Raw genomic sequence first — 57,671 nt, 5'->3', positions numbered from 1 at the left:
CTTCTTCATCCTTTATTTTGGGTTAAAAAATAACTTTTCAAATTAATGTTGGTTTTACACCAGTGGGAGCATCTTTTTAGGAATGGGTTACACTTATGAGGTTTTTCTAAAAATTCATAGGTGTAATTTAAAAAACAAGTAATCACAAGTAATCTGCAATATCGATATCTCCTTTTACCACTACTGTTCCGTTCTCCTGTTTTTCTTGCAGCACAATCATATTGACACCATAGGTTTGAATGATTTGTACTTTTATGGGACTTGTACCGCTATAAGGTTCTGTAGTACCTGGTTTATAAAGCTCTAAAAATACGGGTGCTGTATTGCTGAAAAAATTGTAAATCTTAAATTCAGAAAAATCATCTTTCCCAATGTTTTCAAATGTGGCAAGTACCACTCCGTTTTCTCTTTTCAGCACTCCTTTTACACTTTCCAGTTCTGTGCCTGAAAATTCTCCTAAATTGGCAAAAAGAAACTTAAAGCCCACTTTACCTACATTTATAGAAGGTTTTACGGCATAGACTTCGAGAAAAACATCAGGTAAATTGAAAAAATAGAAATTCTCATAGTCTGCACTATTATCATAAGTAATTTCATAGGCGGCGATTTGAGCGCCCGTTTCGTGGTTGTAAATAGCTAAGGGATTTTTTTCGCCTTTGTCCAGCACAAAGTTGAGGGTTGTTTCGATATTTTGGGTATAGAAACTATTGTCATTAATGATTACTGGCTTACCATCTAACCTAATTTCTATTGCATCGGGAGTAGAAAAACCTTTTATATTGACCTTTGCAGGTTTTTGTGCCACGTCAAATTCTTTGGTAAGTTCACTTTCGCAGGATGTTGCAACTATTAACAATGCAAATAGTAAAGCTCTTACTTTTTTCATATGTAGATATTTATTGTTTTTTATAGGTCATATGTAATTCGCATATCTTCATTGGTGTTTGTCTCATCGGTTAATATTATATTTTGGCATTCGATGATTTTCAATTGCGACCAATTTTAGGTCATGCTCATTTCATAAGTATTTTGTTTTTATTTTTATTCTCTTTGGGATGTTTTTGCTTTCCAAAACTAAACCAATAGCAGCTGTTTTTTTTGAAACCCCTCCACTTCACTATTGTCAAATGAATATTTATTTTTTGATCAATTTCAATTTTTCTACCACTGTGCCATTTGATATATGGATAATATAAATTCCCGCTGCCAAAGCCGATACTTCTATCTGGTCTTTATAGACTGTAGCCAATACTTCCTGCCCTGCCATATTGTATGCTTTAATAAAAGTAGAGGTTGGGTCAAAAGCAGGGTTTAATTGTAGCTGCAAAGTAGAAACTACTGGATTTTGAATTAGTTGGGTAACAATTTTAGGAGCGTTTACATCCTCAATACCTAATAGCGCTGAAGCAAAAATCTGCATCTCATCTATTTGGAAGGTAGCGGATGCATTGGTGTCTTTAAATGGACTAGTAGAGATTGCTGCGGGGTTATTTACAACAGTATTGTTCTGCCAGAATCCGATATAGATTTTCTGCCCTGCATACTGGGAAAGGTCTGCCGTTGCCTGAGCGAATAATGCGTTGCCTGCCGCAATATAATCAGCATTGGTAATAACAAGTCTTTTAGGAAGTATGTTAGGATTATTAGTGTAAGCCGCTGTAATATCAGCACGCAATGCTTTAAAATCTGTTACATCCGGAACAGGTTTTAGGGGTGTACTTACATAAACAAAAACAGTTTTATCAGTATTATTAGCTGTAGAAGTTGTATTATAAATACTTACTCTGCCTATCATAGCTGCCAAAATAATGTCTCCAGACGCTGCTGTTAAATCAATTTCAGGAGAAATGACCCAGTCTTCTATATCGTTGTTATAATCAGCCTTTAAATTTGCAGGACCGCCAACAACATTTGGTATATAGCGACTGTATCGTAAAACGTTATCGGGCGATACTTCTTCATACATATTTGGAGTTGCGGCTTTACGTACAACTTGCTTTCCTATCTCCCAGGTGTTATTGTTATTATTCCCGTCATAGAATTTCCAGCCGTCTCTCTCCTCTGGGGTATCAAAGGTGTTTTCCCATACAATAAATTGAGCGCTGCTAACACCAAATACTAAAAAAGCAGTAAAGAGTAATAATTTTTTCATAATTGTAAAATATAAAGAAAACAGGCGGCATTTTGCAACCGCCCGCTTTCAGGTTAAAATTTAAACTGTAAGTTAAAACGAATAATTAGTCCACGTTCCTTGGAAATCTCCACAGTTTCTTGGAGAAACAGTCCATGATCCTTCATTAAAGAATGGCTGAGTCATTCCCCAAACAGCTGCAGGGTTAGACGTAGAAGTAGCTGTTACGCCAGAAATAGTAAGGGCTGCTGTAGTGCTTCCTATTCTTGAAGCTGTAGCATACGTAAAGCCGTGAGCACTCACACTTGTGAAGTTAAGGTGTGCTGAATTCACAGCAGCACCACTCACTGTTTCGTTCAGGATACCAACTGGATAACCCGTAACTGTCGCATCGTTTAGAGTTAATCTACCGTTTCTTCGTACGTGAATGGCATTTTCATACAATGCACCATTTGTACTGCTTTTAGCCCCTATAATAGTTAGATTACTAATTACCGGATGTGTAAAAGGTGTGGCTCCTGATCCTGATGCATTGTTGTCTAACTCAATCCCATTTGAATCTGGGCTTGTACCACTCAAACTGTGAGTTGAGCTGTAATTTGCTAATGCCAAGGCACAGCTAATAGTACCAACATAACCATTGTCAAAATCGAAATTGTCATCATCTGCTGCATACGACACTAAATTGGTTGCATTTACTGTCCCACCAAACCATTCGAATGAATCATCTTTACCGAAAGATACCTGAACGTGGTCTATGGTAGTACCTGAACCAACTCCTCCCATTGTTAATCCGTTGATTTCGTTACCATTTCCGTTAGGATCTGTAGGCAATACTCTTCCTGCAAACTCGATACGCACATAAGTTAATGACCCTGAGTTATCAGTATTATTGGTAGTAGTAGTAGAACCATAGTAATATTGAGAAGGATTAGATTGATCTGTAAGCCCTTCGATTACATTGGAATCTGTCCCTGTATTCACCTGTGCTTTCCCTAAAAGGATAACCCCTCCGAAATCTCCAGGACTAGCTGTAGTATCATCATCACAATCCAAAAGATTGTAGCTGGTAAATACTACAGGAGCCGTAGCAGTTCCGTTGGCATTTAGCTTACCACCTTTTTGTATCACCAATATACCAGTAGGTGCAGTGCCGTTAGGTACGCTTCCTTTGATGTAGGTTCCTGCCTCAATAGTAAGAGTTACACCGTTTAATACATTTACAATTCCATCAATTTCCCAGATTTTGTCTGCAGTCCATGTTGTAGAAGCAGTAATGTTTCCGGAAACTGTTTGTACGGGTTTAGAACATGCAGCTGAATACTCAGCAGAAGCTGATTTCATACCAAACGAATCAGCAGCTGATCCAGCTTCATTCTCACTACAGGCTGTAAGCGATAGTGCTACAAGAGCTACAAAAAATAAATTTCTCATAATATTAATTGTTTAGAATTATTAATCCGGTTGTTTTATTTTTAATCCGGATTTTTACTGTTTAAAGGATACCCGCCTCTGTATCCCCGTTACCTGGTTATGCTTTATCACTTTGCATTGCCAGAGGCAGGACTCTGCAAAGCGTCTCTTCCTTCTTCCCTTGCCAGGCTGAGCGATTCTGGAAAGGTTCCGTTTTTTGTACTGTACTCTTGAGACTACTGATGGTGCACTCACCAATAAACTTTAAGATTACAGCCCGTCAGGATGCGGAAAAACCTGTACAATGGCGCATTATGTTAATTATGATTTTTCATTGTAATTCTTTTCTTACTAGTATATACCCAAAATAAATGCTGCATTTGTATTTCATCTGAAGCAGGTTCAGTTGTAACTAGGTCAAATTCGATCCTTCTAAAAACTATAATTCATACTTAAACTAAAAGTTGTTCCTTTATACCCCCTGAACATTAGCTCGTCTGTATCTTTATCGTATTTTTTTGATGATCCCGGTGATAGTATGTATCGATCTCTTATCGCAGTATTGTCTTCCTGACCCCAATTAGGATTGTCAGTTTTATAGCTCAGGTAATTGTTATAGGTCTCTATTGGTGTATTAAACAGGTTTTTTATATTAAATTTTACCTGAAAGTTTTTGTCTTTCAGGAAACGATAACTCAATTGTACATCGGTAGTACTGTATGGCCGCTGAATTTCTTCATCTTGATAATCATAACCCACCGTAATATATTGGTCACCTTTGGCATTCTGAACAATATTGAATCCAAGGCGTTCCCCATCATAAGCAAATCCCAGATTGTATGCCCAAGGCGTTTGCCCAAACATGGGCCTATTAGCCTTATAGGTTGAGGAATCTGCCTGCCCGTCTTTGCCAAATCGGTTTATGTATCCTGTAACTTTAGTATCGTTAAAGGTAAAGTTGGCACTCACAAAAAACTTGTCCAAAAAAGGGTTTTGTCCTATAAAACCAAAGCTTTTTCGTATTTCGGCTTCAAAACCAGTTAAAATGGCCTGTTTGGAATTCGCCACATATAACTCCAAGCTTCCTTCAGGAGCTCTATAACCGACACGTTCAATAGGGTTTATAAATTTCTTATGGTAAACTCCAAAAGAGAGTATCTCGCCGAGTCCCGGAAACCATTCCCACTTAAAATCATAATTATTCACGATAGTAGATAGTACCCCGCCGGCATTAATTATATTTGCTGAAGCAATAGGATCATAAAAGGGAATAGCGGTGCGTTCCTGAAACGATGGTCTAATCACGGCTCGGCTATACGCCAATCTCATATTCATTTTGGTAGTGGGACTATAAGTAAAATTTACCGAAGGCAAAAACTCCCACAGTTTGTCATCTAACTGCTTCTCATCAAAGCCATCCTCTACAGCATCCTTCCTTTGCGTTTGCAGCAGTTCGTATTTGTAGTATTCTGCTCTTGTACCCCATACCAGCCTCCATTGGGTGTTTATACGCTGATCAAACATCAGGAAAGGCGCGTGCTGGCTAACTTTGCCGTGGTATTTTTCGCCATAAAAATCCGTGACGGCCCAACCTACTTGCCCTGGCTCATAATGGGTACCATCGAGTAGTTCAGTAAACGAATAAATATTTAATCTATTTCTTTCGCTAGCAGGAATGTTGGGACGGTTTTCATCTACTTTCAGGCTTGCAGCAGTCTGCTGGTTCGTATTCTCTCTCAGCGCACCAAAATATCCTGCCTTGATGGAATTTTTAAAATGTCCTTTATTGAGTTGCAAGGCGATATTTGCCCCGAAATTATAATCCTCTGAATCATTGTCGATATTTTGTCTGACAATGGGTGGACTTGAATTATAGACATAGTAATATTTATACATTTCGTTTCCAGACATTGCGTAATACTTCAAATTGGATGTGAAGTCTTTCATATCATATTCAACTGCTGTACGTGCTGCAAACCAGTTTAAATCTATCGTGTTTCCCAGTTTATGATTTCCTTCCAGTTTATTCTGCAACAATTGCTGATACACAGGGTAGTTGTATTCGCTGGTTCTGGGTAAAGCAATCGATTCAAGACCCTTACCTTCCGGTAATACTCCAGTATAAAAATAATAGTATGAATCATCTGAAGCGGTATCTCCCTGTTCATTCCAACCCGTTATCTTTGTAAGGCTAATATCTGCTGTATGGGTATAGGAATTACGGAAAGAAAACCTGTTTGTTCCCAACTGCAGCCCAAAATTCAGCATTCCTGCAACTGTTGAACTAGTTGTATAACTAGCTCCCCTGTTTTTGTAATCAAAAAAACGTGTTGGATTAGTATCATCTGGCCGAAAGGCATTATACATCCAGTTCGAACGTGCAGTATGGTCTATATCTAAAATGGTTTGTTCGTATTTAGAACTTACTGCTCCGGCAAAGCCCCATTTGTTATTATTTTTTAACTCGATTTTTTTACCAAAAGCCAGTTGAAAACTCGATCCAGGGTCAGCTGTAGTTTTGTATGTGGTAAAATTATCATTAGTAAAGCGTTTGGATTGCTCAAAGAAATTCTTGGTATTAAAATCTGAATATTCAAGTCCTTGCGGAAAATCCCTTGTACCATCATCATATCCAAAATAATCGTTTTTGCCTTGTTGTCGGGAAAGGAATGGCTGAAAAGTAGCTATGGTATTATAAGAAGACCCCCAATTGAAAGAGAAAAAATCTTTATTCGGAATGTCTTTTGTTTTTACTTCTATATAACCGCCAGCAAAACTGGCATTCATATCGGGTGTAGCTGTTTTGTTTACCACCACGCTTTCTACCATTGCCGTTGGAATTATATCGAAAGAGAACTGGTTGTTGTAATCCGTACTCGGCAATATTATTCCGTCCATCACCGCCGTATTCCATCGCTCTCCCAAGGAGCGTACCACTACAAATTTGTCGGCTATTGTTGTTACTCCAGTAATACGTTTTAGTGAAGCTGCCACATCACTATCAGGTGTTTTTGCTATTTGCTCAGCAGAAATACCATCGCTCATTTGAGCCGCTTTTTGTTGCTGTCTAAATAATCCATCTGTAGAAGCAGCTGTCTTTTTGTAAGTGCTGGTTACTACTACTTCACTTAAAGATTGGTCAGAGTTGTCTTTTAAAGCAATATTTAAAGAGGTTGTATTATTTTCGGTTACGACAAGATTGGTAATTCGTTGTGTTTGAAACGAAATATACCTTGCTTCCAGAGTATATGTGCCAGATTGTAATGAAAATGAATAAGTACCATCATTACCAGATATAGTTGTTAGGTTTGTTACTCCTGTTATTTGTATACTTGCGCCGGGAAGCGGTACGCCCTGGCTGTCTGTAACTGTTCCTTTAATGCTTCCCGGCTGCAGCTTTTTTACAGGCAGTCCCTTTTTGACAATAATATAGGAGCTTCCACTTTTTTTGAAGGTGAAGTTTGTTGAGGTTAAAGTGGACTGTAAAATTTGTTCCCATGTTTGATTTTTTGCTTTGTAAGCAGGGACATTTACTCCTTTTACCACATTCAAATCAAAAAGGATATTTATTTTGCTTTCTTGCGTCATTTTTGTAAGTCGTTTGTCTAATGTTTCAGCAGGAAATTCTTTATTTAGGGTTTGTGCCTGTAAAGTGCTAATTGTAAAAATTTGTAGTAGTATAACCACTATAAGGTAACGTTTGTACATCTTGAGTTTGTTGATTTTTGCTAATTTTATGTTTTCGAAATTTTAATAGATAATTAGTTTCCCTAATTGGCTGAGGTCATACTTAATGTTATACAACAAGCTAATACCTTCCATAACTTCTTTCAGACTAACATCGCCAGGAAAAGAGCAACTAAGTAATTTTCCGTCGAGTTTATTGTTTTTAATTTCAACCGTTACATTGAAATGTTGTTTTAATCGCAGTTTGAACTCTTTAGCATTGGCACCGTTCATTACCATTCGGTTTTCCATCCAGGATGCGGCATCTTCCCAGTTGGATTCTCCTTGTTCTATTTTTCCAGTAAGCTTATTGTAAGTGATTTGCTTATTTTTGGTCAGTTCTCCAATTAAATTATTTTTATTGCTAACGACTACTTTACCACTTCTTACTGATACTGAACATTCATCCAGTTCTTTATAAGCTTTTACATTAAATGAGGTTCCTTTTACCGTAGTTTCTAAATTACTGGTATGCACAATAAAAGGCTTTTCAGGATTTTTGGTTACTTCAAAAAAAGCTTCTCCTTCTTCCAGCCATATTTCTCTTTTTTCTTTATTAAAATAAGCCGTTGCAATTCCAATACGGGTATCAGTATTCAGGTACACTACTGAACCGTCCGGTAATGTCATCTGTTTTTTTTCGCCGACACCAGATTGAAAATAGTCCATTGCAATTTGAACAGGCAGTGAAGTACTATGGCTTGTTTGGTCATTATAAAAATATAATCCTATTCCTAAAGTGATTACGACTACTGCGGCAGCATACCTGGCATAATTATGCAATTGTATTACTTTTGATTTTCTGGCAACCTTTGGCTCTTCCTGGGCTAACTCAAAACCAAATTCAACTGACAACCTTTGCCATACTGTTTCACACCCTTTTTGAATCTCTTCGACTGGCGCTTTATAAATTGTATTTCCTGCTTCGGAGTTCCAGTTTTCTATTGCCTTTTTTTCTTTTTCGGTTGCCTTGCCGTTGAAATAGCGGGCAAATAATTCTACAACCCATAGCTTTGCAGATTGATTGTCTTCGAAATATTTCTTATCGTTTTTCATAAATTTTATTAATTGCCAGTAAACTGGTAATTGCTTCTATGTATGACCGTATTGAAAAGGTCTTTTTTCTTGAAAAACAGCATTAAGTATTTATTATTAGTTTGTTACCGAAACATTACTGCTTTCATTAACAAGATATTAGAAAGTATTAATGTTTTTAATTCATTATTTTTATTAAAATTTTGAGTATTAAAAAAAAATAATAATTCGATAACCCTAGCTTATAATTTAAAAAATACATTTGTATCAAACTTCATTTATTATGGAAAAGTCTGACAAAGAGCTTTTGGAAGCCATTGCTTGTAGGGATGAAAAAGCTTTTAATGAATTTTATAAAAGGTATTCTTTCTTGTTACACAAATTTGCTTTAAATCGGATTGGAAGTACCGATGCCTCTAATGATGTAGGACAAGATTTTTGGTCTAATGTCTGGCTGAAACCTCAAAACATAAGAACAAATGATGCGGGTTCTGCCAAGAATTTCCTTCTTTCCTTTTATACTTATCGTATTTTAGATTATCTGCGAAACCCTAGCCAAAAAGAAAAGGCAGTGGATTCAGAGAAACAAATTAACAATATTGAATATACACTAGCCTACACACACATCCTTGAGGAAATAGAAGAAAAAGAAATCCACACATTGATTGATGAAATTTTGGAAAGCCTGCCTAAGTTGACCCGCGAAATATTTGTGTATCGTTGGGAGGAACAGCATTCAATTAAGGAAACGGCTTCCTACTTTGATGTTGATGAAAAAACGGTTTATAACCGAACTTATGTTGCACTTACAGCTGTCCGGTCTAAAGTAAAAGATATGCTGTCTGATGAAGTTATCATTGCGGATTCTAAAACACTATTGAATCTGCTTGTTTTGCTGAGTTTATTTAATGAATGATCTGTTGATTAACTCAATTTTTAAAATATAATTGTTAAATTCACTCCAACCACTGGGTTAATATGTTCTTCAAAATACAAAAAATTAACAAGACCTTTATCTTATTTATTCAAAATTTATAAAACGTTTTTTTGTTTTTACTAAGCGCTGTTTTGTTAGAATTACTTTTGCAGACATTATAACCATATTCAGATTATTGTCGATTTTGACAGACACAGCATTTATATCTTTGATTTGCGTTATTGAAACCGATTCTTTATGCATCTGCCATTGTAAAAACAACATTTTATTTTCAGGTCCTAATTTGATACACTAAGGTAAAACAAAAGCATTTTAAGACTTTTTAAAATATTAAAAACAGAAAAGACGGCCTACTGCTCGTCTTTTTTACTATTCAAAAATTACAAATTTATATTCTCTTCCAAGTAGTTAATACTGCTAATATGTAAAAACAACTAATCTGATACGTTCTCAAAATACTTTGACAGAAAATACATAAAAATAATTCACTTTTAAAATGACACAGCCATTGCAAGTCCATACTCTCTTCCATTATATACTGGCAGAATCACTCCGTTTAGGTTTTCCTTTTTTTTGAATATTTTTTTACTAATAACCGGATGAAGCCAATAGGCTATTTTAGTACTCAAAATTCCAATACCTGCTCCGGCTGCAACATCACTAAACCAATGTCTGTCGTTATACATCCTGAAAAATCCAGTTCCTGCAGCGACTAAATATCCTGTAATGCCGTACCAGACAGATACATCTCTATATTCCTGATTCAGAAATTCAGCCCCCATAAAAGCAGTAGCTGTATGTCCGGAAGGAAATGAGTTATTTGAAGTCCCATCAGGTCGCATCTCGTTTCCGGTCATTTTAATTACATTTACCGTTGTCCCCATAATTAAATAAGCTGAAGCGAGGATAATTGTGCGGTCTTTAAAATTATTTTTGCCTTTAATGCCTGCTGCATTGAGAGCATAAACAGACAAAAAAGCAGAATACTGTGAAAAATCATCAATCGTAAACTTCTTGTCAATATGTTCATTTATTTCATTTTTAGTATCCGTATTGATGTCTTTAAGTGTATGACTTTCGAGTCCAATAACTCCATATCCAATTAAAACACTTGGAATAATTAATGCCTTATATTTAAATTTTAGCTCTTTATTTAAGCTAAGGCTATCTGGATTATTTGACTGTCCGAAGGTACTTAAAGTCAAAAGGCTGCTTACAATAAACAACTTTATTTTCATCATTTTATAATTTTATAACCTTGGGTTTAGGCTGAAGGTCAAAAGAAATGCTTTTCCTAAAGAAACAGGCTTGGTCAATAATTTCTTCAAATTTAAAAAATCAACAAATTAGTCTTACAAAAAATTAAGTTTATACGCAGATTTCAATTATTTTCTCTTAAGACTTTTATTCAATATTCAATCAAAAACAGATGGCTTTATAGCATAAAATTTGCTGAAATAGCGTCCTCATTCGAGATTATTAGAATTAACCCGTTGGATGAAATTAGTTTTTGATGATTAATTTTCGTCTGTCTGAGTGATTTTCGATAGAAAATTATATCGAGAACAGAAAATTATCATTAAAAAGGTTCTCGATACATTTTTTTGTTCCGTTGCTCTGCACAAAAAAACACTCGAACTTACGATTTAAATAATTTCACCCAACGGGTTAGAATCAGAAATATAATATAATTATTTCAAATCTAAATTAACATAATTCTTTACCGAAAACAATCAGTTTAAAATTTAGAACCATTCTACATTTTTCCCATACAATTACATTCTTTTTTAATGTAATTTTATAGTGAATTAAAACAAAAGACACTGAAATTAAAACTGTTACAAATAAAAATACTTTAGATTCCGTTCTCAAAAAGATGGATACAACATAAATAATACAACAAAAGTCTTTATTGAATTTCTGGGACTACATGAAAAAAAGATGTTGCTAAAAATTCCGGACTAAGAAACATCTGAATTGTAGTTTACAAAGACACATTTCTAATGAAATTTAAAAATATAAATCTTTTTATATCAGAAATTACATTCCTAACCAATTCAAATGCAAAGAAGATTCATTTGTTTAATTTAAAACAATATAAAGATATTGCCCAAAACCAAAATCAGTTTCAAATAAGACAGCTTCTTAGAACAAACTTTGGTGGAGAAAACGATAATAGTAATTCGACCTGAGAAACTTAATAACCCAAAAGAAATGACAACAGAAAACCATTACATCATCAGAAGTGGATGGCTAAGGGCTGCTGTACTAGGAGCAAATGAAGGAATTTTATCCACTGCGAGTTTAGTAATTGGTATTGCAGCAGCTAGTACAACAAGAGAACCTATTATACTTGCCGCTGCTGCGGGTATAACAGCCGGTGCTCTTTCGATGGCTGCAGGTGAATATGTATCGGTAAGTTCACAAGCAGATGTTGAAACCTCAGACCTGAAACGTGAAAAGTTAGAGCTTGAAACTGATCCACAGGCTGAACTCGAAGAACTTACCAATATTTATATCCAAAGAGGATTAAACAAAGAACTCGCCCGTAAAACTGCAGAAGACTTAACTGCTCATAATGCGCTTGAAGCACATACACGAGATGAACTTGGTATTAATGAAATTACGCAGGCCAATCCTTTTATGGCTGCTTTTGCTTCAGCTTTCTCCTTTGTTATTGGCGGACTCCTGCCAATGCTGACAGCAGTTTTTGCTCCAGTACAAAAAATGGTTCTATATCAGTACTGCTTTTCAATACTTTTCTTAGCATTCTCGGGAATCCTGGCGGCGAAAGCAGGCGGATCTCATACTTTAAAAGCTATGTTACGTATCTGCATTTGGGGCACATTTGCAATGGCTGCTTCAGCTCTTGTAGGGCATATTTTTGGCGTTCAGAATGTTTAGGTTTACAGATTCCAAATTTAATCAAATCTTAAGTCTGATAAAAAACCAAAAAGACACTTTTTTCGTTAATTAGTATAATATAAAACATTTTATCAAAATGAAACTAATTACACTGTTCCTTTTATTAGGTATACTTCCCGGAACTATAAAATGGGAAGCTGATTTTGACACTGCGAAAAAGACAGCGAGAGAGCAGCACCGCCTTATCCTGCTTAATTTTTCGGGATCCGACTGGTGTGGCCCGTGTATCCTAACGCGCAGGGACTATCTCGAAAATGCAGGCTTTACCGAAATGGCCGATCAAAAGCTCGTGCTGGTCAATGCAGACTTTCCGCGCAAAAAGAAAAATATCCCGTCTGCCGATCAGGTAAAAAGAAATGAGACATTGGCTGAAATTTACAACAAGGAGGGCAGTTTTCCCCTAACCCTTCTTCTAGACGCAGAGGGTAAGGTCATCAAAACCTGGCATGGAAAACCGGAAAGCTCACCCGAGCAGTGGACAGCTGAAATCAAATCATTATGTGAAAGCCAAAAATAAGATGGCAGCTGCAAAGAAATATTCACAATCCCTCAAACTTATGGGCAACAGTTTTACTATTACCGTAACAGCTGCTGACCACAAGACTGCCAACGAACATATAGAAATAGCCATTGAGGAGATCAGGCGTATTGAAAAACTTCTTACCACTTATAAAGATGACAGTCAGACCAATCTGATCAATGCTGCTGCAGGGATTCATCCTGTGAAGGTTGATCCGGAAGTTTTTAATTTAATTCAAAGGGCAATTGGAATTTCTGGTATTACGCAGGGTGCATTTGATATTTCGTACGGAAGTATTGATAAAACACTTTGGAATTTTGACCGTTCCATGACCTCACTTCCAGATAGTCAGACAGCCTTAAAGATGGTGCACCTAATTGACTACAGAAATATAATTCTGGATAAAGATAATATGACTGTTTTTTTAAAACAAAAGGGTATGCGCATCGGCTTTGGAGGAATTGGTAAAGGGTATGCGGCCGAAATGGCAAAACAGGCTCTGCTGAAACGGAATGTAAACAGCGGAATTATTAATGCCAGCGGTGATTTATGCGCATGGGGCTTACAGCCAGACGGCAGCAAATGGACTATTGGAGTTGCTGATCCGGACACTCCGAATGCTGCATTTTCTTATATGGAAATATCCAATAAAGCAGTAGCCACATCTGGGAATTATGAAAAATTTGTAACCATTAACGGCAGGAAATATTCGCATACCATAGATCCAAAAACAGGCCTTCCGATAACAGGAATAAAGAGTGTTACCATTATCGCATCAAATGCTGAATTTGCAGATGCAATGGCTACTCCAATAGCCGTTATGGGAATCAAAGCCGGTTTGTTTTTAATAGATCAGATTCCTGATTTGCATTGTATAATAATAGATGACAACAATAAAATTTACACTTCAAAAAACATTCGCCTAAAATGAAAAATCAAAAGCAGCAAAATCTCATACTATTGTGCAGTATTGCTTTAGCAGGCATTCTCACATCATCATGTACTTCTGTAAAAGAATATCAGAAGGGAAAAATCAACGATTCTGAAATGGTGCTTGCCAACAGGAAAATTGAAAAAACAGAACTTAGTTTTCAATCCTACCGCGAGGGAGCTTCGGGAGCAAATGCAGGTAAAAGCGGCGGTGGCTGCGGCTGTAACTAATTTGATATCATAAACAAATGAAAAGAATATTCATTACAGGGTTCGCATTATTGGCTTTATTCCAATTAAAAGCGCAAAATATACCTTCTGATTCGACGGCTTATAAAAGCAAAAAGCTAAAACTTGAAGAGGTTAATTTAGTATCCAGTTATTATAAACAGGATGGTAATAATTCAGCTGTCGGCGGAGGAATCGGATCACAGCATTTAACCGATATAGCGAACACCATTGATGTTAAGCTGATTAAATACGGCGAAACAGGAATTAAACATACGTTTGATATTGAAGCTGGAATCGATCATTATACTTCGGCTTCTTCCGATATGGTTGACCTGAGCGCTAACTCTTCTGCTTCTTCTTCGGATAACCGCTTCTACCCTTCTTTAAGCTATCTTAGAGAGAATGAAGAAAAAGGCAGGACTTTGGGCATAGGTGTTTCATCCTCAACTGAATTTGATTATCAGTCTTTTGGAGCAAACATTAGCTTCTCGCAAAAAACAAAAAATAAGAATGGTGAATTTACTGCTAAATTTCAAACCTTTATTGATCAGTTAAAGCTTATTAAACCGATAGAACTGCGTACTCCGGACGAGGGTTACGGAAGTGCAAACCGAAACACTTTTGCTGGGACATTAAGCTATTCTCAAATCATCAACCAAAGGCTTCAGGTGATGGTTGTAGCAGACCTTATCAGTCAGAGCGGCTACCTAACTCTTCCTTTCCACAGGGTTTATTTTGCGGATAATTCAGTTCATCAGGAAAAAATGCCAGATACCAGACTTAAAATCCCGTTGGGAATAAGAGCCAGTTATTTTTTAGGCGATAATATTATCATCAGAGCTTACTACAGGTATTATACTGATGACTGGAACTTAAAAGCCCATACGGCTGACCTTGAAATACCGGTTAAGTTAACGCAGGCATTTTCGCTAAGTCCTTTTTACAGATATTATACCCAGAGTGCTGCAAAATATTTCAAACCTTATGGAGCTCATACTGATTCTGATGTATTTTACACCAGCAATTATGACTTATCGAAATTTGACAGCAGCTTTTTTGGAATGGGCATGAAGTTTACTCCTCCGGATGGCATTTTTGGGCTGAAAAACTGGAATACAATTGAAATTCGATACGGACATTATGATAGATCCAACAATCTGACTTCAGATATCATTAGCCTTAATATTAAATATAAATAATAGGGCTTAAGACTGAAAATCAAAAGACGTTTTAACAATTTTATATATTCAATAATCCTGATGTTCTGAAAAGAAAACAGCGGGATTATTGAAATATGTAAAACAAAAAAGATTAAAATTTAAATTGTTTTATTTAATTAGGAAAGACATAATTCTCAAATTTTTATTCCATCGGTGATTCTCCGTTTAAAAATTTGCCGTATACCTTTTGAGTTCCTCTTCTGTTTTCTCCAGCAAGCGTTCCAAAAGCATTATTTTATCTTTATAAAGCTGCACTACAAAATGATTGTGGCAATGCTTGGTCTTGCTCTCAGATTCGTTTTCTTTTTTCCCAATCGGAGATAAATCATTTTTAAACTGCAGTATCTCCACTATCGTAATTTCAAATACAGTTGCAATTTCTTGTAGTTTTAAAAGTGTTATTTCTGTTTTTCCTTTTTCAATTTTACTATAGGCTGCCTGACTTATATCCAGTTTTTGAGCCATATACTCCTGCGTGTAATTCTTTAATTCCCTAATATTTTTAATATTTTCTTTTACACGGTCTGTCATTATGTTTTTCATTATAAAATTAAAATCGGCAAATAATATAGTATTTTACTTCTGCTAAACAAATAAAGAAAATAATCAGCTATGAAAACAATAACAAATGTTATTGCTTTCATGTTGTATCATTCATATATTTTAAACGGCTCAAATGAACCGGAGTAATATTAAGATAAGATGCGATATAGTGCTGAGGCACACGCTGATGTATATTTGGAAATCGTTTATTCATATCTCTGTAACGTACCATAGGAGTATTTACATACAATGCTTTGATTTTTTCATTCACCAAAAAAAAATACTCTTCAGTAATTCGTCTTCCCAATTTTTCTCCATACTTTAATACACGATAAATATTTTCAAGCATTTCAAACGATATTACAAGTACGTCTGTATCTTCCATAGCCTGAATTGAAAAGCCAGAAGGAATCCTTTTCAAGAAACTCTCATAATCGGTACTAAAAGTATTCTCTAAACAAAAATGAAACGTTTTCTCCTCATCCTTATCATCTATAAAATAGATACGAAGCAATCCTTTTGTAACAAAATAAATTTTGGTACATATTTCTCCTTCCTTTAAGAGTATATCTTTTTTTTTATAAACTTCGCAGCTTAGCATACTAACACAATGTTTAAATTCTGAATCTGAAATATCAATATACTGCCTAATAAGCTGATAAAGCGCGAATATCCCATTATTTTCTAATTCCGAATCTTCCTCCATGTATTAGTGTGGTACTTTACTGTTTTTAAAACAAAAATACGGATCAGTATATTGTGAATTTAAGAATGAAAAGCCAAATAATATTTAAAAAATTATGTCTCTAACACAGAAAAATCATCAAAAAAAAAACTCCAAAAACAGAGCTTTTGGAGTTTTTTATTCATTGCAATTGCTGTAAGTTTCAATAATTCAGGTTCAAGCCAAGGCCTATTCCCATATCACTGTCGTAATGTATGGTGAGTCCAAAATTCTTTCCTGTTATATATTTCAAACCTGCCATATATTCTTGATCAGTATTCCACATCAGGTTCATTCGAAGCCTTTTCGAAAGAGGAATATCCATGCGTTCCAGCTGAAAGCGGAAATTACCATCAGTAAAAACTTCTGCCTGTGCTATAATGAGCATAGGCAGAGTGTAATTGACACCGACGCTAAATACAGCCCTTTCATTTTTAGTATTACTTTGTCCAAAGAGATTCTTTTCGCGATCTCCCATCTCCATCTTACGGTATCTCCAGTCAAAGCCAATAAAAGGCATCAGCCATTGCATTTTACCAATATACCTTCCAATATGGGTTTCTGTTTCGTAACCGTGCATATCGGTATAACCTAACCTCCATTCTGTTCCTATACTCCATCGCGTATTTTGATACATCGCTTCACCGTCGTTACCGTTGGTAGCAAAATCATTTTCTGTCATAAAATGGAACATCCTGTCATCAGCAAAGAGTTTTCTTTGAGCTGCTTTGGGATTCGGAATTTCCAGGTTAGACTTTTGATTTTCATAGCTAAAAATCCTACCCATACCACTCATCATATGATAAAGAATATGGCAATGAAAAAACCAGTCTCCTTCAGCATTAGCAGTAAATTCTATCGTATCAGTTTCCATTGGCATGATATCAACCACATTTTTTAGCGGTGAATAATCCCCCTGATCATTAATCAGACGAAAATCATGGCCATGCAAATGCATTGGATGACGCATCATAGAACCATTGTACAATACAATACGCACATTCTCTCCTTTTTTGATCAGGATTTTATCTGTTTCAGATACTACTTTATTGTCCAGGCTCCAGACATAACGATTCATATTGCCGGTAAGCTCAAACCGAAGTTCTTTGACAGGTGCATCCTTGGGAAGGGTCGTTTTAATGGTCGATTTAAGCATACTGTAATTTAAGGTTACAATATCAGATAATGCATTACTGTCGTATTGCAGCGCACCTTCCTTGGTATGATTTTCATGAGAAGAATTTGCTTTTTTAACTGCTTCACCTGTAATTTCCGGATACATGACTACATTCATATCCATTTGATTCAGGGACATACTCATGCCCATATCATCCAGATCTCCATCCATTTTCATCATGCCGTTCATCATCTTCATTCCTTCAAAATATTTTAATTTGGGAAGTGGCTCGACAAGCTGTTTGATTCCCGAACCAATATATAAAGAGGCCGATTTAGTTCTGTCTTCCGGTGTTGCTAAAAACTCGTATGCTGTTTGATCTGCCGGAATAGTAACCACGAGATCATAAGTTTCGGATACTGCAATAAGCAGACGATCTACTTCTACAGGCTCTACATCGTTTCCGTCATTGGCCACGACCGTAATTTTACCACCAGCGTAGGTAAGCCAAAAATTACTCGAAGCCCCTCCATTGGAAACTCTTAAACGGACTTTATCTCCTGCTTTGAAGTGAGAAAGCTGACTTTCATTTTTGCCATTAATAAAAAAACGGTCGTAGTAAACATCACTTACGTCCATGGCGTTCATTCGTTTCCATTCATTGACCACTTTCGTAAAAAAATGTCCCTGCCTGATGGCTTCTGCATAGCTTTGAGTAGTTCCTTTTTTTATTGCAAACCAATCACTCGCATTGTGCAAAAGCCTGTGGATGTTATGAGGTTTCATATCAGTCCATTCACTTAAAACAACCGGAACGGTTGGCAGATCATCAATGCCTTTTCTAAAAGCAGGATCATCTTCTTTTTTATTGATGATAAAGGATCCGTACATTCCTATTTGTTCCTGAAGTCCAGTGTGACTGTGATACCAGTGTGTTCCATGCTGAATTATGGGAAAGGTATATTTATACACTGTATGAGGTTTTATAGGCAGTTGAGTCAGATAAGGAACCCCGTCTTCTTTATTAGGCAAGAATAGTCCATGCCAATGAAGCGAAGTTTCTTCATCCATTTCATTGTGTACATAAATTTCGGCAACATCCCCTTCTGTAAAAGTAAGTGTCGGCATCGGAATTTGTCCATTAACGGCAATAGCTCTTTTTTGTTTGCCTGTGAAATTGACAAGTGTATCCCTGACATAAAGGTCGTACCGTACCACATTTTGCGCACTTGCTGTTACAGCAATCAGCAATAGTATATAGATTGATTTCATTCTTTAAATTGCATTATTGAATGGTTTCTGTCGTTTTACCACAGCTTAGCATCTTAGAACCATAATAGGGATTTTTTATGGTATTCTCCTTACTTAACCAGTTAGCATCTGCCATTGGACAATATTGGTAATAAACGGGCGCTGCTCCTTTCGAAATTTTAAGCAACTCATAGAGGTTTTTAGATAATTCTTTAAAACTTTCTCTTTGTTTGTCAATTCCTTTGGCTGTTGCTATCGCACTCGATTGAGCTTTTAATACTGAATTTACTTTCATCCAGATTTTATGTTCTTGTTCAGATAATGATTCCATTTTTACAGTCGAAATAGCATCCAGCAATACCTTTGCTTTGGCAGCCACCGCTTCGGTATCAGACTGTATAAAAGCATCATTAAGAGCAAAATAAGAATCATAAACTCTTTGAAAAGGACCTATTTGAACTGTATCATCATATACGTTATGAGAAATAGAAGTCATTTCAGATTTTGGTTCAGCTTTTTTTAATTCCCTTACATATTTACAACATTCAGGCAGTTTGTTGTAAGCTGGTTGTGGCGCTAAAAAACTGCTATTGTCATAACCGGCTAAAGCAATACGCTTTAAAATCTGATCAGTATTTGTTTTTTTGGAATCATAAGTAATAGCTGCTGTTTGGGTATTTTTATCCCAGCTAAGGGCAGCGACATTTTTTTGATTCCCTGCCTGTTCTATATTGTTCTTGCACATAGAACAATTTCCATATATTTTGATGTTCTCAGTAATAGCATTTTTAATCTGAGAATGGCTAAAAGCGGATAACAACAGGAACATTCCCATCATTATATTTTTGAATGAATACATAATAGTTTTTTTTAAAAGAATAATATAAATCAAATTACAGCAACTTTTTCAAAGCGCTGTTGAATTGAAAAACAACTGATATAATTAAATCCTGAGCATTAACTGCTCGTAAATGGACAGAACTTTGGCTGTCACTCTATTCTTTTAACCTATCTTAGGGATTAGCCAAAGTGATCCGTAACCTGTGGATATAGGAGTTTGCAAATCTGGGAATCTTTGCGCTGCATAAGCTATTTTAATTACAGCATTAGAAGTAACAGTTGAGATAAAGAATAAAAATACTGAGCATGAAAAAGTACAGGTACATTTTGTATGTGTACATTTTTCGCCATTACAATTATGATTTTTATTTTGGAAATCAGATGATTTACAACAGGAATGCTCTTTTATATTCTTTATAGAAATCTGATCTTGGGAAGGAGATTTGAACGATTCAATGTTACAAGACATAGCGCTGCCAGGCATAAGCAAGAAGCCAAAAGTAAATAATAGTAAAAGAAAAATCCCTCTCATTATTTCCTGTAATATTTTACAAAGATATAAAATCTGTATTCATCTTATGCATGATTAACGTTGCGTTAGTATAGGTAAAACTAAAAAGGAAAGGTTTATTTGAATATTTTATACTTATCGAAATAAAACATCATGTATTAAAAAAGGTAAATACGGCTCCTTTCAGAATACCGTATTTATCCAACTAATTCAATTTTTATAAACTTGCTTTTACTTCACCGCAAGTCAGCATATTTTTTGGGTAATAGGGATTTTTGATTTCCTTACTGTCACTTGTCCACGCTGCCCCTGTCATTGGGCAAACCTGAAGATACAATGTGGCGTCCTCAGCCTTAAATTTTGGAGCTAAATCCCAGAATTTAACCGAAAGCTCCTGAACAATTTCACGCTGTTTATTAATATTTTTTGTAGCTGCTACCTGACTTACAAGATCAATGATTACTTTTCTTTTTGCAGTAGCCTCATTCATTTGTTCAAGCGTCAGTTTTTTAAATTTGAAGTTTTTTAATGAGGTCTTTAATGCAGCAGCACTTTTAGAAGCAGTAAGACTATCTGATAAGACAAGGCTGTTTTTTAAAGCGAGGTAATTATTTGTGATTTCTTTTTTTTGTGCTTCACGTTTTGCTACTAAATCAGGTGTAACTTCTTGTTTTGATGTTAACTGTGCCTGCATGAATGTGCTTAAGCAAATAAATGCTGTTGCTAGTATTTTTTTCATATATCTGTTTTATTCAATTTTGAAATAATTTTGTCAATCTCGATCAGAATACTTTCGAAGTGATCTTTATTAATTCCTGTTGCTGAATTCATTAATCTGGTAACATCAGCTCTTAATTTTACTAAGTGCTGTTTCCCATATATAACTACATCACTGCGTTGTGCTGTATTTAATGCTTTTCCGGGTTCTAGTTCCTTTGGTAACAACAACATAACCAATTTTTCAATATAAGACCGCTGAAGGCTTCTTCTGTAAAAATCCTGCTTTTCATCACCGCTTAATTTTACCCAAACTGTCTGCTGCAAATCGTTTAAAAATTCAGGAACGGTATATGATCCTTCAAATTGCATTGATTTAAGACTGATGTTATAAAGCATGCCCGAACTTAATAGCATATTTAATACCTGGTTTTGCTGGTCTAGTATTTCGTCAGCTGATTTTAAACGAATAAGCTGGCCAATTTCCTGAGGATACATCCACAGAGGAGCAACAAACAATTGTCTTCCTATATAATCGATAGCAGCTTTTACTTTTGCTTTTGGGACTGGCTGATATACAATTCCTTTTTCATCAACTGTTCTTTTTGTAACGTAGTTATTGCCAATGTTTTTCAGTACATGATACAAATACCTTGAATATTGTAAGATAACTGCTTTATGCATATCTTCTAAATTTTCATAAGCATCATTTGGCTCATAAGTCCATTCTATCAGTTTAGGTACAACACGTTTTAAATTTTTAATTCCGTAATCACTGGCAAGCACTGAGTCATCCCCCAAATCTTCTGACTGGCTTCGTGGATCTTCGTCTTTTCCTTCGCCCCCAAACCATAATTTAGGATTGGCTGTCAAACTGTCTGTAGCCATTTTACTTAGTATTTTTTCTTCTTCAAACTCATCTTTTGCGTTTGGAAGATAGCTGTATCCCCATTTAATTGCCCATTTGTCGTACATTCCAATTCTAGGGTAAATTCCTGCCGGGCCAATATTATCTTCCGGTTGTGCGACATAATTAAAACGGGCATAATCCATTATAGAAACTGTATGTCCATTTGCTTCCACCCATTTTTTATCACGAAGTTTTTCTACCGGAGTAGCACTGCTTGCTCCCATATTGTGACGTAAACCAATAGTATGTCCAATTTCATGAGAAGAGACAAAACGAATTAACTGCCCCATTAGTTCATCATCTAAGTGCATTTTTCTGGCTTTTGGGTCTAAAGGTCCAGCCTGAATCATATACCATCTCTGTACCAGTCTCATAACATTATGATACCAGCCCACATGGCTTTCAATAATTTCGCCGCTTCTCGGATCACTTACACGCGGTCCGTAAGCATTAGGCGTTTCTGAAGCATAATATCGTATTACAGAATACCTTGCGTCTTCAAGACTCATTGTTTTATCATCTTCAGGCCATTCTTTACCTACAATAGCATTTTTAAAACCTGCTGCTTCAAAAGCTTTCTGCCAGTCGTTGATACCTGCAATTAAATACGGTCTCCATTTTTTTGGAGTAGCGGGATCAATGTAATAAACGATTTGCTTTTTGGGTTCAACCAATTCTCCTCTTAGGTATTTTTTGATGTCTTTGTCTTTTGGCTCCAGACGATAACGCTGAATAATAAATTTTTTCTCAACACGCTGCTGGTCGTCATCAAACAAAACATATTTATTGGCAAAATAGCCTACCCTCTCATCGGCAAAACGTTTGCGCATTGGCGTTTTTGGCAGCAATACAATTGAAGTATTCAATCTTATTGTTACTGTTCCGCTGCTTGCCAAAGAATTCGTATAGGTTCTTGTTGATTTTACTTCAATATTAATTGGATACGTTTCAATACTTTCAATAAAAGATTTATCATCAGCAAGTGTAGTTAATTTTTTTTCGGTTTTCTCTTTGGTTTCCAGAGAAAACATGGCATTATCTTTTTTGAAGGCATCGGTAACATCAATCACAACATATCCGTTATCTGGGTTTGTTGTTTTTATTGGAAAAGCACCTACAATAGGATTTTCGTTACTTCCTGCCAATGCTTTTGCCAGCATCGAATCTGCATTACGAACATCTTGTCTGTATTGCAATGATCTTAAAAAAACAGTATTATTAGCCCCTTTTTCAAAATAAATGGTCTGCTCATTCGCTTTTTCACCTCCAAAAATCCCCATTCCTTCGGGTGTTGAAAGATATCGGGTTACTACCAGCAAGTATCTGTTAAACAAAGTATCGGGAATTTGAAAATAATATTTCGTATCTACCTGACTCACCGTAAAAAGACCTGCTTTGCTTTTGGCCTTATCTGTAATTACTTTGTTGTAAGCCTGCATTCCTTTCGGCTGTGTACTTGTACTGGTACTATCTGCTTTTTTTTCTGCCGTGTTTTGAGAAAAACCATGCTGCTGTGTAGCCAGCAGCATGATTAAAATTATAAATAATTTATTCATCTGGATTAAAATGGAACTTTTTCGTCCGTGTTTAATGTAAGTTTTGGATTTTTCATCAAAGCCGTTAAAGGAAACGGTACGATGTACAATTTCGAGTTAGGTTGTAATGTATATGTTTTTTGCGGAACAGTTTTGTTAACAAGAGGGAATACCCTTGTAATTGTTTTTGCATATTCCGACTCTGTATTTAATCGTTTAAGATCGAAGAAACGATTAAAACCAAACATCAATTCTTTTCTGCGTTCATTGATCACCAATTCCATTGTTTCTTTTCGGGTAGCCGGAACCGTTAAATTTACCGTACCGGATAAAATACGTTTTGCTCTCAATTGATTTAAAACAGCAACAGCTTCAGTAAATTTATTTTCTCTCGCATAACATTCAGCTAGCATAAGATAAACTTCTGTTGTTTTCATTCCGACTGTTGGGTAAAAAAATCGGGTATATTGCGTTCCCCAATAAGCCGTATTAGAACCCTGATCCAGATTGGTTGTACTGGTAGTATTAAAAAATAAATTAAACCGTGCATCATTAGTACCGAATAGCGCTCTGAGCTCAGGACTTATAATATATAGCTGTCCAAAGTTCATTTCATTATAACCTGTCATGTACATATAGCTGAGTACTTCTACATTACTTGCCGCCGGAACAGCAACAGCAGTCGGGCCTCCCTGAGCGCTGTAAGATACCATATCAAATATCTTATTATTGTAACTTAGTGACTTTTCCGCAGCTTCTTTTGCTTTGTCAATCTCACGTTTAAAAAGATGTACTTTGGCTTTAAATGCATAACCGAATGCCAGTGACGGATGGTAAACATCAAGAGGTTTTTCCTGAAGATATGGTAATGCTTCTTCAATGTCTTTTTGAATAAAATCGTACACCTGTGCTACTGTTGCTTTTGACGGCTGTGCTTCTAAATCGAATTTATCCATGATACAAATACCACCATCGGTAGCCGCAGTTTGCGGATCATACCCTTTTGCATAATGGTTAACTAACAAAAAGTGATCGTATGCTCTGTAAATTTTGGCTTCTGCTTTTGCTAATTGTTTAGTGCTTCCTTCTCCTTTGCTGTCATCAACCAAGGAAATAATGGTATTCCATCTGTTGATATAAGTGTAAGCCTGGTTATAAAAGCTTGAACCTGTCATCAAAGAAACCCTGTCAGTAGTTTCATCAAAAGTAAAATTGATGGTATTGATATTAGGAGTTACTCCTATTACATTTGATTCTTTCATCCATTGGTCATCTACCAAATACTGAAAGTTGTTAATCGGATAACCTCTTCCCGGCAGGGATACCATTTCATGAAATTGATCTGCAGTCTCAACAACTAAAGATCCCTTCGGTGTAAGGTCTGTATATTCTTCGCAGGATGCTGCACCAAACATTACCAGCGACAGCATTATAATATGTATCTTTTTCATTTTTTTTAAAGGGTTAGGTTAAAACCAAATAAATAAGTTTTAGGCAATGGCAAATTACGTGTGCCGGAGTTCGCAGAATAAACTTCAGGATCAATATGGTTTCCGGCTGCACTCCAATACCAGATATTGTTTACCTGGAAAGTGAATTTTGCTGATTCCATTTTGATTTTGTTTGCGAGATTTTTCGGAAGACTGTAACCTAATGAAATGTTTCGAAGCTTGATATAATCACCATCAACCACATTCACATCGGAATTTCTCCATTGGCTGCTGATGGTCCCGGCATAAGATCTTACATTTTCTGCGAAATCAACATATAAACGTGTATTACCATTTGGATTTGCATCTGTGTAACGATCTGTAATACCTGAAAGATTTACAGCGTCAGTACTCATGTCGATAGTTTCCTTACGCATAACATTTCCTCCTGAGAAAACAAACAGCATATTCAAATCAAATCCTCTATACGAGAATCGCTGTGAAAATGAACCTGTATAAGTTGGGGTTAAGCTTCCCATTTTTACAAGCGCATTCGGATTGGTAACTGTTTTTATATTCGTTGATATTGGGTTTCCATTAGCATCAAAAGTGATTGACGGATTTCCATTTTCATCCAGAACATAAGGGTATCCGTTAACTGTACCTCCATATTTGTAAGCGTAAAGATTGTTGAATACATCTCCTTCGAAAAAGTAATTTGTTGGTGCACTAACATACACAGATGACGTTGATTGTGCTCTGGTCACTTTTTCAATAGTAGTTTTGTTGTAGCCAAAAACCACATTAGAATTAATACGGAAATTACCATTATTATACCATTCAGAACCAACAGTAAATTCAACCCCTCTGTTTAATAAAGCTCCAGCATTGATTCTTCTGCTTGTAGCTCCAACAGTAGGATCTAAATCGGTTGTTGCCAATAAATCACTGCTCAGTTTACGATAAACATCAATACTACCTGTCAGTTTGTGGTTTACTACTGTATAATCTAAACCTAAGTTGGTTGTTTGTGTTTTTTCCCATCTTAACATTGGATTTGGTTGAGAGGTAATGTTGATATATTGTAAAGACTGATATAAGTTGTCATTTCTTCTTGTAGCAGTTACATAAGGTGTTGTGCTTTGATCGATATTTCCACTCACACCATAAGTAGCTCTGAATTTAAGCATGTTGACCCATTTTACGTCTTTCATGAAGTCTTCATTACTAATATTCCATCCTAAACCTGCAGACCATAATGGACGGTTTTTATATTTAGAATCTACTCCAAATAAATCTGCACGGTCCACACGGTAACTTCCTGTTACGTTATATTTAGATAAATAAGTATAACCTGCTGTACTAAAGACAGAAAAATAATGATGTAAAACTTCCGTTTGTGATCTTGATATAGCTGACAAAGTGGTATTATTTCCATAAATATAACTAGGAACTCCTGTTTGGCTAAGTGAAAGGTTATTCAAAGTCGCAGAAGTAAGTGTTACTGGGTCATAGCCATATCGCAGCTGCTCAACACCTCTCGGCACAAAAGTTTCACGCATTTCAAAACCTGCTACAGCGTTTACAGAATGTTTCCCTTCGCTAAAGTCCTGATTAAAATCTAACTGGTTTCTAAAAGAATAATTGCTAGCCTGGCTGCTCCATTGTTTGTAACGTCCTCCTGCAGAAAAACCGTCAACGTATGTGTAAACATTTGTAGTAGGGTTATATCCGGTTAGCGCATTAATAGCGTAACGCATTTTATAAGAGTCAACGGCATAATACTGATCGTTATCATTTTTTCTTAATTCATATTGGAATTGTGTATTAAAGCTTAAGCCTTTCCATATCTTAGCACGGAGGTTTGTAAAAGCCCTTAAACCTAACGAATTTTCATGTGTAATACCCTCTTTAAGAGCATCTAACACATTAAAGCTTACTGATTTAAAACCACTTAAACTGTTAATTTTTGCAGCCATAGCAGGATTAATAACACTACTCCCTGTAAAACCATCTTTAATACCTACAAACGGTGATATGACAAGATCTCCATTATCATCTGTAATACGCTCATATCTTTTCTGGATGTCATACTTACCCAAATCAGAATCAGTAACATCGTCATTCGTATAGGTTGCATTTATCCCGAAAGTTGCATTTAACCAGTTATTAATCTGAAAACTACTTTTTGCATAAAGATTAAACGCCTGACTTGTGTTATTTACGATACGATTATCTGCGGCGTCATAATTAAAGGAAACATACGTATTTTGCTTAGTGGTACTTCCTGAAAATGCCATATTGTAACGCTGTCTGAATTCGTTTTGCCATACATTATCACGATAATCTTTTATGTAATCATTTTTTCTCCATTGAGCGATAGTAGTATCGTAATCTGCACTGCTCACTTTTCCATCTTCCAAATCCCTGTTAAGATGGTATAGAGGGCTGTAATATTTTGGGCTGCTGCTTCCAATATCGCCGTAAGCGTTGAACATGGTAGCTGTATTGGCAAATCTGGCTCTTTCCCTGTTATACACAGCTTGCTCAAAATCGATCAAATCACTTGTTGAAGCATAATTCATATCCCTTATATTCGGTTTTGTAGAAATAAAGAAATCCGAATTCAAACTCACTTTTAGCTTACCATTTCCTTTTTTAGTCGTCAAAACGATAATACCGTTTGCAGCTCTTGAACCATAAATAGATCCTGCTGCAGCATCTTTAAGAACATTGACACTTTCAATATCATACGGATTAATCTGATCAAGAGTCAATTCGGTTGGCAGACCGTCTATAACTATAAGCGGGCTGTAACCTACTTCCAAAGAAGAAAAAGTACCTATACCCCTTAATATAGGTGTATCAGCTGAAGCTCCTGTTGGGTTTTTCTGAAACATCAAACCTGCCACACGTCCCTCAAGAGCAGATGCTAAATTGGTATTGATATTTTCGTTTAATACTTTTTCATCTATTTTGGTAATAGAACCGGTAGAATGACTTCTGCTTAGTGTCTGAAATCCTGTCACAACGACATCTTTCATTACAGCAACTTTATCTTCGACAACAAGTGTTAACTGGTTGCGTCCATCGATGGCAAAAGATTTTTTTTGAATAGTTAATCCGGTACATTCTAATATACCATCCAGTGGCGCATTATCAAAAGAAAAACTACCATCAAAATCAGTTATACTATGCTTGTTTGTACCGGAAATTGTAACATTTACTCCCGGAAACGGTTCATTTTTGTTATTTAATACTTTTCCTTGTATTCTTCCGGATCCGTTTCCCCGCTTTTCCTCTTTTTCTTTTATTTCAGTTACCACTATTGTTTGATTGGTAAGTGAATATTTTAAGTTTTGTGAATTAAAAATTTGATTCAGCGTTTCTTTTAAACCTGAATTCTTAACATTAATTGTTACCGGTTTAGAATCTTTTAGCAGTTTTTGTGTATAAAAAACTTCGTAATTAGCCTGTTTTGCTACTTCCTTCAGAACTGTCTCAAGCGGAGCATCCTTAAAATTAATAGTAACATTTTGTGCAAGTCCTGTATAACTGCATAAAAGCATAAACAGGGCACTTAATATCCAGGAATAATTACGAAAATGAAGTCCTGGAATCATTTTCCAGAGTTCTTTGTAAGGTTTTTTTGGTTGTAAATTAAATTTCATACATTTACATTTAGTTATAGTTAAACAATAGTGGAAAACTTATATTGGCTATCAACTTTTTAACAACCAGAAGCATCGCAACTGCCTCTGGTTTTTTAGTTTTAAGCTCAACATAATCGGGTAAATTTAACATCACGGATACACAATGATAGTTTTTCCTTCGACCTTAAATTTTATATTACTAAGCTCAAGTACTTTTAATACTTCAGATAAATTTTTATTCATAAACGTACCACCGTTAAACCTTACATCCGATACATCGCCACGGTATTCTACTTTAATTCCGTACCAGCGTTCCAATTGCTTCATTACTGTTTTCAGGTCGGCATTATCAAATTTAAATCGGCCATTTTTCCAGGCAATAGTGGCTTCTGTATCTACCTTTCGAATGATAATCCTGCTAACATTATCAGATACATTTGATTGTTCTCCCGGTTTTAATATTGCCTTTTGATTTTTAGAAGTAACTGCTACACTTCCTTCCAGTAGTGTTGTTTTAACAACTGGCTCATTATGGTAAGCATGAAGGTTAAAATGAGTTCCTAGTACTTCTATAGACTGAGTACCTGATTTTACAATAAAAGGTTTGTTTTTATTTTTGGCTACTTCAAAGTAAGCCTCACCTTCTAACTCTACGATTCTTTCTTTACCATTAAAACGGGTTGGGTATTTAATAGAAGAAACGGTGTTTAGATATACTTTGGTTCCATCCTCCAAAACAATATTGTATTGTCCTCCAGTTGGTGTTGAAAGTGTATTAAACGAATTGGCATCAGCTTTTGAAACATCAGCATCAGGATTTATGGTATAAGTAATAACCCCTTTAGCATCCATTTTAATTGTAACTTCCTGTTTTTCTCCTTCTTTGGCAATAGTTTCTTTTGCAGCAACATCAGAAAGTACAATTTGCTTCCCATTTGAAAGCGTCAAAATACCTCTGTTACCTCCAGGGGCAATTTCTTTTGGTTTTTCAGTAACTTCTATAATTTGTTCTTTTGGCTTTGTAAAATAAAATATTCCTGTTCCGAGCAATAAAACTATTGACGCTGCTGCAGCATATTTATAAAACTGGTTTTTATTTTTTTCCGGACTAATATTTTTGTCAATAACTTTCCATGCGGTATCCAGATTTACATCCACGATGTCTATTTGATAGTTATTTTGAACTTTAGCAAAATAAGCTCTATTAGCTGCAGATTGATTGTACCATAAATCAAAAACTGATTCTTCTTCGGGGGTAAGAGTATTATGTATTTTCTTTATGATCAGTCTAAACTCCATTTTCAGAATCTCTTTAAATTAACAATTACCTGATGTAATTTATAACTAAGACAACTGAAACTAAAGAATGGGTGACAAAAGTTTAAGAAAAAGTGAAGAAAAAATTAAATTATACATAAATAATAACAACTTTCTTACAAATAAATAGATAATAATGCTAATATAAAAACCAACGATTCACTGATTTTTATTTTTGCTCTCTTAAGCTGCGTTTTTACAGTGTTTACAGAAATCCCCATTTCATCAGCAATTTCTTCGTATTTATAATTTTCAATAAATTTTAGTTTGAAAACCTGACGCATACATTCCGGAAAAGTTTCAATAATTTTGAGAATATGATGATAAAGAATCGTTTTCTCTTCTTCAGAAATCAAATCTAAATCTTCCTCTGAAACCAGCATTGAATTTAAATCAATGACATTTAAATCATCTGTTAATTTTAGCGTTTTCAGGTAATTTAAGCATTTGTTGCGTACCATTGCATACAGGTAAGCTTTAAGAGACGTTTTTATTTCTATATTTTTTGCATTTTCCCATAACGAAATAAATACTTCCTGTACAGCATCTTCACTTGCTTCCTGATCGAATAAAAAGTTATTGGCATAGATAACCAGCCCTTTATAAAAATGGTCAAATACATTTTTATAAACGGATTTATTTTGATTTTGAAGTTCTTTTAAGACAATATCTATTTCCAATATAAGTATAAAAAAGCAAATAGGCTACAAAAAACAAATCTATGTATTTTTAATTTTTCAGCAAATTAAGGATTGAATTTCTTTGAATAACTACAAAAAAAGACATTATATTCCCATATTTTTTTGAATATAAAAAAAATACGATATTAAAATTACAATAAAAAAACAATATTAGTATTTCTCTTACTACGCAAATTATCTTGTTTAGTACTATTTATCTGAATGATGTTTCTCTCTGCTACTAATTTACGGATATAATAGTAACTACGTTTGTAAAACCAAACTCGATTTACTAAATTATTAACGCAAACTCTTACACTTTCCTAACCTGCTTTTGATGCCGATAATAAAATCTGCCCGAGCATCGTCGTATCCATTTTTTCAGTAGCAAACTTGCTGTCTTTGATATTAGTTTTAGAAATCAATTAAATATCATTAGCAAATTCATTTTTAAAAGATTAATTCTTAATTTTAATCAGTGTTTGATTTCAAAAAACTAACCTTCTAAACCACCAAAGATGAAAAAAACATTCCTTTTATTCCTAATCGTTACTTTATATTCCTTTAGTACTGCTGAAGAAACAATAATTATTTCCGGTAAAATCATAAATACAGAAAATAAAACCATTAGAATTAAAGGAGAATTACTCGACAAAGAAATAAAGCTCAAATCAGATGGCAGTTTTTCAGAAAACCTGAAATTAGAATTTGAAGGTATATATACAATCGAAACTACTAAAAACAGTATTCCTATGTATCTGTCTAAAGATTACAAACTGGAAATATATGCTGATGATGTAAACCTGAATGCCACTTTAAAATTTACAGGCAAAGGATATATAGAGAATCAATATCTTGCTAAAAAACAGCTTATAAATTCTGCAACTCCCGATGATCGACTTTATAAACTTAATGAAAAAGAATTCCTGAAAAGGCTTCACGAAATAAAAACTTCCGTTAATAATTTATATCTCAAAACAAAATTTACTGATGTCGGATTCAAAGAAAAAGAAGCCAGAAGCATTTATTATTTGGAACAAAAGCATATATTATTCTATAAAAAATATCATTATTACTATGCCCAATTAGATAGTTTTAAAGTTTCCGAAACATATCCAAAATTTGATGAAGGAATTGACATGGACAATAATTCTAATTTTCTATTCTCAAACCATTATCAGGACATTGTGATGCAGAAGTTCTATGAAAATGTAAAAGCAGATGAAGACAGTCCAATGATTTCAACAAAAAATGCAATTCCGCAAATTAAAGCTTTAAAAAGTCAAAGCATCAAAAATCGTTTAATTGAAAATTTATCGTATGATGTGAACATTCAGAATAAGAGTTATGACGAAGTGTATCAGGAATTTTTATCGATTACAAACAATCCAATATTAAAAGAAAAACTTACAGCAAATTATAACACCGCAAATGCTTTACGGCCTGGAAATGTAGCTCCGGGATTTAATTATGAAAATCAAAAAGGAGGAAAAACTTCTTTAGAAGATCTCAAAGGAAAATATGTTTACATTGATCTTTGGGCAACATGGTGTGGTCCGTGTCGTGAGCAAATCCCGTTTCTTCAAAAAGTAGAAGAACAGTATAAAGGAAAAAATATTGAGTTTGTCAGTATTTCAATAGATGCAATAAACGATCAGCCGAAATGGAGTAAATTTGTTGTGGAAAAACAATTAGGCGGGATTCAATTATTGGCAGAAAATGAATGGGAATCTAAAATCATAAAAGATTACAGTGTTCGGGGAGTTCCCACATTTATCCTTATTGACCCTAATGGTAATATTGTTAGTGCATACGCCCCAAAACCATCTGACCCAAAACTTATTGAATTATTAAACAGTTTGAAAATCTAATTCTCCATTCATGAGCTTCTCGTTTTTGACAGGCATCTTAATTTATTAATTTTCAGCAGTAACTGTTTGCGAAGTGTAAACATTTAGGGTAATTCACAGGTTGTTATATGTAAATATTTAAATTTACAAATTAAATGTTAAATTAGCATACTATCATACTCACTATTAAACACTTGTGAATTTATAGCCCGATAGATACCCAAAACCGAAATTTATTGAGTTGAATGCTAATACATGAACAGAATAATACCCGTTTCATTACCTTTATTGACACCGAAATTGATCCAAAAAAAGGCAAAATCCTTGATATAGGTGCAATCAAACAAAACGGTAGTCAATTCCATAAAGCGTCTTTAGGGGATTTTTTTCAATTCCTAAAAGGCGATGACTATGTGTGCGGGCATAACATATTAAATCACGACATAAAATATCTAGGCAAGGTAATCTATGATGTTGGTATTAAACCTACAAACATAATTGATACCCTATACCTATCCCCCTTATTATTCCCTACAAAACCTTACCATGCATTATTGAAGGATGATAAACTCCAAACGGAAGATACAAATAACCCGCTAAACGATTCCATTAAGGCACGGGATTTATTCAATAGTGAGGTTGCCGCTTTTTGGCAAATTGATGAGACGTTAAAAAAAATCTTCTACCTTCTATTAAATTCCACAAAGGAATTTGGTGCATTTTTTAAGTTTGTAAACTACAGGAGTATTAATACTGATACAGAAGCTCTTGTTAGATTAAAGTTCCGTAACGAAATTTGTGAAAATGTAGATCTAACCAAAATAATAGCTGAACATCCTATTGAACTGTCGTATTGTCTGGCATTGATTAATTCATTTATAATCCATAAAACGGTTCATTCAATTACACCTCCCTGGGTCTTAAAGAACTTTCCCGAGGTAGAACGCCTCATGTTATTGTTACGAAGCAAACCTTGCATAACCGGCTGTACTTATTGTAATAGCGCCCTTGACATCTACAAAGGATTAAAAAGATTCTTTGGTTTCGATTCGTACCGGACTTATGGTGGAGAGCCACTGCAGGAAAAAGCCGTTATGGCAGCAGTACATAACAAGTCGGTACTGGCTGTATTCCCGACAGGTGGAGGAAAATCAATTACATTTCAGGTTCCGGCACTTATGAGCGCTGAAAATTCAAAAGGATTGACCATCGTAATTTCTCCGCTTCAGTCGTTAATGAAAGACCAGGTTGACAACCTCGAAAAGAATGGCATAACGGAAGCCGTTACCATTAACGGACTATTGAACCCTATTGAAAGAGCCAAATCATTTGAAAGAATTGAAGATGGTTCTGCTTCTATTTTATATATTTCTCCTGAATCACTGCGGTCAAGAACTATAGAAAAACTGATTTTAGGAAGGAAAGTTACCCGTTTTGTAATTGATGAAGCGCACTGTTTTTCCTCATGGGGACAAGACTTCAGGGTGGACTATTTATACATTGGCGATTTTATAAAATTAATTCAGGAAAAGAAAAACCTTGAAGATGGTATTCCTGTGTCATGCTTTACCGCAACAGCCAAACAGAAAGTAATTGAGGATATAAGAAATTACTTTAGTGAAAAGTTATCACTGGATCTTGAAATTTTTACTTCAAAAGCATCAAGGACTAATCTTCACTATAAGGTGTTTGAAAAGCAAAATGAAGAAGAAAAATATTTGACTGCACGGGATTTAATTGAAGAGAAAAACTGCCCTACTATTATTTACGTATCCCGAACTCGAAAAGCTAATCTGCTAGCTGAAAGGTTGGCAAATGATGGTTTTAGTGCAAAAGCATACCATGCAAAAATGGAGAAACAGGACAAGACCGAGAACCAGGATGCTTTTTTAAATGGTGAAACGCAGATTATGGTGGCAACCTCTGCTTTTGGTATGGGGGTCGACAAGAAAGATGTGGGCCTGGTCATTCATTATGAAATCTCAGATTCACTTGAAAACTATGTTCAGGAAGCAGGGCGCGCAGGAAGAGATGAAAATATTTCAGCTGATTGTTTTGTACTTTTTAATGAAGAAGACCTCAGTAAACACTTTATCCTGCTAAACCAGACCAAACTTTCCATAAAAGAAATCCAGCAGGTATGGAAAGCGATAAAAGATATCACAAGATTCCGCTCTAAAGTATCCAATTCAGCATTGGAGATTGCCCGCAAAGCAGGCTGGGATGATAATGTGGTAGAAATAGAAACACGAGTAACTACCGCAATTGCTGCTCTTGAAGATGCCGGATATCTTAAACGTGGCCAGAACATGCCGAGAGTATTTGCTAACAGTATTTTATCTAAAAATGCGCAGGAAGCAATAAATAAAATAAACACTTCTGAAAAATTTGAAGAAAAACAAAAAGAACAAGGCATACGTATTATAAAAAAACTCTTTTCAAGTAAAAGCAGAAAACAGACCAGTAACGAAACTGCCGAATCAAGAGTAGATTATATCAGCGATCATTTAGGTATTGTAAAAGAAGAAGTAATTAATATTATAAACCTGTTACGTGAGGAGAATATCTTGGCCGATGCAAAGGACTTGACCGCATTTATTAAGAAAGCAGACAATAAAAACCGCTCCTTTGCCATTGTAGAGACATATAGTAAAATTGAAAACTTTTTACTTCCGGTTTTTAAAGAAGAAGAAAGTATTTTTCATTTAAAAGAATTGAACGAGGAGGCTGAAAAAAATGGTTGTGAAGGTGTAAATACCAATAAGCTGAAAACAGTAATTAACTTTTGGTCTATTAAAAATTGGATTAAGAGGAAAAACTTAGAACATTCTAAAAATCACATTGCTGTATACTGCCTTCAAAGTAAACAACAATTAAAAGATAAGCTTGAAAAACGGCATGAACTTGCAAAATTTATCGTTGAATTTTTTTATGATAAAACCATTACTGGAGCCCTAAAAGATCAGGAAGATAAAGATGAGATTTTGGTGGAGTTTTCAGTACATGAGCTAAAGGCTGCATATGATAACAGTTTCAGTCTTTTCAAAAAAGAAGTAAACATTGATGATATTGAAGATACGCTGTTCTATCTTTCACGAATTGACGCAATAAAGATAGAGGGCGGTTTTCTTATCTTGTATAACCGCTTAACTATTGAACGAACCGAACAAAATAATAAAAAGCAATACACTAAAGACGATTATCAAAAACTCAATCAGTTCTACGAAAACAAAGTCCAACAAATTCATATTGTGGGAGAATATGCCCAAAAGATGATTACCGATTATAGAAATGCACTTCAGTTTGTGGAAGATTATTTCCAACTCAATTATAGTTCTTTCTTAAATAAATATTTTAAAGGCAGCAGACAAAATGAGATTAAGCGCAATATTACACCTGCAAAATTCAGGCAGCTATTCGGTGAACTCTCTCCTACGCAGTTGAAAATTATTAATGATAATGAAACACAGCATATCGTTGTTGCTGCAGGCCCTGGTAGTGGAAAAACCAAGGTGCTGGTTCATAAACTGGCTTCACTCCTGTTAATGGAGGATGTTAAACATGAGCAGCTATTAATGCTGACCTTTTCAAGAGCTGCTGCTACTGAATTTAAAAAGCGTTTATTAAAGCTTATTGGAAATGCCGCAAACTTTATTGAGATTAAAACATTCCACTCTTATTGTTTTGATCTATTGGGAAAAGTTGGTACTTTAGAAAAATCGGCGGATATTTTAAATAGTACGGTTGAAAGAATTAAAAATGGAGATGTTGAGCCAAGCAAAATTACAAAGACCGTTTTAGTTATTGACGAAGCTCAGGATATGAACGCAGAGGAGTTCGCTCTTATCAATGCATTGATCCAGCAGAATGAAGAAATGAGGGTTATTGCTGTGGGAGATGATGACCAAAATATTTATGAATTTAGGGGTGCAAGTTCTAAATATCTGGAACGATTCATTTATGAGAACAAGGCCGTAAAACACGAATTGGTTGAAAATTACCGTAGTAAAAGTAATCTGGTTACATTCTCAAATCAATTTGTCCGACAAATTCAGCACCGATTGAAAGAAACACCGATTATGGCCAATCAAACTGAAAATGGAAAAATCAAGGTTGTGAGCTATCAAAGTAATAATCTGATTACGCCTCTTGTAACTGATATAGCTAACGCAGATCTTTCCGGAACTACATGCGTACTCACAAAAACGAATGAAGAGGCTATTAAAGTTGCTGGTCTGCTTTTAAAGAATGGTTTCAAGTCAAAACTGATACAATCTAATGACTCTTTTAATTTGTATAATCTTGCTGAAGTTCGGTTTTTACTAGATAAAGTAGATTTAGGACCTAATATCTATACAATCAGTGATGAGGTTTGGGACAATGCCAAACGAGAACTGATGAGTGCCTTTATTAACAGCAATAAATTAGAAATCTGCCTTAACATAATTAAAGACTTTGAAACCACTAATCCTTACAAAAAATATACGTCTGATTTAGAAGTTTTGATTCGTGAATCTAAACTGGAGGATTTTTATAATGAAAATGGTGAAACAATTTTTGTATCAACCATCCATAAAGCCAAGGGAAAAGAATTTGATAATGTATTTCTTTTACTTGAAAACTTTAATGCCACTACAGATGAAGCAAAACGGCAGTTATATGTCGCAATGACAAGAGCTAAACGCAATCTGTATGTGCATCTAAACGCAGACTATCTCAATCATTTGACAGTAGAAAATCTTGAACAAATCAACGATTTTCACAATTACAATACACCTGATAAAATAGCTATTCATGCCACCCTGAAAGACATATGGCTAGACTATTTCATCTACAAACAGGTTCTAGTTTCGCAATTAACGTGTGGAGAAACGTTACAAGTTAAGGGTGATGAATGCTTAAATTCAAATGGGCAACCGGTGTTGAAATTTTCAAAACTGCTCATTAAGAAAATTGAGGAAATGGAGTCAAAACACTATAAATTAAAAAGTGCCAACGTAAATTTCATATTGTACTGGCTTAAAGAAGGAACTTCCCAGGAAATCAAAATAATTTTACCTGAACTTTATTTTGAAGCTATTCAGCATAAGTAAAAATTAGATTTGCTACTCTAGTAAAATCTAGCGTGATCACCTATTAAAATATCCAATATTCTCTCCAAATACTGCTGAAAAAACTTCCTGCTTTTTCCTTTCAGACTGTGGCAAATTTTAATAAATGAACTGATTGCGGTATAAAAGACAAAAACATGAGACGGATTTTCCTGCATATAAACTTTTCTTTTATAACAGTGAAGCACTGCTTCGCTCAAATTCTGCTTATAATAATCAAGGTGAGCAAAATCAAATATGGCATCAAATGCTTCAAATGGATTTCCTGCCGCAAAACCAGCCCAAAATCTCGTATTGAAGGATATTTTATTCTTTTTCATGGCGAGAAGATTTAAAATTCACCAACGAAGTTCGACTCTTTCAAAAGGATAAACTATTCCGGATTTGGATATAATATCTGACAGAAAAGATGTTTTACAGGATATTTTTTTATCTTTGAAATTCACACTTTTTAATGCAGATGGCTTTATATTTGCCCCTTTAGAAAACTAATACTCATTTATGGAACAGAAAATACATCAGGGAAGAAACGTAAAACGTTTTAGAGAAATGCTTAACATCAAGCAGGAAGCACTGGCTTATGATCTGGGTGAAGACTGGAACCAAAAGAAAATTTCTATGCTGGAGCAAAAAGATGTAATTGAAGACAGTTTGCTAAAACAAATTTCAGCTGTATTAAAAATTCCGGTTGAGGCTTTTCAGAATTTTGATGAAGAGCAGGCGATAAATATTATTTCTAATACTTTTCATGATGAAGCATTCATCGGTAATTCTGGTGGTACTTATAATGTTAATCCATTGCAAGAAATTTTAAAGCTTCACGAAGAAAAAATTGCTTTGTATGAGAGGATGTTGAAGGAGAAAGATGAGATGATGGTTAGGCTAGAGAAATTGATTGGTAAATAATTATTTGTCTGATCCGTAATTACTTATCCTTCTTTGATTTTAAATCTTTACTCAAAAAACACAAGATTTAACTTATTTTTGAAGTATTTCTGAACTGACAGAAAAAGAGTCAGAGACTCATGAAGCGATTACAATTTATAACAACTAAAAAAAATTGCGCAAAGTCGGAGACGTTTGCGCAGCTTTTCATAAGTAACTCTTCGGGGAATGGGTAAAGTATTTCATTAATTTGTGATAAAGTTGTTTGTGATTATAATCTTTGATTGCAAGCATATTTAATTTCTAATTTCAATTAAAACAGTTTCAATTAAATTTGCACAGTTTAAAATAAAATTATCATCTACTTCTATTAATGTATTAATTTCAGAAATATCACCCTCTTCAAAGAAGCTTTGCCCTTTCAATTTTATTTTGAAAGGTAGATTTGCATATTTTGACTCTAAAGTATGATAACTTCTTCCCTCTCCATGCTTTAATACATTTATAGCACATATAAAATCTTCGAAACGATCATGAAGTTCTAGTTTTTGTTTTTCTTTAAGCCTTTTTTTAGCACCTTCAAATCCATTTCGACAAGATAATTCATCCTGTAATATTGCATCAAACATTGAGAACATTCCAATGGCAAATATTGTCTTTTGAAGTTGGATCATCTGTAAATTTTTCACATGAACTGTTGATGCACTTGTTTGTAGCGCTTCAATAATTTTTGAATTAGTATCTTCTAACGAACTTAACGTAAATGATGTACTCCTGTATATTAAATCTTCAAAATTGTGCATAATATCAATATTTTTCTTTAAGTTTTTTAATTAAAATTGTTGCTTCGTCTTCTGTCATTCGGAGAGCAATTTTTTCCGCTTCTTGATCAATCCTATTTTCATCAAAAACATATAAATCTTTATATATATAATCCGATAATGAATATATAAAAGCAGAAGGAGCATTTTCAATTCGTTTATAAAAAACCAAAAGATCTTCATATAGAATAATTCGCTTTTCTTTAAACTCTTGTATTGACATCACTCTTGAATCATTTTTCATATCATCTGAGTGCTTTATAGAATTATTTAAATTTCGTAATTCATTTATTTCTGTGTAACAATTTACATTTTTAATATCAATATTTTTCTCATTCAAAAATTCAATCACAAATTCCCATTTAAACATTTTTGATTTAGAAACACCATAAGCAGCACCTAATAAAAATTTTAATTTATTTTCAAAATGCTTATAAGCATAAATAATTTTCATTTCTGAAATTGCTTTCAGCTCCTGTTCCATAAAATAAATCTCCATAGTCGGACCAGAATAATCTCCTCTTTCATATTCATCAGATCGATCTTTAGTATTAGCATCAATAATCTTCTTTTCAAAAATATGAATTGCTTCATCTGAAATTCTGTCGTGAAAATTATTTTCAACATCCATAAAGAAAGTTTGAAGGCCTAATTTTGCAGTTTCACGTCTTGCTTCAATATTATTTATCATTTCATTTAGATTTAATTAATTATTGAGCAAAGATATTTTTATAATACGCAATGTTTTTGCGCAGTTAAAAAAATATTCCCGATAGCGCAGATTTGTAATCCGTGCCCAAAAATTATATCTTAACAGATTTAATAAAATTCAGTTTTTAACTATATACTTTATATCCGTTTTTATTAATATATAGGAACGGCAAAGAATTTTCACCCTATCGCTTGCGTATCTGAGCGATTAGGATTCAATTAACTCTAAATATGGGAAACCGTAATAAGAAGCCAACTCTAAAATATAAATTTGACTTCTAACCTTTAATTATTAAATTATGGCATCATTACATGAGATCAGATGTATAAACAAATCTGATAGAACAAATATTCATGAACGAATCGTGAATATTGGCGATATAAATGGGGACGGAACCCGTTGGAAAATTAGTCAGACAGAAGCAATTTCAGCTATTGAATCTGGTAAATGGAACTTTTATGTAGGACAAGGAAGCAACAGAGTTAATGTTATAATTGCGATAAGTCCTGCGGGATATAAATACTTAAAAACTGCAAACGATAACACTACAAGTAATAATTTACTTAGTTTGTCTGAATGTCCTGCATAATAAAAAAATGGCTATTGCAAGCTACTTAATTGTAGCTTGCTCGTGTTAACCAAAATCTATTCATTTAATATTTTGCTAATAATAATTTAGCATTCTCATTATTTGGATTTAATTGTAGTGCTTTTTCACAATTTTCTTTACTACTCTTTATTTCATTTAAGACATACTCAGATAAAGCAATTCCGTAATAACTTGCGTCATTTTTAGGTTCAATTTCTAATGATCTTTTATAAAATTTGATTGATTTTTCAAATTGTCTCGTATCATAACAAACTGCACCAATATTGAAATATGCTTTGAAATTTTTCGGATTTATTTTAATTGATTCTTCAAGTTTTTCTATACCAGTTTCAATCTCTCTATTTTCAATGTAACTTACTCCAAGTCTATATAAACTATTTCCCTTGTCTATATTTCTTTTTACACATTCTTGAAAGGCAATTATGGTTTTTGCATTTTCAGAATTAGAATCGTACAATTTATTTGAATAAGCTAACAATTCGGAATCATTCATTTTTAGAATTTTTGCTTCAAATTTTTCATTTTCTACCGAATTTTCATTTTTCTGACCACAACTATTTAGCCCAATCATTATAGTAAATAGTAATATTATTCTTTTCATCTTTAAATGGTTCATGTTTGCTGATTTTGTGGTTAAATATACACAACGTTCTTCTTTAAAATAAAAAAACAAAAAGAAGCTGTCTCAAAAGCAAACCACCTGATCACACGGATTTGTAATCCGTGCCCGGCAAATATATCTTAACAGATTTAATAAAATTCAGTTTTTAACTATATACTTTATATCAGTTTTTATTAATATTAGGAACGGGCTCGGAAAGAATTTCCCCGCTATCGTTGCGGATATATGAGCGATCGGGATTATCCCCTCCCGTAATATGTTCCATGAAAGCAACAGCTCCTTTCATATGTTTTCCTATAATTGGGGATGATGACCCGTCCAATGCATTTAAAGTAATCGTTCCATAATTTAAAAACCAACCAAAAAAACCACCACCGTCTACTGTCATTCCCAATACTCTTGCCACTGGAATTCGTATGTAACTTTTTTGCCATGGCAGCACACCCGATTCAATTAGGATTTCCCCGTCTTTTGCTATCCATTTGTAGCTTTTAATTGTAAAATATCCTAGTATATTGAATCCTAATAAAATCCAACCAAACAAATACACATTACCATTTCCAAATATTAGCAACATAATACTTATTATAGCTATAAACCATACTGGAGTGTAACATAGCCAGTGCTTTCCTATTTTCATTTCGACCATCTAATTTTTGTTTTTACCGTTAAATTAACTCAAAATTAGTCAAAGCTGACGAACATATCAAATTTTTAGACATTAATTACCCCGAAGAATTCTTATGAAAAGCTGTGCGAACGTCTCCTGACTTCGCACCCGCATAGAGAATAAAGTCTTAATTCTACTATTTACAGCTTTTGTCATTCCGATGAAGGAGGAATCACATAACGTGAGCAACTTGTGCGATTCCTCCTTCGTCGGAATGACAACAAAATCAACAAAATTGGTTTTCAACAAATGCTGTAATTAATAGAATTAAGCGCAATTTTTTTAAAACGAATTTTTTGCCACCGATATTGTGACATTTTTTATGAACTGAAAATTTTGTCACCGATTTTGTGATTTTTTTTTCGTTTTGAAAAAAATGTCACAAAATGAAAATAGAGTTAATTCTGTTTATCTTAAATTTAGGTTACTATTGTTTTTCAATTGCCGTTGACTTTAGTCAACGGAATTTAGGTTAACTATTGAATTGGCTTTAGCCAAAAGAGTTATATCATTTTGGCTAAAGCCAATAAATACAATTTCTAAATAACCTTTGGCTAAAGCCAAAGGTTATTGAACTCAAAAGAGCAAAACGTTTTTTATAATGTTCTCAATCTGCGAGCGGATCTATTTAACCCGATCGCGCGGATATGTAACCGTACCCACAAAGTATATCTTTAACAGATAAATCCAGTTTTTAACTAAACCTTTACATCCGCTTTTATTAATATAGCAACGGGCACGGAAAGAATTTCCGCTATCGTTGCGCATATACAAGCGATCGGGGGTTAAATGTATATAATCTAAACATTTAGACAGCTTTTCCGTTGAGGGACGAGCGAGACGCTCATACCAGCGGATTTACTGTATTTATAAAAAAGTAATTTAAAGTTTTTCAATTAGTCTGTGATTAATTTGAATTTTACAGGCTGAAAAAATATATTGGAATTTTTCTCAAAATAAATTCCATTTTCTTTTTTATCCAATTTTACCTGGTAATTATGAATTAGGGTAGTTTGCGCAATCACATTTATCTGGTAAGTATCTCCAACTTTGTTTTCTTTTGCTATATCCTGAACAATACCATTGATCACAACCGATTTTGGAACAACAGCAGCGTCATTTAATTTAAAACTAACCACATATCCTCTCTCATTATTTCTGTTATAACTTTTATACGTTTGGTTTTTAATATCTAAAAGTTGTCGGGAACAGGAAAAAAGAAAAAAAATCGCGAAAGAAAATAATAAAAAGATGGCTTTTGAAATACTATTTCTCATACTTTTGGCGTTTTATATCCACAAATTTAACGATTGAAAAAATAATGAAATTAAAATATATTGTTAAAACATTACTTATAGGATTGTTTTTTACAGCTTGCAGCAAGGATTCTGATGCTAATGAAACTACAGCTACCGAACCAGACGAGATTAACAACTTTGTCTGGAAGGCTATGAATTCCTGGTACTACTGGCAACCCAATGTTACCGATTTGTCTGACAGCAAAATCGCTTCTGCCACAGCATATAACAATTTTATTAACGGAAAAACTCCCGATGCGCTTTTTTATTCACTCCTCTATCAAAGAGGAACTGTTGACCGATTCTCCTGGATTGAAAACAGTAATGAGATAGTGAATGCTTCAAAAATTGCAGAAGTCGAAAAAAAAGGTGGTTTTAGCTATGGAATTTATCCTAAAGACGCATCCAATACAAATATGGTAGCTTTAATTGACTACATTGTACCTGACTCACCAGCAGCTTTGGCGGGATTGAAAAGAGGCGATGTTATTACAAAAATAAATGGAAGCCAGCTAACTTCAAGTAATTATGACCAACTAGAAAATTCACAAGTTACCATTACTCTGGCAGCAAGTGTGAAATTTACAAACGGCAGCATGGTAACCACAGACAAAGCAGGAACGGTGACTGTAACAAAAGCTACTATTGATGAAAACCCGGTTGCTTATTACGAAAAGAAAGTATATGGCAGCAAAAATATTGGTTATTTGGTGTATAATGGTTTCAAGTCTGATTATAATGACGAACTCAATGCCGCTTTCGCTAAAATGAAATCGGATGGAATTAACGAATTGGTTTTAGATTTAAGATATAATGGAGGCGGTTCATTAGAAACAGCAGTTGCCCTTGCACAAATGATTAACGGAAGTTTTACCAACAAACCCTATATTTACTTAGACTTCAATAATAAACACAATAGTGAAGACGGCTATGAAAATCTTTCCGAAAAAGTAAACATTTTTAATCTGGTTGATAACGAACCCACTTTTCAGAGAGAAGAAAGTATCAACAGCCTTGCTTTAACAAAAATATATGTGCTGGTAAGTTTTCAAACCGCTTCTGCCAGCGAGCTCACCATACAATGTCTTAAAAAATACATTAACGTAATCACAATAGGCGAAGAAACGGTTGGTAAATTTGTAGGATCTAACACACTATACGATTCTCCTGCTTATAATTATATTTCCTATGCCAATCGAAGCACTAAACACAAATGGCAATTGCAACCCATTACCTTTTCCTATTATAACAAAGACAAAGACGCAAATCCATCGAAAATTACACCCGATTACGAAATTAATCCATATAGCGCTTTCTTAAATTTGGTTGAATTTGGAAACGTAAAAGATCCTTATTTGAATAAAGCTCTTGAATTAATTACAGGCCAAACCCTGCGAACTACAGTAAAAACTACCAATCCTTCTTTGTCCTTAAATATTAGCAATCTTGCTGCATTCAACCCTACAAATACTGCCAAAGGTTTATATATCGAGGATTTTAAAAGGTTGAGAAAACAATAAATAGCAACGAAATTTATAAATTAAAATCTAAAGGCTGCCACGAGTGCAATATTATTAACTGAAGAGATTTTAGATTGAGTAGTAACGATTTTTGATTTCAGATTTGGCTTAACTAAATATTAGATTGTTGCTTTTTGGAGTTTTTTACATCTGAAATCAAAAATCGTTAATCAAAAATCAGCAATCATTTAATCTTTAACTTAATGACATTGGGCGCGAGTGTTTTGCCCGTGAACGTACGATTGCCGATTGTTTTACCACTTTATATTACGGTCAATAAATTCAATGAGCTGTTGGGACATTGCTTCCTGTTCTTTTCTATCAGGATGGTTGCCTCTTTCTTTATAAGGAAAAAATACGGTATATATTTTTTTATCGTGTAATTGATCAACGGCTTTTTGGATATAGCCCGGCCATTCTGAACCAGTTCTGGTAGCATCCATATTACCCAAGGCGCAAATTATACTCGCCGAAGGATATTTGCTTCTGACTGAACGAACAAAATTAGCATACGACTGAATTATAAAAGCTTCTGATGGTTTCTCTGTACCAAATCTGCGTTTAAACTGTTCATTTTCCGGTTTGTTTACGATCCAGGAATCATTCTGAAAAAGATTAATCACTACAATATCTGGTGTGTACTTTGTAAAATCCCATTTACTTAAAGAATCCAGCGGAGCAGTACGATCGTAGGTTTCAGGCATAATTTCAGGGAACCAGCTCACTGTAATTCCTATCCCGCTGCGGGCAATAATAGAAGGTTTAGCATTATAATGCCTGGCTGTTATTGCAGCATACGTATAATAATTGTTGAAATCTTCAGGCATGCCAGAATCATTCCCTCCTTCCGGCACATCTACACCGTGACCTGCTGTAATTGAGTTCCCATAGAATTCAATTTTTCTGGTACGATTGTCAGGGTTTTTCAACACTTTTGTTTCCCCGTAAAGCTCAAATCCATACAATACATTTACTGATGTAGAATTTGATAGTTTGTATATTTCTAACGTATGGATACCCGGGCCAAGGTCTTTTGCTATCTTTATCGTTTTAAGGGTATTATCTGTTTCAAACTTAAAAGGCTTTTTATCGTCTTTATCGATTATGGCGTAAAAAAATGCTTTCTCTTTTAAAGACTTCATTTTTACTGAAACGCCTGATCCTTTAAAGGTTATCCCGGCTGTAGTACCAGGCCAGTAAATCATAGTAGAGTCTGCTGTAACATCTACCCTGCCCGTGTAATTGATTCTGGCATTATCAGGCTTTACAAATTCCTGTGAGTAAGAGTACGAAATGAAAGCAAATAATACTAATATGTGTAGCTTTTTTAAATTGATCATATTATAAAATTAAAAAATTAGACCCTGTCGCATTTGCCAGAATTAATTATAAGATTTAAAAAAAAAAATTGAATATTAAAATGCTAATTTACAGAATGATTTAAAATATATTTATCCTTTGTTATGCTATTTTAGCGGCAGTATTTTGTTTTCCTATTGCCATTTAGCATTTTCAGGTACAAAACTTTAAAATCTTAGTAAGTGTAATTCATTCCATACAGTTAAATAATGAAGACATTCAAATTCTTAAAAAATAAATATAATGTTGCGCTACTAATTGACATTGGTACCTATAAAGACATTCCAAATTATTTTTTTGAAAGTGAGCTCCATCATACAGATTTTTACGAACTTATATTTTTCTCTAAAGGAAATGGCTACTTAGAACTTGATCATCAAAGAATTGAAATTTCAGATAAAACAGTCGTTTTTATTTCTCCTTTTCAAAAAAGAAGATGGTTTTTGGATAAAACCAAAGTCGAATGTTATTTTTTATTTTTCCAGGATAGTTTTCTGTCTGATTTTTTTTCAGATAAACTATTCTCCTTCAGGCTACAGTTTTTTTACAACAAAACCAAACCATTGTATCTAAAGGTCAATGACGGCTTCTTTTTGCAGCTGACAGATATAATTCAGGAGCTGATCAGTGAAATAAAAACATTCAAATCAGATAGCGAACATATTATAAGAGCATTATTGTATTTTATACTAATCAAACTCAATCGGGCCTATGCACAGCATTATCAACTGTCTTCAGAAACAGAAAATAATAGTATTGCATACCCGTTGGGTGAAATTAAATTAGTTGATTTTTAATATTGTTGATAGGTCTGTCAAATATGAATTTATTAATGTATTGAATTAATGTCATGGCCGTTATTTTTGCTAAAATTCTTGTTTTAAAACCATTAAAAGATTTAGCATAATTTCTTCGAATTAAAAACTGGTCGCATAGTTGTGAAAACAAAGTTTCAATTCTTTTTGTGGATTTTCTAAAAATATATGGCTGTGGTTTATAGTCTTTTTGATTGATTCTTTTTGGGGTTTCTAATTTGATTTTAACTGTTTGAAATAGGTCTAATTGAACACTCTGGGAAAGATAACCTCTATCTCCAAGAATAACACAATCAGACATTTGGTTTTTGATGTTATTTAAAAAATGAACATCATGAACTTCTGCTTTTGTAATATCTAAAGAATGAAAAACTCCAGATACAGAACAAACCCCATGAAGCTTATAACCATAAAACCAGCTGTTTTGTGAAGCACAAAAACCTTTAGAAGGAGCTGTTTCAAATTCATCTTTACAGATCTTAATTCTGCTGTGACGAGAAAATTTACAGATTTCCAACGGCATACTGTCAACAATAAAATAGTTTTCGAACTCCAAGAATCGGTTGGCTAATTTGGTTCTGATTTCTTCAGAAAACAAAAACAGTTTTCTTCTTCTTTTATTGAATTGACTGCGTTCAATTAAATTAGGAATCATACCGGAACTAATCTGTTTAAAAAGTGAATTCTCACTATCAATAGACATGAATTCAGCTGTTAGACTAAGTGCTATTACCTCTAAATCAGACATCTTGCCACTTCTTCCAACTCTTGATTTAGATACTGAATCATAATTCAAAGAACTTATAACTTCTAAAACCTTAAAATAATTTTTAACTATATTTGACATGGATATTGGTTGTTTAGCGACTTCAAGATACTGCTTTGCAGTGTCTTGACCAATATCTAATCGTTTTTAATTTAACTCAAATAATTTCACCCAACGGGTTATTGCATATATGTTTAAAGAAATTTTACAAAATAAAGTCTGTAAAGTAAGAAACATCGACTATTACTCTCAAGAGTTAGGTATCAGCAGAGTAACACTAAATAAATGCATCAAAAAACAATTCGGGGTTACCGCCTCTGAAATGATAAACGAATTTATTCTCTTTGAAATAAAGTCTCTGCTAAACTATACAAAACTTAATATCAATGAAATTTCGGATCTATTACAATTCTCTCATGCTAATCATTTAACGCGTTTCTTCAAGGCTCAAACAGGGATCTCTCCAAAAGAATTCAGAAACACTTATCAAAATGGTAGTTTTGTTATCTAACTGGTCATTATTCTTTTTTCCTGTGTACTATTTTTGTACGTGAAAATATTTTCACCGAAAAACAACAAGTCATTTCATATCAAAATCACTGGAAAATGTGGTCTTCTCTGTTTGGGAATCACTTAACTCTTAGAACATAAAATAGCATTTCAATGAAAAAGCCAATCAAATTTATATTTACTTTGACATTACTTCCCTTAATTCTATTCGGCCAACTGCGACAAGATATTGATCTCGTTACTCTTTACAAGAAGGGAAAGCTCAAATCCGTAAACAGAGAGATTAAAATCGTTTCAGCTGATAGTGGAGCCTATCTAAAAATAACAGAAAATAAAAAAGAAGGTATTGTATGGCTGCCAGTTAAGGATTTTAAAGACGGTACAATTGAAATCGAAATGCGAGGAAAAGACGTTTTTCAACGAAGTTTTATTGGAATCGCTTTTCACGGTGCCAATGACAATAATTATGATGCTGTTTATTGTCGTCCATTTAACTTTTTTGCTAAAGACTCTGTTCGGAGAATTCATGCGGTGCAATATATTTCTCATCCCAATTTTACCTGGGAAAAATTAAGAAAAGAAAGAAATGCGGTTTTTGAGAAAGAAATTATCAATCCGCCAAATCCCAATGATTGGTTTAGAATGAAATTAGTAATCGACAACACAACTGTTAAAGCCTACATAAACGATGCAGTGCAGCCTTCGCTGATAGTCGAAAAACTCAACAATCGAACATCAGGAAAATTAGGGCTATTTACAGCAGACAGCAGCGGAGGAGACTTTAAAAACATCCAGATAAGTTATAGAACTAAGGAAAAATCATAGTGTAAAATTACAGAAACAATGCTCTAGAACACTCCTTTTCAGGAAACAAAAAAAAGTTTTTAGTTTTATCTGAATCCTTTAAAGTCAATTTTTTCACACTCAAAATTTAAAAGAATTATTTAATTCGACTTCAGACAAGCAGATTACTTTAAATTCGCTACAAAATATTTGAAGGATTTTACTTTTCTCAACTACTACAAAAGGCTTCAGAAAAAAACTGAAGCCCTTTTTGTTTAAGCTATAGATGAAAAATTTGGAAACTTTTAAAGAATTTATAATTCCTAACAAAGCAAAAAATGCTTTAGATAGCAAAATCACCAAATCGTTATTCTGTCTTTCTCTGGCAAAAACATTTTATCTCCAGGTTGTACATTAAATGCTTCGTAAAAAGGTGTAGTATTCATTAGAGGTCCATTAACGCGCCAATTTGGTGGAGAATGAGGATTATTATTAATCCACAAACGCAGAAACTCATCTTTCATTTTTACTCTCCATATTTTAGCTATAGAAATAAAAAAGCGCTGATCTGGAGTAAAACCGTCAATTTTTGTATTCCCTTTTCCTTGTTGGGTCATTTTAAAAGCATCATACGCAACTGCTATTCCTGCAATATCTGCCGTATTTTCGCCAACTGTCATTGCTCCATTAATGTGTACATCTCCCAAAACAGTAAAGGTGCTGTACAAATTGATAACCTGTTGTATTCTTAACTTAAACTTTTCGTAATCCTCTTTTGTCCACCAGTTTCTTAAATTGCCATCTTTGTCATATTGAGCCCCCTGATCATCAAATGTATGGGTTATTTCGTGACCTATAACCATTCCAATGCCCCCATAGTTAAGTGCATCATCCGCATTATTATCAAAATATGGGGCTTGCAAAATACCTGCCGGAAAAACAATTTCATTTGCAGTAGGATTATTATACGCTGTAACTGTAGGAGTTGTGGTATACCATTCTGATCTATCCACGGGTTTGCCCAATTTTGCCAGTTGAAATTGATATGCAGCTGCTGAGGCTGAAACCATGTTCTCAAAATAGGTATTTTTAGCTATATGTACGTTGCTATAATCTCTCCATTTATCCGGATATCCTATTTTCTTAGTAATGGCAAACAATTTTTCTTTGGCTTTTTGTTTCGTAGCAGGACTCATCCACTCCAGTTTATCTATTCTTTTTCCGTATGCCTTTTGCAGATTATTGACTAGCTCCAGCATGCGTTTTTTTGCATCTTCTGAAAAATATTTCTTCACATACAATTCACCCAATGCCTCGCCTAAGTAATTGTCAATAACCGTAGCCATTTTTTCTCCACGTGATTTCTGAACTGCCTGACCAGAAAGTACTTTGACATACTCAAAAGTAGCTTCTGCAAAAGGCTTACTTAAATCATCTGCATATCTTTCTATAGAGTTTGCTTTCAGATAAATTTTCCAATTTGGTATGGAAATGGTTTTCAGGAGCTTATTAAGGGCATCGTAATAGGCGGTCTGACCTACATTAATGGAATCGGTTTTGGCTCCTAAATTATTTAAAAAAGCAATCCAGTCTATGTTGGGATGTTTTTTTACAAGGTCTGTGATAGCCGTTTTATTATAATTTGCCTGAACATCCCGAAGTTCAACTTTTGTTTTATGAGAAACAGCGAGTTGTTTGTCAATATCGTAAACTAAATTAGCATTCTTTTTAGCTTCTGCGGAATTGCTGCCTGTTAGTTGAAATAATGTAGTAAGATATTTTTTGTAAGATTCCTGTATGGCAATAGTCGATGAATCTGATTTGAAGTAGTAGTCCCTGTCAGGCAGTCCAAGACCCGTTTGATAGACTTGGGCAATATTCATATTGCTGTTTTTGTCATCTGGTGATACTCCAAAAGCTATAATAGAGGAATTGTCTACTTTTACCTGATTTACTACAAACTTCATTAAAGAAGGCAAATCCCTTATAGCTTCAATTTTGCCAAGAAGTGGCTTGATAGGTGTATAACCGCGTTTGTCAATGGTTACAGTATCCATACCCGATGCATAAAAGTCACCTACTTTTTGTGCTATACTTCCTGCCGGATTCTTGCTTTGCGAGATACTGTCCAATATTCCCTGAAGTCGAATCCGCTGTGGAAAATTCATAAACATATAGGCACCAACTCCGGACTGGGATGCCGGTATTGACACAGAATCATACCATTTGCCATTTACATATCTAAAAAAATCATTGCCAGGCCGTAATGTGGAATCTATTCCTGTAATGGTGATATTTTTTTTACCGTTATGCTTTGAACACGCTGTAAAAACTAATAATACAATGAAGAGCATTAGTGAATTTTTCATAATATGGATTATTTCTATAGATGAATAAAAAAGTTTGAGAACAGCTTTTTTAACATATATACCTGATATATAAAATTTTAGCACAACAATATACGAATTCAGTTTTTAATTATGAAGTTAAAAAATAGCAGTATAAAAAAAGAGGCATCAGCCTCTTCTTCTACGTAAATTTATTTCCCATGTAAAATTAAAAATATTACTTTTTAGACTTCAAATTCATTTTACCTGTCTTCAGCCCTTTACCTGTCACTTCCAACTGGATTGAACCGGCCGTTTCAATTGCTTTAACCAAGACTACAAGTTTCCCGCTAAAAAGCTTCATATGATCCTGATGAAACACTTCTAATGATGTAGCATCACCATTACATGCAGCTCTGTACGTTCCAGCACCGGTTACTTTAAACTGTAGTTCATTGACTGCTGTAGGACATGGAATTCCGTTTTTGTCAACAACCGAAACCGTTACAAAAGAAATATCCTCTCCATCGGCTTTGATTGTTTTGCGATCTGCATTGAGTATGATTTTATAGGGATCACCGGCCGTTTTCACCTCACTTTTAGCAGCTATTTTACCATTCGAATCAAAAGCCACAACTTTTACCGTTCCCGGCTCATATTTTACATCGTTCCACATTAAACGATAACGGTTTTGCGGAGTTGAATTATTTTTCTTTTGAACCCCCATACTTTTCCCGTTTACAAAAAGCTCGGCACTGTCATAGTTGGTGTAAACAAAAACCGGAGTAATCTCTCCTTCTCTTCCTTTCCAGTTCCAGTGTGGTAATATATGAAGGGTTTTCTCTTGCTTATTCCATCTGCTTCTGTAAAGATAAAAACGGTCTTTAGGGAGTCCGGCTAAATCTGAAATCCCAAAATAAGAACTTCTTGACGGCCATTTTTCATCATACGGTGTAGGCTCTCCTAAATAATCAAAACCTGTCCAGACAAATTCTCCAATAACCCAGGGTTTGTCATCCTGAAGCACAAAATCTTCATCAGGGACATTCGACCAGCTGCAGGCTTCAAGATCATAAGATGAACTTTGAAAATCATCGTACTGTTTATTCTTTTCCTGAACCACGGGGAATTTATAAATTCCTCTGGAGCTCACTGTAGAAGCCGTTTCTGAACCTAATATAAATCCTTGTGGGAATGTTTTATACGCTTCTTCATAAAGATGTACTCTGTAATTTAATCCCGGAATATCCAGCAAAGCTCCAAAGCCAGATTCCATAGTTGCTTTTACCTGATCCATCCCAACAGTCACAGGTCTTGTAGGATCTTCACGGTGAAAAATGTCCTGTAGCCATCTGGCACGTTTTACCCCTTCAGCACCCCATTGATCCGGAACTTCATTTCCAGAACTCCACATTACAATAGAAGGATGATTTCGCGTAGCTCTTACTAAATTTACAATGTCTTTTTCGGCATATTCTTTAAAAAAACGATTATATCCGTTTTCTACTTTTGGCTTTGCCCATTCATCAAAACTTTCTGCCAAAAACATGAAACCCATTTCATCAGCCAGTTCAAGCTGTTCAAAAGAAGGCATATTGTGAGAACTTCTGATTGCATTACATCCCATATCTTTTAGAATGGTAAGCTGTCTTCGCAGCGCCGCTTTATTTATTGCAGCACCAAGAGGTCCCAAATCATGATGAAGGCAAACACCTTTGAATTTGGTCACTTTGCCATTCAGGCTAAATCCTATTTTAGGCTCGTATTTTATAAATCGGATACCAAACTTAATGTTTTGTTCGTCTTTTAAAGTTCCGTCAGCCGCATATAATTTGGTTACTGCTGTGTACAAATAAGGAGTTTCAGGACTCCATAAATTAGGCTTGGCAACTTCTATTAGCTGATGGAATTGCCCATCCTTTGTGTCAGTACTTTTTTGTGTTGCAACAACCTTGTTATTACTATCTTTTATTTGGGTTACCATTGACAAGTTACTGCCATGAAACTCTGCTTTTATATCCACAACAGCATTATTCCCTTTCATATCAGGAGTCGTAATAAAAGTACCCCATTGCGCAAAATGTTCCTCTTCCTTAACCACGATACTCACTTTTCTGTACAAACCAGCCCCCGGATACCATCTGGAAGAAAAGGGTTCATTAGTCAGTTTTACTGCCAGTATGTTTTCTGTTCCAATAAGAAGATCATTGGTAATATCAATATAAAAATAGCTGTATCCATACCCCCATTGTCCAACTTTTTTTCCGTTTAAATACACCTGAGGTTTGCTCATAGCTCCTTCAAACATAAGAAGTGCTCTTTTGCCTTTTTTAAACTCCGGAATAGTAAATGTATTTCGGTACCAGCCTGTTCCAATATGTGGCAAAGCGCCGGTTCTTCCTGTTTTTTCAGTTGCTTCTTTTTCTCCGTTTTGTTCAATGATAACGGTCTGTATATCCCATTTTTTATCAAAAGGGCCAAAAATAGCCCAATCATGAGGAACACTGACTTTTTCCCATTCAGAAGTATTAAAATTGACTGCAAAGGCATCTCCTTTTACTTCTTTAGAAAAACGCCAGTTGTCTTTTAAAACAACAGTAGTGGATTGCGACCAAATTTTTCCGGACGAAAAAAAGAGCGAAAACACGAATAATATGGACTTAAAAAATATCTTCATTGTCGTTTTGTACTTTACCATTAAGTAATTATAAAATTAAAATCTTTTGAATTCTTAATAGCAATTAATTTATTTTAATTTTTGAAAGCATCCAGTGCTGGTGATGGTTTCCCTTTGTCCAGCCATGCACTTAGCTGATAACCGCTCCAGCTTTTTGCGCCCTGTGGTTCCCAGTAAATGACACCTAAACCTTTGTTATCAGGCACGCTTTTTACGGCTTTTATAGTGGCTTCAAGCATTTCTTTGGTATTTTGTTCTAAAGTATAATCACCTCCCACTTCTACTACCATTACTTCTTTATTGTAACGCAAAGACATATCTTTCAGATTGTTTTCTAAATCGGTAATATTTTCTTTATAATCTGTTTTTAGCCAAAACGGGTAATAGGAAAAACCAATAACATCGTATTGAACATTTAGCTCTGTTGCTTTGTCAAAAAACCACCTGAATTTTTCGTTTTTGTTGCCTTCGTCTAAATGTACAATTACCTTAATTTTTGAATCTATAGCTTTTGTTGCCTCATATCCTTTATTCAACAATTGAGCCAATTGGGGAAAGTTGTCTGTGTGTCCTTCCGGCCAAAGCATACCGCCTGGAATTTCATTTCCAATCTGAACCCACTCTGGTGTAACTCCTGCTTTTTTCAATAATTTCAAAACATCATAAGTATGTTTATAAACATCGCTAAGCAATTCCGCAAAAGAATGGTTTGCCCATGCTGCCGGTTTGTTTTGTTTGCCGGGATCTGCCCACGAATCACTGTAATGAAAATCGATCATGATGCGCATTCCCAACTTTTGCGCGCGAACCGCCATGACAACTGTTTCTTGGGGGCTACAGTGTCCGCTGGCTTTATCATTATTGGGATTTACCCAAACGCGCAAACGAAGGGTATTGATTCCTCTATCTTTTAATAATTGCAGACAATCTTTTTCAGAACCGTCTGTATCATAAAATTTATAACCTGTGGCTTCCATTTGTGGCAGCCATCCCACATCAGCTCCTTTAGAAAAAGAACCTTCTTTACTTGCCCTTTTTGTTTTACATGAAGTAAATACAAGTACTAAGACAAGCAAAAAAGGTACTATTATAAAATGTTTTTTCATTCTATATTATCTGGCAAAAGCCTGCATTACAGATAATGCATTATTGTCAAAACTATATAAAGCCTGATTTTCATAAGTAGAACCGAATGCAGATTGTTTTCCTCTAAAAGCAACCCATTCTCCACCCCAGTAAGCAAATCCTTGTCCGTGTGCTGATGCTTCAACCGCAGCTCTGACAGCCAGAACAAAGGCCTTTTGTCCTTTCGGAGTCGCCGGAAATTCAGGTATTATTTGTGAACTATCCCCTATAATATTATTCGTAAAATCATTATACAAGAATGTAAATGGGTAAGATGTTTCTGCAATCACGACTTTTTTACCATATTTTTCTCCAAGGTCATCAATTGTAGATGCTACTTGAGTCAGATCTTTTCCGTGATGAATAGGGTAGTATGATAATCCTATATAATCATAATCAATGGATTTCATTTTGTTGAAAAACCAATCAGTACCTTCACCATTTATACCTGCATAATGAATCATGATTTTTGCATTTGATGATTTTGCGCGAACTGCCTGACTTGCAGCAGTCAACAAAGCAATGCATTGTTGCTCATTGCTAGATAATTTTCCTTGTGGAAAAAGTAATCCATCATTGATCTCATTTCCGATCTGGATAATATCAGGATTGATTTTACTGATGATTTCTTCTGTATAGGTAGTTACCGCTTTTTTCAGGTCCTCAAAAGATAATTTTTCCCATTCTTTAGGAATTACCTGTTTTCCAGGATCTGCCCAGCTATCAGAATAATGAACCGTTAACCAGACTCTAAGACCTGCTCTTCTTGATTTTTCAGCCAGTTCTTTTACTTCTTCCATACCGGAACGACCATTTACAGGATTTTTCCATAAACGGATTCGAACTGTATTACAACCTGCATTCTTAAGTGTTGTAAGCATGTTTTCTTCCTTGCCATTATTGTAGAACTTAGTTCCAACAGCTTCCATTTCCGGAAGATACGAAACATCAGAAGCTCTGATAAAAGTATCATCTGCAGGTGGCTGAGCAACACTTGGAGCTTTGTCATCATCACCTGAACAAGAAAACTGAATTGCTGTTATTACAAGCAATCCAAGAAATTTTATATGTTTTTTCATATATGTAAGTTTTTTATCGATCTGTATGTAAAGTCGTTATTAAAAAAATTAAGTCTTTTAAAATACCACACCTGTACGTACCGCTTTTTATTTTTTTAAATATAATTTTAAAAAAGAGGAATAAGAAGCCTCAAATAATAGGAGATTTGAGGCTTATACTTATTTTATTGATTATTGTACTTTGATGAAAGTATAACGACCATCTAAGTCGTTGAACCAAATGTCATACTTCCCTGCTTTAACAAATATGTTTCCGCCATTATTTCCCCATTCTTTAGCCCATCCTGCAGTATGGAATTTCATATTTCCTTGTTTTAAGGTTTGACCTGAAGCCTTCCAGATGTGAGGATCAAATGTTGATTTTGTCAAAGCAACGTTTTCGCTTCCCCAATTATTGTCATCTCCGCTTAGAGTGCTACCTGAATAAAAGATTTCGCTATAGGTAGTTGCAGTTGATTCAGTATAAGGAGCAAGGTTGTAGGTTAAATCCTTAATATTGATTTCGAAAGTGTAATAACCGTCAGTTGGAGTTGGAAAACTACTTGGATCAGTTTGATCAAAAGATGTTCTTTTTACCACTTTGATTCCGTCCTTACCATAAGCAGGTAACCATGAACCAATTTTTTCAATTACTTTAAATCCATCTTTGTGTCCTTTAAAATATCCTGTATAATAATGTTTTGTATTGTCATTAGGATCTGTAAACATCGGCATGTTGTTATTGTTAGGATCCCAACCTGCTAAAGTGGCGTCACCTACTAAATACAAAGTAGTCACTGGCGTTTCCAGACTTCCGTATGGCGTTACTGAAATAGTGATTACGTCTGAAAATTTTGGCTCAGCATTTGCTGATCCAGCAGTAGCCTTAATTCTTACATCAATCGAGTTTTCAACATTTGGTGTTAGTCCAAGCTCCAATACTCTTGTGTTAAGTTCCGCAACATCTATTATTGAATAAGTAGAAGTTGAAGATGTAACATCAACAGGAGCTGCAAATTCAGTATCATTGGCTGCAATCTGAACAGTATAGGTAACAACAGTTGGTGCACCGTAACTTACTTTTTCCCAGCTAACAGTAAGAGCTGTATTCGCTGGCGTAGCTTCATTTAAAATAACAGAAGAGCCATTTTCTGGTGTGATGATTGAGAAAGCAGCTTCCTGCGGTTTCAAAATCATTAAATTCTCTTCGTTTTCACAAGACCATAATCCTGCAAGTACTGCTATAGCAATAAAAATTTTATAAATATTTTTCATTTTCTTATCTTTTATATTGTTAAAAAAGGATTTAGTAACCCGTATTTTGAGTTAAGTTTTTATTAGATCCTAACGATCCCTGAGGAATTGGAAAAAGTCTTCTGAAAGAAGGAATTGAAATTCCTCTGGCAGCATTTCCTTTCCATGACCAGTTGTAAGTTCCTCCTGTGTATAATCCAAAACGGATTAAATCCTGTCTTCTGTGACCTTCCCAGTATAATTCACGTGCCCTTTCATCAATTATAAACTGCAGGTTTAATTCGCTTGCCGTAATGTTTGCTGTTGTAGCATTGTCATTAGCTCTCTCTCTCAATTTATTTACATAAACAAGTGATTGTGCGATGGTACCATTTCCTCCTCTCAGTGTAGCTTCTGCGTACATTAAGTAAACATCCGCTAACCTGAATAATGGAAAATCAGTATCTGCAAAATCTATATTTTTTCCGCTTACTCCTGTAGAAGTTTTATTAGAAAATTTAGATACAATATATCCCTGTGATTTTACACTAATATCAGCAATATCTATTGTTCTCTGTTTTGTTGCAGTACCTGTTCCAATAGTATTTCTGTCATCCTGACTG

General features: G+C 34.6%; 46 protein-coding genes (2 of these 46 cut by a window edge). 14 read left to right on the top strand and 32 right to left on the bottom strand.

All coding sequences use genetic code 11. The features are described from left to right. The 6 genes from ACNC7R_RS09670 to ACNC7R_RS09645 all read right to left on the bottom strand — a co-directional run. Nucleotides 1-9 carry the 5' portion of a S41 family peptidase gene (locus tag ACNC7R_RS09670; protein WP_417940832.1) on the bottom strand. The gene continues 1,344 nt to the left of window position 1, outside the view, so 9 of the gene's 1,353 nt are visible here — the first part of the coding sequence; the start codon lies at nucleotides 7-9; the stop codon falls past the left edge of the window. Nucleotides 10-142: 133 nt separating this feature from the next. Continuing rightward, the gene (locus ACNC7R_RS09665; RefSeq protein WP_417940830.1) at nucleotides 143-886 is read right to left on the bottom strand and encodes a hypothetical protein; all 744 of its coding nucleotides are present in this window, start codon (nucleotides 884-886) and stop codon (nucleotides 143-145) included. A 249-nt stretch (nucleotides 887-1,135) separates the two neighbouring features. Continuing rightward, nucleotides 1,136-2,152 carry a T9SS type A sorting domain-containing protein gene (locus tag ACNC7R_RS09660; RefSeq protein WP_417940828.1) on the bottom strand — a complete coding sequence of 339 codons (1,017 nt, stop codon included), beginning with the start codon at nucleotides 2,150-2,152 and terminating at the stop codon, nucleotides 1,136-1,138. 72 nt (nucleotides 2,153-2,224) lie between these two features. Beyond that, nucleotides 2,225-3,565 (bottom strand): hypothetical protein, encoded by a 1,341-nt coding sequence (locus ACNC7R_RS09655; RefSeq protein ID WP_417940826.1) that lies wholly within the window; start codon nucleotides 3,563-3,565, stop codon nucleotides 2,225-2,227. 411 nt (nucleotides 3,566-3,976) lie between these two features. Beyond that, nucleotides 3,977-7,252, bottom strand: coding sequence for a TonB-dependent receptor domain-containing protein (locus tag ACNC7R_RS09650; protein ID WP_417940824.1), 3,276 nt, complete (start codon nucleotides 7,250-7,252; stop codon nucleotides 3,977-3,979). 42 nt (nucleotides 7,253-7,294) lie between these two features. After that, on the bottom strand, nucleotides 7,295-8,326 hold the full coding sequence (locus ACNC7R_RS09645) for a FecR family protein (protein ID WP_417940822.1): 1,032 nt from the start codon (nucleotides 8,324-8,326) through the stop codon (nucleotides 7,295-7,297). Nucleotides 8,327-8,588: 262 nt separating this feature from the next. Here ACNC7R_RS09645 and ACNC7R_RS09640 point away from each other — a divergent pair, with 262 nt between their 5' ends. Further along, nucleotides 8,589-9,221 (top strand): RNA polymerase sigma factor, encoded by a 633-nt coding sequence (locus ACNC7R_RS09640; protein ID WP_417940820.1) that lies wholly within the window; start codon nucleotides 8,589-8,591, stop codon nucleotides 9,219-9,221. A 512-nt stretch (nucleotides 9,222-9,733) separates the two neighbouring features. On the opposite strand, the gene ACNC7R_RS09635 is transcribed toward ACNC7R_RS09640, so the two are convergent. After that, nucleotides 9,734-10,483 (bottom strand): phosphatase PAP2 family protein, encoded by a 750-nt coding sequence (locus ACNC7R_RS09635; protein WP_417940818.1) that lies wholly within the window; start codon nucleotides 10,481-10,483, stop codon nucleotides 9,734-9,736. Nucleotides 10,484-11,456: 973 nt separating this feature from the next. On the opposite strand from ACNC7R_RS09635, the gene ACNC7R_RS09630 reads away from it, so the two are divergent. The 5 genes from ACNC7R_RS09630 to ACNC7R_RS09610 all read left to right on the top strand — a co-directional run bounded on the left by ACNC7R_RS09630 (nucleotide 11,457) and on the right by ACNC7R_RS09610 (nucleotide 15,047). Continuing rightward, on the top strand, nucleotides 11,457-12,146 hold the full coding sequence (locus ACNC7R_RS09630; protein WP_417943159.1) for a VIT1/CCC1 transporter family protein: 690 nt from the start codon (nucleotides 11,457-11,459) through the stop codon (nucleotides 12,144-12,146). A 97-nt stretch (nucleotides 12,147-12,243) separates the two neighbouring features. Further along, a complete protein-coding gene (locus ACNC7R_RS09625) occupies nucleotides 12,244-12,684 on the top strand; it encodes a thioredoxin family protein (RefSeq protein WP_417940816.1) in 441 nt (146 codons plus the stop codon). A gap of 1 nt (nucleotide 12,685) precedes the next feature. Further along, nucleotides 12,686-13,618, top strand: a complete 933-nt coding sequence (locus ACNC7R_RS09620; RefSeq protein WP_417943158.1) for an FAD:protein FMN transferase — start codon at nucleotides 12,686-12,688, stop codon at nucleotides 13,616-13,618. Beyond that, on the top strand, nucleotides 13,615-13,848 hold the full coding sequence (locus tag ACNC7R_RS09615) for a DUF4266 domain-containing protein (protein ID WP_417940814.1): 234 nt from the start codon (nucleotides 13,615-13,617) through the stop codon (nucleotides 13,846-13,848). Before ACNC7R_RS09620 ends, ACNC7R_RS09615 begins: the two co-directional genes overlap by 4 nt. Before the next feature lie 17 nt (nucleotides 13,849-13,865). Continuing rightward, nucleotides 13,866-15,047 carry a DUF3570 domain-containing protein gene (locus ACNC7R_RS09610; protein ID WP_417940812.1) on the top strand — a complete coding sequence of 394 codons (1,182 nt, stop codon included), beginning with the start codon at nucleotides 13,866-13,868 and terminating at the stop codon, nucleotides 15,045-15,047. Between the two features lie 186 nt (nucleotides 15,048-15,233). Here the strand turns inward: ACNC7R_RS09610 and ACNC7R_RS09605 are convergent, their stop codons facing one another. From ACNC7R_RS09605 to ACNC7R_RS09555, 11 genes are all read right to left on the bottom strand, one after another. Further along, on the bottom strand, nucleotides 15,234-15,611 hold the full coding sequence (locus ACNC7R_RS09605; protein ID WP_417940810.1) for a helix-turn-helix domain-containing protein: 378 nt from the start codon (nucleotides 15,609-15,611) through the stop codon (nucleotides 15,234-15,236). A gap of 97 nt (nucleotides 15,612-15,708) precedes the next feature. Further along, nucleotides 15,709-16,317 carry a Crp/Fnr family transcriptional regulator gene (locus ACNC7R_RS09600; RefSeq protein ID WP_417940808.1) on the bottom strand — a complete coding sequence of 203 codons (609 nt, stop codon included), beginning with the start codon at nucleotides 16,315-16,317 and terminating at the stop codon, nucleotides 15,709-15,711. A gap of 181 nt (nucleotides 16,318-16,498) precedes the next feature. Then, nucleotides 16,499-18,724, bottom strand: a complete 2,226-nt coding sequence (locus tag ACNC7R_RS09595; RefSeq protein WP_417940806.1) for a multicopper oxidase family protein — start codon at nucleotides 18,722-18,724, stop codon at nucleotides 16,499-16,501. A 13-nt stretch (nucleotides 18,725-18,737) separates the two neighbouring features. Next, nucleotides 18,738-19,562 carry a DUF3347 domain-containing protein gene (locus ACNC7R_RS09590; protein WP_417940804.1) on the bottom strand — a complete coding sequence of 275 codons (825 nt, stop codon included), beginning with the start codon at nucleotides 19,560-19,562 and terminating at the stop codon, nucleotides 18,738-18,740. A gap of 144 nt (nucleotides 19,563-19,706) precedes the next feature. Next, a complete protein-coding gene (locus ACNC7R_RS09585) occupies nucleotides 19,707-20,075 on the bottom strand; it encodes a hypothetical protein (RefSeq protein WP_417940802.1) in 369 nt (122 codons plus the stop codon). Nucleotides 20,076-20,271: 196 nt separating this feature from the next. Continuing rightward, on the bottom strand, nucleotides 20,272-20,793 hold the full coding sequence (locus ACNC7R_RS09580; protein WP_417940800.1) for a DUF3347 domain-containing protein: 522 nt from the start codon (nucleotides 20,791-20,793) through the stop codon (nucleotides 20,272-20,274). Then, on the bottom strand, nucleotides 20,790-23,237 hold the full coding sequence (locus ACNC7R_RS09575) for a zinc-dependent metalloprotease (protein WP_417940798.1): 2,448 nt from the start codon (nucleotides 23,235-23,237) through the stop codon (nucleotides 20,790-20,792). Before ACNC7R_RS09575 ends, ACNC7R_RS09580 begins: the two co-directional genes overlap by 4 nt. A gap of 5 nt (nucleotides 23,238-23,242) precedes the next feature. After that, nucleotides 23,243-24,667 carry a RagB/SusD family nutrient uptake outer membrane protein gene (locus tag ACNC7R_RS09570; RefSeq protein WP_417940796.1) on the bottom strand — a complete coding sequence of 475 codons (1,425 nt, stop codon included), beginning with the start codon at nucleotides 24,665-24,667 and terminating at the stop codon, nucleotides 23,243-23,245. Between the two features lie 5 nt (nucleotides 24,668-24,672). Continuing rightward, a complete protein-coding gene (locus tag ACNC7R_RS09565; protein ID WP_417940794.1) occupies nucleotides 24,673-28,317 on the bottom strand; it encodes a SusC/RagA family TonB-linked outer membrane protein in 3,645 nt (1,214 codons plus the stop codon). 132 nt (nucleotides 28,318-28,449) lie between these two features. After that, nucleotides 28,450-29,598 (bottom strand): FecR family protein, encoded by a 1,149-nt coding sequence (locus tag ACNC7R_RS09560; protein WP_417940792.1) that lies wholly within the window; start codon nucleotides 29,596-29,598, stop codon nucleotides 28,450-28,452. Between the two features lie 134 nt (nucleotides 29,599-29,732). After that, complete coding sequence (locus ACNC7R_RS09555) at nucleotides 29,733-30,296, bottom strand: RNA polymerase sigma-70 factor (protein WP_417940790.1); 564 nt, start codon at nucleotides 30,294-30,296, stop codon at nucleotides 29,733-29,735. 518 nt (nucleotides 30,297-30,814) lie between these two features. On the opposite strand from ACNC7R_RS09555, the gene ACNC7R_RS09550 reads away from it, so the two are divergent. Both ACNC7R_RS09550 and ACNC7R_RS09545 read left to right on the top strand, forming a co-directional pair. Next, the gene (locus tag ACNC7R_RS09550) at nucleotides 30,815-32,167 is read left to right on the top strand and encodes a TlpA family protein disulfide reductase (protein WP_417940788.1); all 1,353 of its coding nucleotides are present in this window, start codon (nucleotides 30,815-30,817) and stop codon (nucleotides 32,165-32,167) included. A 224-nt stretch (nucleotides 32,168-32,391) separates the two neighbouring features. Further along, the gene (locus ACNC7R_RS09545) at nucleotides 32,392-37,239 is read left to right on the top strand and encodes a RecQ family ATP-dependent DNA helicase (protein WP_417940786.1); all 4,848 of its coding nucleotides are present in this window, start codon (nucleotides 32,392-32,394) and stop codon (nucleotides 37,237-37,239) included. A 17-nt stretch (nucleotides 37,240-37,256) separates the two neighbouring features. On the opposite strand, the gene ACNC7R_RS09540 is transcribed toward ACNC7R_RS09545, so the two are convergent. Continuing rightward, complete coding sequence (locus ACNC7R_RS09540) at nucleotides 37,257-37,577, bottom strand: hypothetical protein (protein WP_417940784.1); 321 nt, start codon at nucleotides 37,575-37,577, stop codon at nucleotides 37,257-37,259. A gap of 181 nt (nucleotides 37,578-37,758) precedes the next feature. On the opposite strand from ACNC7R_RS09540, the gene ACNC7R_RS09535 reads away from it, so the two are divergent. Next, nucleotides 37,759-38,163 (top strand): helix-turn-helix domain-containing protein, encoded by a 405-nt coding sequence (locus ACNC7R_RS09535; RefSeq protein WP_417940782.1) that lies wholly within the window; start codon nucleotides 37,759-37,761, stop codon nucleotides 38,161-38,163. 275 nt (nucleotides 38,164-38,438) lie between these two features. On the opposite strand, the gene ACNC7R_RS09530 is transcribed toward ACNC7R_RS09535, so the two are convergent. Together ACNC7R_RS09530 and ACNC7R_RS09525 are read right to left on the bottom strand one after the other, a co-directional pair. Continuing rightward, nucleotides 38,439-38,945, bottom strand: coding sequence for a hypothetical protein (locus tag ACNC7R_RS09530; RefSeq protein ID WP_417940780.1), 507 nt, complete (start codon nucleotides 38,943-38,945; stop codon nucleotides 38,439-38,441). A 4-nt stretch (nucleotides 38,946-38,949) separates the two neighbouring features. Then, nucleotides 38,950-39,654: a hypothetical protein gene (locus ACNC7R_RS09525; protein WP_417940778.1), complete on the bottom strand. Its 705-nt coding sequence runs from the start codon at nucleotides 39,652-39,654 to the stop codon at nucleotides 38,950-38,952. A gap of 319 nt (nucleotides 39,655-39,973) precedes the next feature. On the opposite strand from ACNC7R_RS09525, the gene ACNC7R_RS09520 reads away from it, so the two are divergent. Next, a complete protein-coding gene (locus ACNC7R_RS09520) occupies nucleotides 39,974-40,264 on the top strand; it encodes a DUF3892 domain-containing protein (protein ID WP_417940776.1) in 291 nt (96 codons plus the stop codon). A 64-nt stretch (nucleotides 40,265-40,328) separates the two neighbouring features. On the opposite strand, the gene ACNC7R_RS09515 is transcribed toward ACNC7R_RS09520, so the two are convergent. The 3 genes from ACNC7R_RS09515 to ACNC7R_RS09505 form a co-directional block, all read right to left on the bottom strand. Beyond that, the gene (locus tag ACNC7R_RS09515) at nucleotides 40,329-40,886 is read right to left on the bottom strand and encodes a tetratricopeptide repeat protein (protein ID WP_278010179.1); all 558 of its coding nucleotides are present in this window, start codon (nucleotides 40,884-40,886) and stop codon (nucleotides 40,329-40,331) included. Between the two features lie 184 nt (nucleotides 40,887-41,070). Further along, nucleotides 41,071-41,547 (bottom strand): hypothetical protein, encoded by a 477-nt coding sequence (locus ACNC7R_RS09510; protein WP_417940774.1) that lies wholly within the window; start codon nucleotides 41,545-41,547, stop codon nucleotides 41,071-41,073. A gap of 926 nt (nucleotides 41,548-42,473) precedes the next feature. Then, the gene (locus ACNC7R_RS09505; RefSeq protein WP_417940772.1) at nucleotides 42,474-42,854 is read right to left on the bottom strand and encodes a hypothetical protein; all 381 of its coding nucleotides are present in this window, start codon (nucleotides 42,852-42,854) and stop codon (nucleotides 42,474-42,476) included. Nucleotides 42,855-42,898: 44 nt separating this feature from the next. Here ACNC7R_RS09505 and ACNC7R_RS09500 point away from each other — a divergent pair, with 44 nt between their 5' ends. Beyond that, nucleotides 42,899-44,395, top strand: coding sequence for a S41 family peptidase (locus tag ACNC7R_RS09500; RefSeq protein WP_417940770.1), 1,497 nt, complete (start codon nucleotides 42,899-42,901; stop codon nucleotides 44,393-44,395). A 254-nt stretch (nucleotides 44,396-44,649) separates the two neighbouring features. Here the strand turns inward: ACNC7R_RS09500 and ACNC7R_RS09495 are convergent, their stop codons facing one another. Next, entirely contained in the window at nucleotides 44,650-45,735 is a 1,086-nt protein-coding gene (locus ACNC7R_RS09495) for a GDSL-type esterase/lipase family protein (protein ID WP_417940768.1), read from the bottom strand. Nucleotides 45,736-45,963: 228 nt separating this feature from the next. On the opposite strand from ACNC7R_RS09495, the gene ACNC7R_RS09490 reads away from it, so the two are divergent. After that, nucleotides 45,964-46,551, top strand: a complete 588-nt coding sequence (locus ACNC7R_RS09490) for a transcriptional regulator (protein ID WP_417940766.1) — start codon at nucleotides 45,964-45,966, stop codon at nucleotides 46,549-46,551. Here the strand turns inward: ACNC7R_RS09490 and ACNC7R_RS09485 are convergent. Continuing rightward, nucleotides 46,532-47,317 (bottom strand): IS982 family transposase, encoded by a 786-nt coding sequence (locus ACNC7R_RS09485; RefSeq protein ID WP_417943157.1) that lies wholly within the window; start codon nucleotides 47,315-47,317, stop codon nucleotides 46,532-46,534. The two genes, ACNC7R_RS09490 and ACNC7R_RS09485, sit on opposite strands and share 20 nt — an antisense overlap. 208 nt (nucleotides 47,318-47,525) lie before the next feature. Here ACNC7R_RS09485 and ACNC7R_RS09480 point away from each other — a divergent pair, with 208 nt between their 5' ends. Then, the gene (locus ACNC7R_RS09480) at nucleotides 47,526-47,846 is read left to right on the top strand and encodes a helix-turn-helix domain-containing protein (protein WP_417940764.1); all 321 of its coding nucleotides are present in this window, start codon (nucleotides 47,526-47,528) and stop codon (nucleotides 47,844-47,846) included. Nucleotides 47,847-47,998: 152 nt separating this feature from the next. After that, the gene (locus ACNC7R_RS09475) at nucleotides 47,999-48,670 is read left to right on the top strand and encodes a family 16 glycoside hydrolase (RefSeq protein WP_417940762.1); all 672 of its coding nucleotides are present in this window, start codon (nucleotides 47,999-48,001) and stop codon (nucleotides 48,668-48,670) included. Between the two features lie 314 nt (nucleotides 48,671-48,984). Here ACNC7R_RS09475 and ACNC7R_RS09470 read toward each other — a convergent pair whose 3' ends face one another. The 6 genes from ACNC7R_RS09470 to ACNC7R_RS09445 form a co-directional block, all read right to left on the bottom strand. Further along, nucleotides 48,985-50,997, bottom strand: a complete 2,013-nt coding sequence (locus ACNC7R_RS09470; protein ID WP_417940760.1) for a M13 family metallopeptidase — start codon at nucleotides 50,995-50,997, stop codon at nucleotides 48,985-48,987. 196 nt (nucleotides 50,998-51,193) lie between these two features. Beyond that, nucleotides 51,194-53,632, bottom strand: coding sequence for a DUF4982 domain-containing protein (locus ACNC7R_RS09465; protein ID WP_417940758.1), 2,439 nt, complete (start codon nucleotides 53,630-53,632; stop codon nucleotides 51,194-51,196). 74 nt (nucleotides 53,633-53,706) lie between these two features. Beyond that, nucleotides 53,707-54,738, bottom strand: coding sequence for a glycoside hydrolase family 53 protein (locus ACNC7R_RS09460; RefSeq protein ID WP_417940756.1), 1,032 nt, complete (start codon nucleotides 54,736-54,738; stop codon nucleotides 53,707-53,709). A 6-nt stretch (nucleotides 54,739-54,744) separates the two neighbouring features. Next, nucleotides 54,745-55,836 (bottom strand): glycoside hydrolase family 53 protein, encoded by a 1,092-nt coding sequence (locus ACNC7R_RS09455; protein WP_417940754.1) that lies wholly within the window; start codon nucleotides 55,834-55,836, stop codon nucleotides 54,745-54,747. A gap of 171 nt (nucleotides 55,837-56,007) precedes the next feature. Then, on the bottom strand, nucleotides 56,008-57,090 hold the full coding sequence (locus tag ACNC7R_RS09450) for a SusE domain-containing protein (protein WP_417940752.1): 1,083 nt from the start codon (nucleotides 57,088-57,090) through the stop codon (nucleotides 56,008-56,010). Between the two features lie 31 nt (nucleotides 57,091-57,121). Beyond that, nucleotides 57,122-57,671: the 3' end of a RagB/SusD family nutrient uptake outer membrane protein gene (locus tag ACNC7R_RS09445; protein ID WP_417940750.1), read on the bottom strand. 1,046 nt of this gene lie beyond the right edge of the window; the window shows 550 of its 1,596 coding nt (coding positions 1,047-1,596); its start codon lies off the right edge, out of view; the stop codon is at nucleotides 57,122-57,124.

Origin of the sequence: Flavobacterium adiutor (assembly GCF_048282555.1) — a bacterium.
GTDB lineage: Bacteria > Bacteroidota > Bacteroidia > Flavobacteriales > Flavobacteriaceae > Flavobacterium.
The sequence above is the reverse complement of the archived record's forward strand: the minus strand, read 5'-3'. Positions and strand labels throughout refer to the sequence as shown.

Coding starts and splice junctions, on each gene's coding strand:
- ACNC7R_RS09600 (WP_417940808.1), bottom strand. CDS start 16,317: ATGGAGGAAGATTCGGAATTAGAAAATAATGGGATATTCGCGCTTTAT.
- ACNC7R_RS09480 (WP_417940764.1), top strand. CDS start 47,526: ATGTTTAAAGAAATTTTACAAAATAAAGTCTGTAAAGTAAGAAACATC.
- ACNC7R_RS09525 (WP_417940778.1), bottom strand. CDS start 39,654: ATGATAAATAATATTGAAGCAAGACGTGAAACTGCAAAATTAGGCCTT.
- ACNC7R_RS09645 (WP_417940822.1), bottom strand. CDS start 8,326: ATGAAAAACGATAAGAAATATTTCGAAGACAATCAATCTGCAAAGCTA.
- ACNC7R_RS09530 (WP_417940780.1), bottom strand. CDS start 38,945: ATGCACAATTTTGAAGATTTAATATACAGGAGTACATCATTTACGTTA.
- ACNC7R_RS09580 (WP_417940800.1), bottom strand. CDS start 20,793: ATGAAAAAAATACTAGCAACAGCATTTATTTGCTTAAGCACATTCATG.
- ACNC7R_RS09570 (WP_417940796.1), bottom strand. CDS start 24,667: ATGAAAAAGATACATATTATAATGCTGTCGCTGGTAATGTTTGGTGCA.
- ACNC7R_RS09660 (WP_417940828.1), bottom strand. CDS start 2,152: ATGAAAAAATTATTACTCTTTACTGCTTTTTTAGTATTTGGTGTTAGC.
- ACNC7R_RS09475 (WP_417940762.1), top strand. CDS start 47,999: ATGAAAAAGCCAATCAAATTTATATTTACTTTGACATTACTTCCCTTA.
- ACNC7R_RS09465 (WP_417940758.1), bottom strand. CDS start 53,632: ATGAAGATATTTTTTAAGTCCATATTATTCGTGTTTTCGCTCTTTTTT.
- ACNC7R_RS09495 (WP_417940768.1), bottom strand. CDS start 45,735: ATGATCAATTTAAAAAAGCTACACATATTAGTATTATTTGCTTTCATT.
- ACNC7R_RS09610 (WP_417940812.1), top strand. CDS start 13,866: ATGAAAAGAATATTCATTACAGGGTTCGCATTATTGGCTTTATTCCAA.
- ACNC7R_RS09455 (WP_417940754.1), bottom strand. CDS start 55,836: ATGAAAAAACATATAAAATTTCTTGGATTGCTTGTAATAACAGCAATT.
- ACNC7R_RS09540 (WP_417940784.1), bottom strand. CDS start 37,577: ATGAAAAAGAATAAAATATCCTTCAATACGAGATTTTGGGCTGGTTTT.
- ACNC7R_RS09520 (WP_417940776.1), top strand. CDS start 39,974: ATGGCATCATTACATGAGATCAGATGTATAAACAAATCTGATAGAACA.
- ACNC7R_RS09485 (WP_417943157.1), bottom strand. CDS start 47,317: ATGTCTGATTTAGAGGTAATAGCACTTAGTCTAACAGCTGAATTCATG.
- ACNC7R_RS09500 (WP_417940770.1), top strand. CDS start 42,899: ATGAAATTAAAATATATTGTTAAAACATTACTTATAGGATTGTTTTTT.
- ACNC7R_RS09575 (WP_417940798.1), bottom strand. CDS start 23,237: ATGAATAAATTATTTATAATTTTAATCATGCTGCTGGCTACACAGCAG.
- ACNC7R_RS09640 (WP_417940820.1), top strand. CDS start 8,589: ATGGAAAAGTCTGACAAAGAGCTTTTGGAAGCCATTGCTTGTAGGGAT.
- ACNC7R_RS09630 (WP_417943159.1), top strand. CDS start 11,457: ATGACAACAGAAAACCATTACATCATCAGAAGTGGATGGCTAAGGGCT.
- ACNC7R_RS09450 (WP_417940752.1), bottom strand. CDS start 57,090: ATGAAAAATATTTATAAAATTTTTATTGCTATAGCAGTACTTGCAGGA.
- ACNC7R_RS09655 (WP_417940826.1), bottom strand. CDS start 3,565: ATGAGAAATTTATTTTTTGTAGCTCTTGTAGCACTATCGCTTACAGCC.
- ACNC7R_RS09490 (WP_417940766.1), top strand. CDS start 45,964: ATGAAGACATTCAAATTCTTAAAAAATAAATATAATGTTGCGCTACTA.
- ACNC7R_RS09515 (WP_278010179.1), bottom strand. CDS start 40,886: ATGAAAAGAATAATATTACTATTTACTATAATGATTGGGCTAAATAGT.
- ACNC7R_RS09635 (WP_417940818.1), bottom strand. CDS start 10,483: ATGATGAAAATAAAGTTGTTTATTGTAAGCAGCCTTTTGACTTTAAGT.
- ACNC7R_RS09535 (WP_417940782.1), top strand. CDS start 37,759: ATGGAACAGAAAATACATCAGGGAAGAAACGTAAAACGTTTTAGAGAA.
- ACNC7R_RS09665 (WP_417940830.1), bottom strand. CDS start 886: ATGAAAAAAGTAAGAGCTTTACTATTTGCATTGTTAATAGTTGCAACA.
- ACNC7R_RS09595 (WP_417940806.1), bottom strand. CDS start 18,724: ATGAAATCAATCTATATACTATTGCTGATTGCTGTAACAGCAAGTGCG.
- ACNC7R_RS09585 (WP_417940802.1), bottom strand. CDS start 20,075: ATGAGAGGGATTTTTCTTTTACTATTATTTACTTTTGGCTTCTTGCTT.
- ACNC7R_RS09605 (WP_417940810.1), bottom strand. CDS start 15,611: ATGAAAAACATAATGACAGACCGTGTAAAAGAAAATATTAAAAATATT.
- ACNC7R_RS09510 (WP_417940774.1), bottom strand. CDS start 41,547: ATGAAAATAGGAAAGCACTGGCTATGTTACACTCCAGTATGGTTTATA.
- ACNC7R_RS09625 (WP_417940816.1), top strand. CDS start 12,244: ATGAAACTAATTACACTGTTCCTTTTATTAGGTATACTTCCCGGAACT.
- ACNC7R_RS09650 (WP_417940824.1), bottom strand. CDS start 7,252: ATGTACAAACGTTACCTTATAGTGGTTATACTACTACAAATTTTTACA.
- ACNC7R_RS09615 (WP_417940814.1), top strand. CDS start 13,615: ATGAAAAATCAAAAGCAGCAAAATCTCATACTATTGTGCAGTATTGCT.
- ACNC7R_RS09470 (WP_417940760.1), bottom strand. CDS start 50,997: ATGAAAAATTCACTAATGCTCTTCATTGTATTATTAGTTTTTACAGCG.
- ACNC7R_RS09550 (WP_417940788.1), top strand. CDS start 30,815: ATGAAAAAAACATTCCTTTTATTCCTAATCGTTACTTTATATTCCTTT.
- ACNC7R_RS09545 (WP_417940786.1), top strand. CDS start 32,392: ATGCTAATACATGAACAGAATAATACCCGTTTCATTACCTTTATTGAC.
- ACNC7R_RS09590 (WP_417940804.1), bottom strand. CDS start 19,562: ATGTATTCATTCAAAAATATAATGATGGGAATGTTCCTGTTGTTATCC.
- ACNC7R_RS09620 (WP_417943158.1), top strand. CDS start 12,686: ATGGCAGCTGCAAAGAAATATTCACAATCCCTCAAACTTATGGGCAAC.
- ACNC7R_RS09460 (WP_417940756.1), bottom strand. CDS start 54,738: ATGAAAAAACATTTTATAATAGTACCTTTTTTGCTTGTCTTAGTACTT.
- ACNC7R_RS09560 (WP_417940792.1), bottom strand. CDS start 29,598: ATGGAGTTTAGACTGATCATAAAGAAAATACATAATACTCTTACCCCC.
- ACNC7R_RS09565 (WP_417940794.1), bottom strand. CDS start 28,317: ATGAAATTTAATTTACAACCAAAAAAACCTTACAAAGAACTCTGGAAA.
- ACNC7R_RS09505 (WP_417940772.1), bottom strand. CDS start 42,854: ATGAGAAATAGTATTTCAAAAGCCATCTTTTTATTATTTTCTTTCGCG.